We start from the raw sequence: 54514 nt of genomic DNA, 5'->3' as shown, positions 1-54514 counted from the left end.
CCGGTCGTCCTCGACGGCCGCCCACGGGTCGAAGTGGTCGCCCCAGCAGGCGATCTCCAGCCCGTCGTAGCCCCACTCACCCGCCAGCCGCGCCACCTCGACGAAGGGCAGGTCGGCCCACTGCCCGGTGAACAGCGTGACCGGTCTCATGACGCGTCCCCCTCGATCGTCTCCCAGCAGCTGCCCCCGGCCGCGGACCGTTCGACCGCGTCGAGCACCAGCTGCACCTGCAGCCCGTCGGCGAACGACGGCGTCGGGTCGGTCCCCGCCGCCAGGTCGCGCACCAGGTCCGCCACCTCGTGCACGAAGGTGTGCTCGTAGCCGAGCCCGTGCCCCGGCGGCCACCACGCCTCCATGTACGGGTGGGTCGGCTCGGTGACGTGGATGCGCCGGAAGCCGGCGGTGTCGGGCGCCTCGCTGCCGTCGTGGAACCAGAGCTCGTTCATCGCCTCGAAGTCGAACGCCAGCGAGCCCGACCCGCCGTTGATCTCCAGCCGCAGGCCGTTCTTGCGCCCGGTCGCGAAGCGCGTGGCCTCGAACGAGGCGACCGCGCCGCCGGCGAAGCGGCCGAGGAAGAGGGCCGCGTCGTCGACGGTCACCGGCCCACGCTCGGCACCGCCGGCCCCGGACAGGCCGCCGGACACGGTCGCCAGCGGCCGGTCCTTCACGAACGTCTCGGTGAGCGCGGAGACGCCGGTGAGCCGGTCGCCCACGACGTACTGCGCGAGGTCCACGATGTGCGCGCCGATGTCGCCGAGCGCCCCCGAGCCGGCCTTGTCCCGCTGCAGCCGCCAGACCAGCGGGAACTCCGGGTCGACGATCCAGTCCTGCAGGTACACCGCGCGCACGTGCCGCACCGGGCCGATCCGGCCCTGCTCCACCAGCCGCCGGGCCAGCGCGATCGCCGGCACCCGGCGGTAGTTGAACCCGACCATCGAGCGCACCCCTCGGGCCCGCGCCCGCTCCGCCGCCGCGACCATGGCGCGCGCCTCGTCGACGGTGTTGGCCAACGGCTTCTCACACAGCACGTGCTTGCCGGCGTCGAGTGCCGCGATCGCGATCTCCGCGTGCGTGTCGCCGGGCGTGCAGACGTCGACGAGCGCGACGTCGTCCCGGGTCAGCAGCTGCTTCCAGTCGGTCTCGACGGACCGCCAGCCGAGCTTCGCCGCGGCCGCCCGGGCCGCTGCGGGGTCGCGACCGCACAGGACCGCCATGTCGGGGGCGAGCGGCAGGTCGAACACGTGCGCCGCCGAGCGCCACGCCTGCGAGTGCGCCGCACCCATGAAGGCGTAGCCGATCATGCCGACGCCGAGCGGAGGGGTCACGACTCGAAGCCCAGCGGCAGGTAGTCGGCCACGTTCTCCTTGGTGATGGTCGCCGAAGCCAGTGTGATCGACGTCGGGACCTCCTTCTCCACCAGGTCGCTCATGCCGCGGTTCTGCGCGACGAGCCGGGCCAGCGCGATGGCCGACGACGCCATGGTCGGGCTGTAGGTCACCGTCGCCTTGAGCACGGTGTTGTCGGCCTGGATGTCCCGCATCGCGTTGGCCGAGCCGGCGCCGCCGACCATGAAGAACTCGTTGCGCCCCGCCTGGTTGATGGCGGCGAGCACGCCGATGCCCTGGTCGTCGTCGTGGTTCCAGAGGGCGTCGAGCGTCGGTGCGGCCTGCAGCAGGTTCGCCGTGACCCGCTGCCCGCCCTGCGCGGTGAAGTCCGCGGCCTGCCGCGGGCCGACCGCGTAGCCGTAGGAGGCCAGGGCGTCGGAGAAACCCTTGCTGCGTTCCTGGGTCAGCGGGAGGTTGTCGATGCCCGCGACCTCGCCGATGACCGGGTTCGCGACGTTCGCGGCGCGGAGCCGCTCGCCGATGTAGGTCCCGGCGCTGACGCCCATGCCGTAGTTGTCGCCGCCGATCCACGTCCGGTAGGCCAGCGGCGAGTCGAAGATGCGGTCGAGGTTGATGACCGGGATGTCGGCGTCCATCGCGCGGCGCCCGAGGCTGGTGAGCTGGCTGCCGTCGTTGGGCAGGATGACCAGCGCGTCGACCTTCTGGTTGATCAGCGTCTCCACGGCGGCGATCTGCTGGGCGACGTCGTTGGTCGGGTTGACGGGCGCGAAGGTCACGTCGGGGTACTGCTCGGCCTGCGCCTTCGCGTTGTTCGCGATGGCCGCGATCCAGCCGTGGTCGGCCGCGGGCGCGGAGAACCCGATGGTGACCGGGGCGCCCGGCGTGGCGTTGTCGCCGCCGGCCGCGGCGACGTTGGCACCGGACCCGCTCGACGGGGCCTCGTTGCTCGTGCACGCCGCCACCGTGGCGACCGTGCCGACGCCGAGCGCCGCGAGGAAGCCGCGGCGGCCGAGGCCCCCGGGCAGCAGGGAATCGGTCATGGCTCTCGCGCTCCTTTGCGGGACAGCGGGTCGGTCGGTCGGGCGGGTCGGGTGGGCGGTCAGGTGGTGGACGAGCGCCGGGCGCGGGCCTGGATGAGCACCGCGACGACGATGATCGCGCCCTTGGCGATGTTCTGGACCTCGATGGCCAGGTTGTTCAGCACGAACAGGTTGGTGATCACGGTGAACACGAGAACGCCGAGGATGGAGCCGATCAGCGTCCCTCGGCCGCCGGTGAGCAGCGTGCCGCCGATGATCACCGCGGCGATGGCGTCGAGCTCGTAGAGCGTGCCGTGGGTGCTCGAGCCGGTCGTGGTGAGCGAGGCGATCATGATGGCCGCGATGCCGCAGCACAGCCCCGACACGACGTAGAGCAGGACGGTGTGCCGCCGCACGTCCACGCCCGCCAGCCGCGCCGCCTCGGGGTTGCCGCCGATCGCGAAGGTCCGGCGGCCGAAGGTGGTGCGGTTCAGCACGACCCAGCCGACGACGATGACCACGGCGAAGATGTAGACGAGCAGCGGGATGCCGAGGATCCGGGTGCTCGCGATGGCCGCGATCACGGGGTCCGTGACGATCTGGCTGCGCCGCCCGGAGATCAGCTCCGCCAGGCCCTGCGCGGAGATCAGCATGGCCAGTGTGGCGATGAACGGGACGATCCGGCCGTACGCGATCAGCACGCCGTTGATCAGTCCCGCGCCGACCCCCACCGCCAGCGCGCAGAAGATCATCACGAGCGCGCCGAACGACTGCGTGGCCACCGTCGTGGCCCACACCGACGCCAGCGCCATCACCTTGCCGACGGACAGGTCGATGCCGCCGCCGATGATCACGAACGTGACCCCGACGGTCAGGACCCCGATGATCGACGCCGAGGTCAGCACGGTGAGCAGGTTCGACGCCGTCGGGAAGGTCCGAGGCGCCGTGACCACGCCGACCACCGCGAGCAGCACCAGCACGGCGACGAGACCCATGTTGCGCCCGACACCGCCCTCGAACAGCAGCCGCACCACGCGGGAGGGTTCCGGCCGTGCCGGCGGGTGGGCCTCCGGTGCCTCCGGCGCCCGCGCCTCGGAGGTCGCGTTCGGCTCGTTCACGATCCCGCCCCCGCGGTCGGCCGTCCGTCGACGGTCATGTCCGCTCCTTCCATCACCAGGTCGAGCACGCGGTGCTCGTCGAGCTCGGCGGCCGGGCCCGCGTGCACGATCCGGCCCTCCCGCACGACGAGCACCCGGTCGGCCAGCCCGAGCACCTCGGGCACCTCGCTGGAGACCAGCACCACCGCGACGCCCTCGCCCGCGAGCCGGCGGACCAGCGCGTAGATCTCGCTGCGGGCGCCGACGTCGACGCCGCGGGTGGGCTCGTCGAGCAGCAGGACGGTGCAGCCGTGCAGCAGCCAGCGGGCCAGGACGACCTTCTGCTGGTTGCCGCCCGAGAGCGTGCGGGCGGGCCGGCGCGGATCGGCGGGCCGGACGTCGAGCTGTGCGGTGACCACGCCGGCGTCGGCCAGCTCGGCCTCGCCGCCGAGGAACCCGCCGCGCGCGAAGCGCCGCAGCGCCGGGAGGGAGACGTTGCGCATCACCGGCTCGTCGAGCAGCAGCGCCTGGGTCTTGCGTTCCTCCGGGCAGAGTCCGAGCCCCGCCCGCACCGCGGCGGGCACGGACCCGCGGGGCAGCGCACGGCCGCGCACCCGGACCTCGCCGGTGTCCGGGCGGCGGGCACCGTAGATCGTCTCGAGGATCTCCGAGCGGCCGGAGCCGACCAGGCCGGCGAGGCCCACCACCTCGCCCGCCCGCACGGTGAACGAGACACCGGTGAACTCGGTCCCGCGCCCCAGGCCGTCGACCTCGAGGACGACCTCGCCGACCTCGCCCGTCGACGGGGGGAACACGTACTCGAGCGAGCGGCCGGTCATCAGCCGGATGACGTCCGCGGTCGGGGTGGTCCGGGCCGGCAGGTTGCGGGCGACCGTCCGGCCGTCCTTGAGCACGGTCACGCGGTCGCCGATCTCGCGGATCTCCTCGAGCCGGTGCGAGATGTAGACGACGGCGACGCCGTCCGCGGTGAGCTCGCGGATCACGCGGAAGAGGTTGCGCACCTCCTCCGGGTCGAGCACCGCCGAGGGCTCGTCCATGACGATCAGGCGGGCGTCGCGGGCCAGCGCGCGGGCCATGCTGACGATCTGCTGGCCGGCGGCGGACAGGTCGCCCAGCTCGCGGCCCGGCGGGATCTCGGGGTGGCCGAGCCTCGTCAGCAGCCGGCGGGCGATCTTCTCGGCGTCCTTCGGGCGGGTGAAGCCCAGCCGGGCGGGCTCGTGGCCGAGCACGACGTTCTCCGCGACCGACAGCCCGGGCACGAGGTCGAGCTCCTGGTGGATGGTGGCGATGCCCGCGGCGTCGGCGGCGTGCGGCGAGCCGAAGGTGACCGTGTCGCCGTCCCAGGTGATCGCGCCGGCGTCGGGGCGGTGGGCGCCCGCCAGCACCTTGATCAGCGTCGACTTGCCGGCCCCGTTCTGCCCGAGCAGGCAGTGGACCTCGCCGGCGGCGACGTCGAGGTCGACGCCGTCGAGCGCGCGCACGCCGGGGAAGGTCTTCACGATCCCGCGCATCGTCAGCAGTGACGCCACGAGGGGAAGGTAGAGACGTTGACCAGCGCCGTACAACGACCGAATAATGCCCTTTCGCGCTATTTATCGGACGATATCGGGGCGTGACGATGGCGTTGCCGCACTCGACCACGGCCCGGCCCCCGCTGCCGGGTCCCGCACTGCTGCCCCCGTTGCGGCTCAGCGCCCCGCCGCAGTCCGGGCGGATCGACCCGGCGCTGCTGCTCAGCACCGTCGCCCGGCTGGTCGCGTCGGACACGGCGGTGAGCAAGGCCGACCTGGTCGCCGCGACCGGCCTGGCCAGGACCACGGTGAGCACCGCGGTCGACGGGCTGCTCGCCGGCGGGCTCCTCCGGCTCGACGGGCTGCGGCCGACGGCCGGCCGGGGCCGCCCCGCCGAGCGGCTCGCGCTGGCCGCGGAGGGCGGCCAGGTGCTGCTCGCGGACGTCGGCGCGCGAGGTGCGCACCTTGCGGTGACCGACCTCGCCCAGCGGGTGCTCGCCCACACCCACGTCGACCTCGACGTCACGGACGGGCCGGACACCGTGCTCCGGACGGTGGAGACGGAGCTCACTCGGCTCCGTGCGGGATCGGCCATCCCGGCGCGGGCGGTCGTGATCGGCCTGCCCGGGCCGGTCGACAACCATCTCGGGATCCCGGTGCGGCCGCCGATCATGCCGGGCTGGCACGCCTACCCCGTGACGGCTCGGCTCCAGCAGACCTTCGGCTGCCCGGCCGTGCTGGAGAACGACGTCAACCTGCGCGCGCTCGGCGAGGCGCGCGCGCTGCCCGCCGACCAGGTCCCGCTGCTGTTCGTGAAGGTCGGGACCGGCATCGGCGGCGGGCTCGTGACCGGCGGCGGCTCGCTGCACCACGGTGCGGACGGCGCGGCCGGCGACATCGGGCACGTCCGGGTGCGCGGGGCGCCCGACGACGCGTGCGTGTGCGGCAACGTCGGCTGCATCGAGGCCGTCGCCTCGGCCGGCGCCATCGCCCGCCGGCTCGGCGGCCGCGACGACGTGCCCTCGATCGCCGACCTGCGGGCGATGCTCGGGCGCGGCGACGCCGGCGCGATCGGCGCGGTGCGGGAGGCGGCCGGGCTGATCGGCGAGCTCGTCGCGACCCTCGTGCACCTCTACAACCCGGCGCGGGTGACCCTCGGCGGTTCGCTCACCGCCGCCAGCGACGAGCTGCTCGCCGGGGTCCGCAGCGTGGTCTACCAGCGCGCGTTACCCCTCGCAACGCGCAACCTGGTGCTGACCAACAGCGTGCTCGGGGAGTACGCCGGCGTCGCCGGAGCCACCGTCCTCGGCATCGAGCGGGTGCTCTCCGCGGAGTCGATCGGCCTCCTCCTTCCCGCCCCCTGACCCGCTCTCGATCCCGCGAGTCGGCACCTTCACGGGTCCGAACTGCACATCCCGGGAGCTCCCGACATGTGTAGTTCGGTCGACCGGAAGCGCCGAGTCGCGGGACGGGTCAGACGGTGGCGGGGGCGGCCTCGCTCGCGGTCAGGTTCTTCCCGGTCTTCGGGTCGAACACCTGGAGCTTCGAGGTGTCCACCCACACGTCGACCGGCCGGCCCTCGGTGGCATGCGAGGCGGCGGAGAACCGGGTGACCAGTGAGCCCGCGTCGCCGCCCGGGACGTCGGTGGTTCCGGCGTCGGCGGCGAGCTCGGCGAGCTCGTCCGAGGTCGCCTGCTCGTCCACCGTGAAGTAGACGAACTTGTCCGAGCCCATGGACTCCAGCACGTCGACCTGGGCACTGAAGGTGGAACCCTGGTGGCGGATGCCCTCCTCGACCAGGGCGGCGTCCTCGAAGTGCTCCGGCCGGATGCCGACGATCACGTCCCGCTCCACCTGCGCCGCGGACAGCGTCTGGCGCAGCCGGTCGTTCACCGCCAGGTCGCCGAGGGCCGTGCGGAGCGTGTCGTTCTCCAGCCGCGCCGGCAGGAAGTTCATGGCCGGCGAGCCGATGAACCCGGCGACGAACAGGTTGGCCGGGTGGTCGTACAGGTGCTGCGGCGAGCCGATCTGCTGCACCACCCCGCTGCGCATGACGACGATGCGGTCGCCGAGCGTCATGGCCTCGGTCTGGTCGTGCGTGACGTAGACCGTGGTCGTCTCCAGCCGCTGCTGCAGCTTGGAGACCATCGTCCGCATCTGCACGCGCAGCTTGGCGTCGAGGTTCGACAGCGGCTCGTCCATGAGGAAGGCCTTGGGGCTGCGGACGATCGCCCGGCCCATCGCCACGCGCTGCCGCTGGCCGCCGGACATGTTGGCGGGCTTGCGGTCCAGGTGCTGGGTGAGGTCGAGGATCTTCGCGGCGTCGGTGACCTTCCGGTCGATCTCCGCCTTGTCGACCTTGGCCAGCTTGAGCGGGAAGGCCATGTTCTCCCGCACCGTCATGTGCGGGTAGAGCGCGTAGGACTGGAACACCATCGCGATGTCGCGGTCCTTGGGCGCGCGCTCGTTCATGCGCTGGCCGCCGATGCGCAGCTCGCCGTCCGAGATGTCCTCGAGCCCGGCGATCATGTTGAGCGTCGTGGACTTCCCGCAGCCGGAGGGGCCGACGAGGATGATGAACTCGCCGTCGGCGATCTCGATGTTGACGTCGTCGGCGCCGAGGGTGCCGTCGGGGTACCGCTTGTAGACGTGGTCCAGGACGATGTCGGCCATCGGGTTATCCCTTCACTGCGCCGGAGGTCAGCCCGGCGACGATCCGGCGCTGGAAGAACAGCACGAAGACGATGATCGGAATGGTGAGCAGCACGGCCGCGGCCGCGATCGACCCGGTCGGCTCGGCGAACTGCGAGGCGCCGGTGAAGTTCGCGATCGCCACCGTGGCCGTCTGGGAGCGGCTGGTCGAGGTCAGCGAGATCGCGAACAGGAAGTCGTTCCAGCAGAAGATGAACACGAGGATCGCCGTGGTGAACACGCCCGGCGCGGCCAGCGGGACGATGACCGAGCGGAAGGCCTGCAGCGGCGTGGCGCCGTCCATCTTCGCCGCCTTCTCCAGCTCCCACGGAATCTCCCGGAAGAAGGCGGAGAGCGTGTAGATCGCCAGCGGCAGCGCGAACGTGATGTACGGCAGGATCAGCCCGAGCCAGGTGTCGAAGATGCCGATCCCGCGGAAGATGTCGAACAGCGGGCTGACCAGCGAGATCTGCGGGAACATCGCGATCAGCAGCGAGACGCCGACCAGCACCTTCTTGCCCGGGAAGTCCAGCCGGGCGATGGCGTACGCCGCCATGGTCCCGATCACGACGGCGAGCACCGTGGAGATGAGCGCGATGCCGATGGAGTTCCGCAGCGCCGCCGTGAACAGGCCGATCTGGAAGATCTGCGCGTAGTTGTCGAGGGTCCAGGCACGCGGGAAGAAGTTCCCGTCCGTGATCGTGTCGGTGGTCTTGAAGCTCAGCGACAGGATCCACAGCACCGGCACCAGCGCGTACAGCAGCACGACCAGGTCGGCCACGGCCCACCACGTCTTCTTCTGCCCCTCGGACATGCCCGCGCCCTTGGACGACCCCTTCGCCGGGGCGGCCGGCCGGGACTCCACTGCGGTGGCCATCAGCGCTTCCCCTCGTCGGACCCGGGTGCCGCGGCCCCGAACAACTTGATGAACAGGAACGCGATCAGCGCGACGGCGATGAAGATGAGCACGCTGATCGCCGAGCCGATGCCCAGGTTGAAGGCCTTGAACAGGTTGTCGTAGCCCAGCATCGACACCGAGCCGGTGCCGTTGGAGCCCTGCGTGAGGATGTAGATGTTGTCGAAGACGCGGAAGGCGTCGAGCGTGCGGAACAGCAGCGCGACCAGGATGGCCGGCTTCATCATCGGCAGGATGATCCGGGTCAGCCGCTGCCACGGGCCGGCGCCGTCGACCTGGGCGGCCTTGAGCAGGTCGTCCGGCACGAGGGCGAGGCCGGCCATCAGCAGCAGCGCCATGAACGGCGTGGTCTTCCAGACCTCGGCCAGGATGATCAGCAGGATCGCCGACACCTGCCCGGTCAGCGGCGCGGCGCCCTCGGGCAGCATCGCCGCCAGGTAGCCCTTGTCCGGCGTCCAGGCGAACTGCCAGCTGAACGCCGCGACGACCGTGACGATGCCGTACGGGATGAGCACGACGGTCCTGGTCAGGCCGCGCCCGACGATCGTGCGGTGCATGACCAGCGCCAGTGCCAGCCCGAGCACGAACTCGATCGCGACCGAGACGATCGTGATGATCATCGTGACCAGGAAGGCGCGCCACCAGTACTCGCTGGAGAGCACGGCGGCGTAGTTGGACAGCCCGGCGAAGCTCCGCTCGGCCGGGAACCGCAGGTCGTAGCGTTGCAGCGACAGCCAGATCGCGTAGATGATCGGGTACGCCGTGACCGCGACCATGATGATCGCGGCGGGCGCGCAGAGCAGGAGCCCGAGCCGCCGCTCCGCCTTCTTGCCCTCGGACAGCGCGGGCTTGCCCTTGCGGTGCGCCCCGCCCTGTTGCTCGGTCTGCTGCTTCGTCGCGGCCGCGAGGGCCCCGCTGTCGATACTCACGGCACCAGCCCTTCCGAGTTCTGCGCGCGGACGATCTGGTCGGCGAGCTCGGCCGGGACCGCGGCGGGGTCGATGTCCGCAGGCGGGTTGAGCAGGTCCGAGATCACGATCGAGATGCTCTGGTAGGCCGGGGTCTTGGGCCGCACGCTCGCGTTGTCCAGCGACTCCTTGATCGCCTGCCAGGCCGGGTACTCCTGCTGGAAGGACGGGTCCGAGTACAGCGCCTCCAGCGTCGGCGGGACGCCGCCGTCGACGGCGTTGCGCAGCTGGTTCTCCCGATTGCGCAGGCACTGCACGGCCTCGAACGCCAGGTCCTTGTGCAGCGAAGTGCTGCTCACGCCGAGGTTCAGGCCGCCGATCGTGACCTTGGCGGGCTCGCCCGGGTTCACCGACGGGTACGGCGCCCACGCGAACTCGTCGACGACCTGGCGTCCGGTGTCCGTCGCGGCGGGCTTGCCCTGCTCGTCGATGAAGGTGCCGCCACCGCCGCCGTCCGGCGGCGGGGTGTTGATGGAGGCGTAGACGAACGGGTAGTTGATCTGGAACGCGGCGGTGCCGGCCTCCATGGCGAGCCGGCCGTCGTTCTCCTTGGCCACCGACAACGACGGGTCGGACGCCGGCGACGCCGCCACCCGCTTCATGATCGTCGCGGCCTGCTCGGCGTCGCCCGCGCCGGGCTGCTCGGCGATGAGGACCTTGCCGTCCTCGTCGACGATCTGGCTGCCGGCGCTGTTGACCAGCGTGTTGAACCAGACCGTGAGGCCCTCGTACTGGGCGCCCTGCACCTCGATGTAGGAGGGCAGGCCCCGCTGCTGCAGCGCCTCGGACATCTGGATCATCTCGTCCCACGTCGCCGGCGGCGTGGGGGCGAGGTCCTTGCGATACCAGAGGATCTGGGTGTTCGTGTTGAGCGGAGCCGCCCACAGGTCGCCCTGGTAGGTGCCGGTCTCGAGCGGCCCGGCGAGGGTGCCCTGCTCGATCTGGCTCCGAACGGCGGGCGGGAACTTCTCCAGCCAGCCGGCCTTGGCGAACTCGGCGGTCCAGGTGACGTCGATGCCGACGATGTCGACGGAGGTGTCGCCCGCGACGAGCCGGCGGGCCAGCTGGAGCCGCTGGTCGTCCGCGCCCTTCGGGAGGGTCTGCTGGGCGATCGTGTACCGGCCGTTCGCGGCCGTGGTGCAGTCCGCGGCGGCCTCGGCGTACTGCGTCGCGCCGTCCGCCGGGGTGTAGAAGTTCAACGTCGGCGGCCCGGCCGCCTCGGCCCCGCAGCCGGCCAGGACCGCCGCGGCGAGCACCACGCCGCCGGCGGCCGCCCAGCGGCCTCGCCCGCGACGCCGTCTGCGACGCCGCACCTCGGCTCCCCCGGCCCGCGTGCCCGGCGGCTGCCCCATTCCGGCCTCCCGTTCCGGCGACCCGGGCAGCCGGTACGGGAGCAGCGGCGCGGCATCGCACAGTCGTGTGACCCCGATCACGAGCGGCGATCGGTACGGGAAACCTATGTCGGCTCCGGGCACCCCGCAATCCGAGATCGCGGCAGTGACCAAGCCGAGACCTGATCAGACCGAAATGGACACCAACGGCGGAGTCCGGCTTGCGGTCAGGCGCCCGTGGCGGTACCCATCGCCAGCTTCGCCAGCAGCTCGCGGGCCTTCTCCGCGTTGCGCGGCTGGCACAGCACGTCGTACCGGCCGGCGACCATCTGGCTGGCCGAGGTGAAGTCGCGGCGGCCGCGGGTGCCCCAGTACTGGGCCGCCGCGAAGGCCAGGCCGAACACGATGCCGCCGAGCAGTGCGACCACGATCCGGACGACGCCACCGCCGCCCGTGCTGAACAGGCTGAGCAGCAGGCCCACGAACAGGCCGAACCAGGCGCCGGAGGCCGCCCCCGAGAGGAGCACGCGGCCCCAGGTCAGCCGCCCGACGATCCGCTCGACGAGCATCAGGTCGACGCCGACGATCGTCACGTCCCGCACGGGGAAGTCGCTGTCGGCGAGATGGTCGACCGCCCGCTGCGCCTCCTCGTAGGTGGCGTACGAGCCGACCGGCCATCCGGTGGGCGGGGTGGGCAGATTGGGCAGGCCCGGCGCGGGCTGTCCGCTTCCGCCGAACGGGGTGGTCACGGGCTCTCTCCTCGGTACGGCCGACTGGACACCTCGGACATCTCGGTGCCCATGATGTCAACGACCGGGACCGCGCCGAAGTGCCCTCCGCGCTGGTCACGATAGAGGCACGCCGCCGGGACCGCTGCCGGCGCACCCGCTCCCGGCCGGGGGAGATCCGAGAGAGAGTTCCACGACGGTCCGAGTGCGCCCGGAAAACCGGGCGCTCGCTCGTCGGGTCCGGGTACGCCGCTTCGGTGCCGGCGACGGGTGACCGCCTCGTGAGTGGCAACAGCCGCTGTCGCGACCATTGCCACTCACAGGGGGTCAGCGGCTCTTGTACTCCTTGAGCAGCCCGCGGGAGATGATCGTCTTCTGGATCTCGCTGGTGCCCTCGCCGATCAGCAGGAAGGGCGCCTCGCGCATCAGACGCTCGATCTCGTACTCCTTCGAGTACCCGTAGCCGCCGTGGATGCGGAAGGCCTCCTGGGTCACCTCGGCGCAGTACTCGCTCGCCAGGAGCTTGGCCATGCCGGCCTCGACGTCGTTGCGCTCGCCGCGGTCCTTGAGCCGGGCCGCGTTGACCATCATCAGGTGGGCGGCCTCGACCTTGGTGCCCATCTCGGCCAGCTTGAACGCGATGGCCTGGTGCTCGGCGATCGGCTTGCCGAAGGTGGCGCGCTGCTGCGCGTACTCCACGGCCAGCTCGAATGCGCGGATCGAGATGCCGCAGGCGCGGGCCGCGACGTTCACGCGGCCGACCTCGACGCCGTCCATCATGTGCGAGAAGCCCTTGCCGGCCTCACCGCCCAGGATCTGCGAACCGGGGATGCGGAAGCCGTCGAACACCGCCTCCGTGGTGTCGACGCCCTTGTACCCCATCTTGTCGATCTTGCCGGGGATGGTGAGCCCGGGGACGACCTCGCCGAAGCCGGACGGCTTCTCCACCAGGAACGTGGTGAGGTTCTGGTACGGCTTCGGCTGCCCCAGGTCCGTCTTCACCAGCAGCGCGATCAGGTTCGACGAGCCGCCGTTGGTCAGCCACATCTTGGCGCCGTCGATGACGTAGTCGTCGCCGTCCTGCTTCGCGCGGGTCTTGATCGCCGCGACGTCCGAGCCGAGGTCCGGCTCCGACATCGAGAAGGCGCCCCGGGTCTCCCCCAGCGCCATCTGCGGCAGGTACTTCTGCTTCTGCTCCTCGGTGCCGTGGTGCATCAGCATGTACGCCACGATGAAGTGGGTGTTGATCACGCCGGAGACGCTCATCCAGCCGCGCGCGATCTGCTCGACGACCAGGGCGTAGGTCAGCAGGGACTCGCCCAGGCCGCCGTACTCCTCGGGGATGGTGAGGCCGAAGAGCCCCATCTCCTTCATCCCGTCGACGATGTCCTGCGGGTAGGCGTCCTCGTGCTCGAGGGCGGTGGCGTGCGGGATGATCTCCTTGTCCACGAACGTGCGGACGGTGGAGATGATCTCCTCCTGCACGTCCGTGAGACCGGCGGTCTGGGCCAGGCGGGCCATGGTGCCTCTCCTCGTCGAGTCGGGTCAGGGGCCGCTCAGGCCTCCGGCGGGGTCCACTTGTCCGTGCGCTGCATACCCGCGGCGCGGCCCTTGCCCGAGATCACCAGGGCCATCTTGCGGGAGGCCTCGTCGATCATCTCGTCGCCGAGCATCGCGGCGCCGCGCTTGCCGCCGGCCTCGGAGGTGAACCACTCGTACGCCTCGAGGATGTTCTCGGCGTGGTCGTAGTCCTCCTGCGAGGGGCTGAAGACCTCGTTGGCCGCGTCGATCTGGCCGGGGTGCAGCACCCACTTGCCGTCGAAGCCCAGCGCGGCGGAGCGGCCCGCGACGCGCGTGAAGCCGTCGACGTCCTTGATCTGCAGGTACGGCCCGTCGATGGCCTGCTTGTCGTGCGCGCGGGCCGCCATGAGGATCGACATGAGGATGTGGTGGTAGGCGTCGCCGACGTCGTAGCCCGGCGGCTGCTCACCCACGACCAGGGACTTCATGTTGATCGACGCCATAAAGTCGGCTGGGCCGAAGATGATCGTCTCGACGCGCGGGCTCGCGGTGGCGATCTCGTTGACGTTGGTCAGGCCCAGCGCGTTCTCGATCTGCGCCTCGATGCCGATCCTGCCGACCTCGTAGCCCATGGTCTTCTCGATCTGGGTGAGCAGCAGGTCGAGCGCGACGACCTGCTGCGGCGTCTGCACCTTCGGCAGCATGATCGCGTCGAGGTTCGCGCCGGCGCCCTCGACGACCTCCGTAACGTCCCGGTAGGTCCACTCGGTGGTCCAGTCGTTGACCCGGACCACGCGGGCCTTCTCGCCCCAGCCGCCCTCGTTCAGCGCGGCGACGATCGTCTTGCGCGCGCCCGGCTTGGCCAGCGGCGCGCACGCGTCCTCGAGGTCGAGGAAGACCTGGTCCGAGTCCAGCGTCCGGGCCTTGTCGATGAACTTCTGGCTCGAACCGGGAACCGCCAGGCAGGACCGGCGGGGGCGGAGCGGGCGGGTGCTCTCGGACGTCACTGTCGTACTCCTCGTCGCTGATCGGGGCCGCTACGGATGCTGGCACGTCCCGGCGCCCAGCGCCCCGTCAGGTGATTGGTTTCTCACCCACGCAAGGTGGACGGGGGTTACCGGCCGGTACCGCCCCCTCCGACCGGACGGTCCGTGCGGGTGGGGTGTTGCGCTGCTGGTGCGGTCCCCCGGCCCGCACACCCGCGAGAACCGCTCTCACACCTGGAACGGTGCGGCACACCCCTCGCAGTCCCGTCCCACACCCGCGAGGTCGGTGGCACACGCCGTCGACCGGGTGTCCGACGCCGGATCGGGTGTGCGACCGCCCCGGTAGGGCTGCCCCTGCTTCGACCGCGGTTCACAGGGCCGCACCGAGCCGGCCCACCCAGCGAGAGCCCGGCCGCGCGGATCGCCGGCTCGCACACCCGCCGAGGCGTCGCACAGCCCGGTCGATCAGGTGTGTCGCGGGAGGCGCGGGTGTGGGAGCCGGCCCGGGCGGGTGTGCGACGCCCGGGTCGGTGCGGGAGGCGACCCGAGCGGGTGTGCGAGCTCGACGGACTTGCCGAGGCGGTCAGGGAAGGGCGGTGAGTTCGCCGCGCGAGACCGGGACCACCCCGCCCCGGACCGTGGTGGCGACCGCCCGTCCGTCCTCGGCACAGACCTCGACGTCGAGGCGGGAGGGGCGGCCGATCTCGGCGCCCTGCGCGATGGTGAAGCGCGACGCGCCGTCCGGGTCGAGGAGGCCGCGGTCGGTGAGGAACACCCCGAGTGCGACGGCGGCGGAGCCGGTCGCGGGGTCCTCGTCCACCCCGACCCCGGCGCCGAACATCCGCAGGTGCACCCGCCCGCCGTCGCCGGACACGCTCGCCACCACCAGCCCGGTCAGACCGGCCGTCTGCGTCCGCACCCCCTCCGCGTCGGGCACGGCGCGGGCCACGGCGTCGGGTCGCACCAGCAGGAACGCGAACGGCACACCCGCCGCGGCGACGCCCGGGGCGGCGGCGCCGTCGACGTCGTCGGGGGTCAGCCCGGCCGCGGCGGCGAGCAGGGCGGCGTCGAGGTCCTCCCCCACCTCGGGCCGGCCGCCCGCGACGCGTGCGCCGTCGGCGTCGACCGCGACGGGCAGCAGCCCCGCTCCGCACTCCTGGACGACGTCGCCGTGGCGGATCGCGCCGTCCCGCGCGAGCGCCCAGGCCGCGCCGACGCTCGGATGCCCGGCGAACGGCAGCTCGACGGCCGGGGTGAAGATCCGCACCCGGTAGTCCGCGTCGGGCGTGGTCGGCGGCAGCGTGAACACGGTCTCGGAGAGGTGGAACTCGGTGGCGATCGCCTGCATCGCCTCGCCGGAGGGCTCGTGCTGCTCGCAGCGGACCACGGCGAGCGGGTTTCCCGCGTACGGGCGGTCGGTGAACACGTCCACGACGTCGAAGCGGAGGCTCGGCACGGGACGGAGACTAGGGCCGACCGACGGAACCGGGCGGGCGCGCCGCTGCGCCGTCCGGCGTCCGTCGCCGAACGGCGGCCGTCCGGTCCGTCACGGCGTCCTACGCTGTGCGCCGGACCACACGAGGACGGATCCCATGGCGCGCACCGGGTACGTCGCGCACGCCGTGCTGGTGGCCTGGTGGCTGTGGATCGTGCTGTCGACGGCGCCGCAGCTGCGCCGGGGCATCCGGGACCGGCGGACCCGCACCCAGGTGACGTTGATCAAGACCGCCGCCCTCGTCACCGCGGCGCTCCTCGTCGGCGTCATCCACTTCTGGGCCACGGAGTGGTGGCAGGTGCTCGTCGCGCTGCCGGTGGCCGTCGTGATCGGGATCGCGCTGCACCGCGCCTACCGCAGACTGGTCGCCCCTGCCCGGCACCGGCTGACGATCGGCCGCCGGGTCCGGCGCATCCGGTCGGCCTGAGGATCGGTCCGACCCGGCCTCCACCTGGGGTGACGGCCTAGTCTGTGCCCCATGGGCGCGGCGCGGATCTTCGTGGCACGGATGGCGGGCCTCGCCGTGTTCGGGCCCGACGGGGAGCGGATCGGCAAGGTGCGCGACGTCGTCGCCACCCTGCGGCTCGACGCCACCCCGCCGCGGGTGCTGGGCCTCGTGGTCGAGCTGTCCAGCCGCCGGCGCATCTTCGTGCCCATGCTGCGCGTGGCCGACGTCGATCCCGCCGCCGTCACCCTGGCCAGCGGCTCGGTGAGCCTCTCCGGCTTCCACCAGCGCCCCAACGAGACACTCGTGCTCGGCCAGATGCTCGACGCACCGGTCACCGTGCGCGAGTCGGGCGAGCCCGCCGCCGTGGTCGACGCCGCGATCGAGCCCACCCGCAGCCGGGACTGGATGGTGAGCAGGCTGGCCCTCCGCACGGGCCCGCGGCGCCTGGGCCGCCGCAGCCCCGTGCAGGTCCTCCCGTGGAGTGCCGTCCAGGGGCTCACCCTGTCCGACCGGCAGGGCACCGAGGGTCTCCTCGCCGTGTTCGACTCGATGCGCCCGGCCGACGTCGCCGCGGCGCTGTCCGAGCTGCCCCGCAAGCGCCAGCGCGAGGTCGTCGACTCGCTCGACGACGAGCGGCTGGCCGACGTGTTCGAGGAGCTGTCGGAGAACGACCAGCGCGTGCTGTTCGCGCACCTGGACTCCGAGCGCGCCGCGGACGTCCTGGAGGCCATGGCGCCCGACGACGCCGCCGACCTCCTCGGCGAGCTCGACGACGAGGAGGCCGGCCGGCTGCTCGCGCTGATGGAGCCCGAGGAGTCCGAGCCCGTCCGGCGGCTGATGACCTACGAGACGCGCACGGCCGGCGGTCTGATGACCCCGGAGCCGATCGTGCTGCGGCCCGACGCGACGGTGGCCGAGGCGCTCGCGCACGTGCGGAACCCGGACGTCCCGCCGGCGCTGGCGAGCATGGTGTTCGTCTGCCGCCCGCCGAGCGCCACCCCGACCGGTCGCTACCTGGGCTGCGTGCACAGCCAGCGGCTGCTGCGCGAGGCGCCGTTCGAGCTGGTCGCGGGGCTGGTCGACAGCGAGCTCGCCCGGCTGGAGCCCGACGCCTCGATCGAGGAGATCACCCGCTACTTCGCCACGTACAACCTGGTGGCGGGCCCGGTCGTCGACGCCGAGGACCACCTGCTGGGCGCGGTCACCGTCGACGACCTGCTCGACCACCTGCTGCCGGAGGGCTGGCGGGACCAGCCGGCCCTCGGGCACGTCGAGCCCGGGGTCGGCGAGCTCGCACGGAACGGGACGGGGCCCGACGGGTCCGGACGGACGGGGGCCGCCGATGCCTGAGCTGCAGACCGGCCGCCGCCTCGACCAGCCGCTGCTCGGCCGGCGGCGGATCGAGTTCGACCCGGACGGCTTCGCCAGCGCCGCGGAGCGCATCGCGCGATACCTCGGCACCGGCCGCTACCTGGGCATCCAGACCGTGATCGTGCTCGTGTGGATCGGGCTGAACCTGGTCAGCTGGCGGCTGCAGTGGGACCCGTACCCGTTCATCCTGCTCAACCTGGCCTTCTCCACCCAGGCGGCCTACGCGGCGCCGCTGATCCTGCTCGCGCAGAACCGGCAGGACGACCGGGACCGGATCGCCCTCGAGGAGGACCGGCGGCGCGCCGAGCGCACCAAGGCCGACACGGAGTACCTCGCCCGCGAGCTCGCCGCGCTGCGCCTCGCGATCGGCGAGGTCGCCACGCGGGACTACCTGCGAGGCGAGCTCGAGCGGGTCACCCAGAGCCTCGAGGCCACCGTCGACGCCGCGGTGCGCGGCGAGGAGGCCGACCGGCGGCCGGAGAAGCGGGACGCGAAGCCACGCCGCCGCTGACCGCGGGCCGCGCCGTCATCCCCCGCGAGTCGCGCTCCGGCCCTCCGCGAGTCGCCGAGTCAGGTCACGACGAGCCGGGAGCAGATGCGCTCCAGCGCCGCCAGGTCGTCGGCGTCGAGCCGCGTCGCGAAGTGGCTGGTCACTCCCCGCAGGTGGGTGCGCGAGGCGGTCCGCAACCGGTCCAGGCCGGCCGGCGTGAGCCCCGCGGCGACGCCCCGGCCGTCGGACTCGACCCTCGTGCGGCGCACGAGCCCGGCGCGTTCCAGCCGGTCGACCAGCCGGGTCACCCCGGACCGCGAGAGCAGCACGGCGTCGGCCAGCTCGGTCATGCGCAGCCGTCTCCCGGGCGCCTCGGCGAGCTGGACCAGCACGTCGTAGGCCGCCAACGAGAGCTCCTGCTCCGCGACGAGTTCGGTCTCCAGCGCCCGGGTGATCGTGGCGTGCGCCCTCAGGAACGCCCGCCACGACGCCATCTCCTCCGGCCTCGGCACGACCTGCGCCGACCGGTCCTTCCCCCCGTGCGCGGACCCCGTGGTGCGCAGGCCGTCGGAACCGGCCCGCCCTTCGGCGATGTCCGTCACGTCCGTAGATGCTACGGACGCGAGAGCCGGCGCGGGACCGCACGTAGCATGGGAACCGACAGGCCGTGACCGTACTCGCGGCGCTCGTCGACGAGGAAGGTTCAGCGGAGACCCAGATGTCCCTCATGGGAAACACCAGCACCGAGACCGTCGAGCAGGCGATCCGCGCCGCGCTGAGCAAGGTCGAGGACCCCGAGATCCGCAGACCGATCACCGAGATCGGGATGGTCAAGGGCGTCACGGTGTCCCCGGACGGCGTCGCGCAGGTGGGCGTCTACCTGACGGTCGCCGGCTGCCCGATGCGCGAGACCATCACCCGCCGCGTGACCGACGCGGTGTCCGCGGTGCCCGGGGTGAGCGAGGTCCGCGTCGAGCTGGACGTGATGAGCGACGAGCAGCGGACCGCCCTGCGCCGGCAGCTGCGCGGCGACAGCGACGAGCCCGAGATCCCGTTCGCCCAGCCCGGTTCGCTGACCCGTGTGTACTGCGTGGCGTCGGGCAAGGGCGGCGTCGGCAAGTCCTCGGTCACGGTCAACCTGGCCGCGGCGATGGCCGCGAAGGGCCTGCACGTCGGCGTGGTCGACGCGGACATCTACGGGCACTCGGTCCCGCGGATGCTCGGCGCGGCGGACCGGCCGACCAAGGTCGAGAACATGATCATGCCGCCGCAGGCGCACGGCGTGAAGGTCATCTCGATCGGCATGTTCGTCGCCGACAACACGCCCGTCGTGTGGCGCGGACCGATGCTGCACCGCGCACTGCAGCAGTTCCTGGCGGACGTGTTCTGGGGCGACCTGGACGTCCTGCTGCTGGACCTGCCCCCGGGCACCGGCGACATCGCGATCTCGACCGCGCAGCTCATCCCGAACGCCGAGCTGCTGGTGGTCACCACCCCGCAGCAGGCCGCGGCCGAGGTGGCCGAGCGGGCGGGCTCGATCGCGCTGCAGACCCGGCAGCGGATCGCCGGCGTCGTCGAGAACATGTCGTGGCTGGAGATGCCCGACGGCTCCCGGATGGAGGTCTTCGGGTCGGGCGGCGGCCAGACCGTCGTCGACCGGCTGACCCAGGCCCTCGGCGCGCAGGTCCCGCTGCTCGGCCAGGTGCCGCTCGAGCCGGGCGTACGCGAGTGCGGCGACTCCGGCACCCCGATCGTGCTGCGCAGCCCCGAGACCGCGGCCGCCCAGGTGCTCAACGGCATCGCCGACAAGCTCACGGTCCGCTCCCGCGGCCTCGCCGGCATGTCCCTGGGCCTCTCCCCGGTCCGCCGCTGACATACGGCACCGACCCACGGCGAACGGCGCTCCCGCTCACCTACTGAGCGAGAGCGCCGTTCGCCGTGGTCAGACCGCGTTCGCCAGTGCCTTGGTCCAGAGTGCCAGGCCCTCGTCGACCTGCTCGGCGGTGGTGATGAGCGGCGGGATGAATCGCACGACGTTGCCGAACGGGCCGCAGGTCAGCAGCAGCAGGCCCTGCTCGGCGGCGGCCGCGTGCGCCTTGACGGCGGTGGCGGTGTCCGGCGAGCCGTCCGGCGCCGTGAACTCGACGGCGACCATCAGGCCGAGGCCGCGGACGTCGCCGACCTGCTTGACGTCCGCCGAGGCGTGGCGCAGGCCCTCGAGCAGGCGGCGGCCCTGGACGGCGGCGTTCTCGACCAGGCCCTCCTCCTGCACCACCTCGAGGGTGGCGAGCGCGGCGGCGCAGGCCACGGCGTTGCCGCCGTAGGTGCCGCCCTGCGAACCCGGGCGCGCCTTGCTCATCAGCTCGCGCGAGGCGGCGATGCCGGACAGCGGGAAGCCACTGGCCAGGCCCTTGGCGGTGATGAGGATGTCCGGGGTGACGCCCTCGGCGTGCTGGTGACCCCAGAACCTCCCGGTGCGGCCGAAGCCGGTCTGCACCTCGTCGGCGATCAGCAGGATGCCGTGCCGGTCGGCGCGCTCGCGCAGGCCGCGCAGGAAGGCCGGCGGGGTGGGCACGTAGCCGCCCTCGCCGAGCACCGGCTCGATGATGAACGCGGCGACGTCGGCCGCGGGGGCGGTGCTGACGAGCTGGCGGTCGAGCTCGGCCAGCGCGAACTCGACGGCCTGCTCCTCGCTCCAGCGGTAGCGGTAGGCGTAGGGGAAGGGCGCGAACACCGCGCCGCCCATCAACGGCCCGTTGCCGGCGCGGATCTTGGCGCCCGACGTGGTGAGCGCGGCGGCGCCCATCGTGCGGCCGTGGAAGCCGCCGTCGAAGGCCAGGATCAGCGGCCGGCCGGTGGCGTGCCGGGCCAGGCGCACCGAGGCCTCGACCGCCTCGGAGCCCGAGTTGAGGAAGAAGACGCTGTCGAGCGCCGGAGGCAGCACGTCGCCGAGGCGCTCCACGAGCTTGAGCAGCGGCTGGTGCATCACGGTGGTGTACTGGCCGTGGATCAGCGTGCCGACCTGCTCCTGCGCCGCCGCAACGACCTTCGGGTGGCAGTGCCCGGTCGAGGTGACGCCGATCCCGGCCGTGAAGTCCAGGTGCCGGCGCCCCTCGGTGTCGTAGAGGTAGACCCCCTCGCCGCGCGCAGCCTGGACGGGCGTGGCCTGGGTGAGGACCGGGGACAGCTGTGCCATGGAACTCCGCTCCACGAGTCGATGATTGTCGTGTTGTCGACAATCTCAGGGAACCATGCCGGACCGTACCCCTGCAAGGGGGACTAGGCCGACAGGAGCCCGACGACGGCGACCAGCACCGGGGCGCTGACGATCGTGGTGGTCAGCGCGGCATCCCGGCCCAGCCGGACGCCCTCGTCGAAGCGCACGGCGTAACCGAAGACGTTCTGCGCGGTGGGCAGCGCCGCACACACCACGACCGCGGTCAGCGCGGGTCCGGACAGCCCCAGCACGAGGCCGCCGAGCACGAGCGCGAGCAGCGGATGGACCAGGTTCTTCAGCACCACGACACACCACAGCGAGGCCCCGACGTCGCCCGTACCCGGGCGGGCGGCCCCGCGCAGCGAGATCCCGAACGCCAGGAGCATGCCGGGCACCGCGAGGTCGGCGATGAGCTGGAGGGGCGCCATGACCGGCTCGGGCGGCAGCCAGCCGGTCGCCGAGACGATCAGCCCGGCCGCCGTCGCCATCGCGATCGGGTTGCGCAGCGGCGCCGTCAGCGTGCGGACCCAGGAGGTGCGCTCGCCTGACACCACGTCGAGCACCGTCGTGTAGAGCGGGGTGAGCACAGCGAGCTGGAACAGCAGCACCGGCGCGACGGCGGCGGCGTCGCCCAGCGCGTAGGTGGCGATGGGCAGGCCGAGGTTACCGGCGTTCACGTACCCGCTCGCCATCGAACCGATCGCGGTCTCCCCCGCCGGGCGGCGCCGCGCCAGCCCGACCGGCAGGTACAGCGCGCAGGCGAGCGTGCTGGTCAGCGCGGTGACGACCAGCGACGACGAGAACACCGCGCCGACGTCCGCCCGCGCGAGCGTGACGAACAACAGCGCGGGCGACGCCACGAAGAACGCGGTGCGGGAGAGCACCTGGGTGGCGGACGGGCCGAGCACACCGGCCCGACCGATGCCGTAGCCGACGGCGATGACCACGCCGATGACGAGGAAGCCTTCGAGGATGCCCGTCACGAGCGCGCGAGGAAGCCGGTCACGTGTCCCGAGGCTACGGCCGGGGCGGGCTCGGCGGCAGGTCTTCCGCCGCAGGTCACAAGCGGTCGTGAGTGGCAACTGCCCCTCCAGGGGCAGTTGCCGCTCACGGGGTCAGGCGGGCAGCGCGGGAGGGGGCGCCACGTCGAGGATGCGGGAGACGGCGTCGGCCATGTGGGCCTCGAGGACCCGGGTCATGAGCTCGGCGTCGCCGGCGGCCAGGGCGTCGCGCAGCGTGCGGTGCTCGGCGAGCAGGTCCTCCGACGGCGGGGCGGTCTGCTGCAGCGCGGCCAGGCACATCCGCGTCTCCACCAGCAGTGTCCGCGACATCCGGTGCAGCCGTGGACTGCCCGACGCGGCCACGAGCTCGGCGTGGAAGTCGTGGTCCGCGTCGGCCAGCGCGACGGCGTCGCCGGCGGCCGCCGCGGCCTCCATCGCCGCGATCGCCGCGGTCAGCCGCGCGACGGCCGGCCCGCGGTCGGGCTCGGCGAGCAGGAGCAGCGCCGCGGCCCGCTCCACCGCCGTGCGGGCGGTGTAGACGTCCCGCACGTCGGCGGCGTCGAGGTCGCGGACGAAGAGCCCGCGGTGCCGCTCGCTGCGCAACAGCCCCTCGGCGACCAGGCGTTGCATGGCCTCGCGCAGCGGCCCGCGGCTCACCCCGAGCCGCGCCGCCAGGTCGACCTCGCCCAGCTGGGTGCCGGGCGGGAAGGTGCCTCGCATGATCGCCGCCCGGATGCGGTCGGCGACGATCGCGGCCGTCGACCGGCGGTCGATGGGCTCCAGGTCGCCCATCCGGATCCCGGAAGGTCCGCCCGCACCCGCCATGGCCTCAGCCCGCCTCCGGGCCGGCGGCGAAGAGCGCACCGAGTCCCGTCCGCGCCCGGTCCGCCCCGGCGAGCCGCAGCCCCTGCCACACGCTGACCTGGTTGGCGGTGAGCACCGGCTTGCCCACCCGCTCGTCGAGCCGGTCGAGGACGTCGATCGTGTGCAGCGCGGTGTCCGGCATGAGGATCGCCTGCGCCCCGGCGGCGGCCGGGTCGCCGGCGACGGCCGCGGCGAACTCCAGCACGACGTCGTCCTTCAGGGTCCCGACCTCGGCCGCGGTGATGATCCCGCGCGAGGTCAGGGTGAGGACGCGGATCCCGGCCTTGCCGAGGAACTCGACGAACCGCTCGGCCACGTCGTCCGGGTACGTGGCGCCGACGGCGACGGTGTCGATCCCGAGCCGGCGACAGGCGTCGACGAAGGCGAACGACGTGCTCGACGCCGGCACCCGGGCGACCTCCTGCAGGGCCTTGACCTGCGCCGTGGCGCCGTCCCAGCCGAACACGAAGGAGCCGGAGGTGCAGGCCCAGATGATCGAGTCCAGCGGCCCGTCCGAGGCGGCGACGGCCTTGGCGCCGTCGGCCAGGATGTCCTCGGAGCCGACGTCGAGCAGGGCGTCGACGCGGTGCGCGTCCTCCCGCATCAGGGTGTGCACGAGCGGGAGCCGGCTGCCGTCGGCGAGCCGCTGCTCGGCGCGCGGGTAGTCGTCCTCGGCCGAGTACCCCGGGTAGAGGATCCCGACGGTCGGGGTCACGGAGGCGGTCTGTGTCACGGGCGTTCCTCGCGGGTCGGGCCGGGCAGGTTGTCGACAATCGTACAAGCCCGCCCCGGCCGGGTCACGCCACCGAGCGCTGCAACGGGACCTCGAGCAGCCGCCCGCCGCCCACGGCCTGCCGGCCGATGGCGCGCAGCGAAGCCCACATCGTGACCTGGTTCGCCGTGATCACCGGCTTGCCCAGGGCCTGCTCGAGGGGCTCGATGATGTCGTAGGTGGGGAGGTTGGTGCAGCTGATGAACAGCGCGTCGGCCTCGGGCCGGTCGACCGCCTTGACGATCGACACCACCTGCTCGTAGCCGACCCGCCAGATGTTGCCGAGCAGCCCGAGACCCTCGCTCGCGACCGTGCTGATCCCGCTGTCGGCGAGATAGGCCACGAGCCGGTCGGTCACCGCGGCGATGTACGGCGTGGCGATGGCCAGGTTCTGCACGCCGAGCAGGTGCAGGGCGTCGACCAGGGCACCGCTGGTGGTCGTGGCCTCCGGGGCGCCCGCCTCGATCATCGTCCGGCGGAGCACGAACTCGCCCGCCACGCCGCTGACGAAACTGCCCGACGTGCACGCGAACGTCACCACGCCGGGCCGCGGCGTGAGCACGTCCCGGGTCGCCCGCCGCACCGCCCGCCGGTCGCCGACCGCGACGGCCATCTCGACCGTGACCGGCGTGGTGAAGAACGGCAGCCGGGTCAGGTACAGCGAGACGTCGTCGGGCGCCCAGCGCCAGAGCTCGCGGTCCAGCGCGAAGTCGAACGGCGCGACGACCCCGACGCCGGGGGTGTCGTCGCTCGCCTCGTCGACGCCCGACCCGGCGCCGTGACCGGCGTCCGGGTCGACCAGACCGACGGAGAGTTCAGCGGGCATCGTGCCACTCCACTCGAACGCTCCGAGCAGTGATGTCCTACTCGGAGGAACCCTCGGGCAGCCGCTCGTACACGAGCCGCTCCCCCACGCTGCCGGACCGCCACACGTCGTGGCACGCCTCCGCCATCGCCGGCAGATTCTCCACGATCGTGGCGTAGACGTTGCCGGGGACCCATCCCACGTCGCCGTTGAGCAGGAGGTTGTTCCGGCCGTAGAAGATCGCCAGGTCGATACCGCCGGCGGCCTGGTCGATGTCCTGGTCCTCCTTGAAGGAGGCGTCGAGCATGCCGCCGTGGAAGTCGAAGTAGCAGACGTCGCCCGGGATGGGGGTGACCGTCGGGTTCTCCTGGCCGATGGCCGGTCCGAACCGCGGGACGATCGAGTAGACCTCGTTGCGGGCGTACTTCGCGTGCTGCGCCGGACCGCCCAGCGGGCCGTCGGCCAGCGCCTCCCAGACCGCGGCGGTGGTCCGCGGGGCCTCCTTCTCGAGCAGCTCGGCCACGCAGGACACGCCGCGGCGCTCGAGGCTGATCCGGATGAACTTGGGCAACGCACACACCTCATACGGCGACAGGCAGCAGGACACCTCCGCACAGGACGCGGATTGTTGACAATCATACGAGCGCTTCCTAGCGTGTCAATCGCCTCCCCCGCTTCCGGAAGGATCTTCGGCGTGCCCGTTCCCGCAGGTCAGCCCATCATCGCCGTGCTGACCGGAGACGACCCACCGATCGGCCTCGACGAGCGCGCGGAGGGCGCCGAGATCCGTCTCGCCGGCCCGTCCGAGCTGGCCGGGGCGTTGTCGGGGGCGGACGTCCTGCTCGTCTGGGACTTCCTCTCCCCCGCCGTGCCCGACGCGTGGCGCGCCGCCGACACCGGCGCCGTCCGCTGGGTCCACACGGCCAGCGCCGGCGTGGACAAGGTCACGTTCCCGGAGATCCTCGAGCACCCCGCGCAGATCACGAACGCCCGCGGGGTCTTCGACCGGCCGATCGCGGAGTACGTCACCGGCGTGGTGCTGGCCTTCGCCAAGGACCTGCCGACCACGCTGCGGCTGCAGGGCCGCCGCGAGTGGCGGCACCGCGAGACGTCCACGGTGCACGGCCGCACGGCCGTCGTGGTCGGCAGCGGGCCGATCGGGCGGGCCATCGCGGACATGCTCGGCGCCGTCGGACTGCGCACCGAGCTCGTCGGCCGCCGGGCCGCCGAGGGCGTGCACGCCTTCGACGCGCTGCCCGGGCTCCTGCCCTCCGCCGACGTCCTCGTGCTGGCCGCCCCGCTCACCGACGCCACCCGCGGGATGCTCGACAAGGCCGCGCTGGACCTGCTGCCGGACACGGCCCGGGTGGTCAACGTCGGCCGCGGGGGCCTCGTCGTCGAGCAGGACCTCGTCGCCGCGCTGCAGGGCGGCCGGATCGCCGGCGCCGCGCTCGACGTGTTCGAGACCGAGCCGCTGCCCCCCGACTCGCCGCTGTGGGAGATGGAGAACGTGATCGTCTCCCCGCACATGTCCGGCGACGTCGTGGGGTGGCGGGGCATGCTGATGGACCAGTTCCTGGAGAACCTCGCGCGCTACCGGACGGGCGAGCCGCTGCACAACGTCGTCGACAAGAGCCTCGGATACGTGAAGGGCACCTCGTGAGTACTGCTGATCTCTCCGCCACCGAGCTGCTGGCCGGCTACGAGAAGGGCGAGATCTCCCCGGTCCAGGCCACGCAGGACGCGTTGGACCGCATCGAGGAGCACAACTCCAAGGTCAACGCGTTCACTCTGGTCGACGCGGACTCGGCGCTGGCCTCCGCCCGCGAGTCGGCGGAGCGGTGGAAGGCGGGCACGCCGGTCGGCCCGCTCGACGGCGTGCCGACCTCGATCAAGGACATCCTGCTCACCAAGGGCTGGCCGACCACCCGCGGCTCGTGGGTCGCCGAGCAGCCCGAGCCGTACGACGTCGACGGCCCGCCGGTCGCGCGAGTGCGCGAGGCCGGTGCCGTGCTGCTCGGCAAGGTGACCACGCCGGAGTACGCGTGGAAGGGCGTCACGGACTCGCCGCGCTGGGGCGTGACCACCAACCCCTGGGACGCCACGAAGACCGCGGGCGGCTCCTCCGGCGGCTCCTCCGCGGCAGTCGGGCTCGGGATGGGGGCGCTGTCGCTCGGGACGGACGCCGGCGGCTCGGTCCGGATCCCCGCCGCGTTCACCGGCACGGTCGCGCACAAGTCGACCTACGGCCGCGTCGCCCACCACCCGGGCAGCCCGTTCGGCACGCTGGCCCACGTCGGGCCGATGACCCGCACCGCGCTCGACGCCGCCCTGCTGCTCGACGTGATCGCCGGGTTCGACGCTCGCGACCCCTGGCTCCTCGACGCGCCGCCCCGCCCCTACGCCGAGCAGGCGACGGACGGCGTCGCGGGCCTGCGGATCGCGATCAGCCCCACCCTCGGGTACGTGGACGTTCACCCGGACGTGAAGTCCGCCTTCGAGGCCGCCACCGAGGTGTTCGCGCGGCTCGGGGCGACCGTCGAGCGCGCGGACCCCGGGTTCTCGGACTGCGTGGAGCCCTTCCACGTGCTCTGGTTCGCCGGCGCGGCCAAGTGCCTCGAGCCGTACTCCGCCGAGCAGCGGTCGCGGATGGACCCGGCACTGGTGGAGATCGCCGAGCAGGGGGCACGGTACTCCGCGACCGACTTCCTGGGCGCCATGGCGGTGCGCAACGACATGGGCTCGCTGATGGGCGGCTTCCACCAGGAGTACGACCTGCTGCTCACCCCGACGCTGCCGATCCCGGCGTTCGAGGGCGGGCGCGAGACGCCCTCCGGCCGGGGACGCTGGACGAGCTGGACCCCGTTCACCTACCCCTTCAACATGACCCAGCAGCCGGCCGCGAGCGTGCCGTGCGGGTTCACGGGCGAGGGGCTGCCGGTGGGCCTGCAGATCGTCGGTCCGCGGCACGCCGACGGCCGGGTCCTGGCCGCCGCCCACGCCTACGAGCAGGCCACCGACCACCACAAGCAGGTCCCGACCCTGCTCAGGTGACCCGCGGTCAGGTGGCGTCGGGGTCGATCGGGGGGCGCTCGTCGGGGGCGAGCCGTTCGACCGGTCTCGCCGCCGGCGGGGCCGCGGGGCCGCTGTCGCCCGTGCCGCCGTGGGATCCGTTGCTGCCGTTGGAGCGCAGGTTGTTCATGCCCAGCGGGTCCGGGTCGTCGTCGAAGAGGGTGCGGCGCACGGCGGTGCGGGGGTTGAAGTTGCGCAGGCCGCGCAGGTCCTCGAGCGGCTTGCGCAGCTCGTCGAACTCCGGGCCCAGCTCGTTGCGCAGCTTCGTCTGCGCGCCGGTGGCGTACTCGCGCACCTGACGGACCGTCTTGCCGAGCCACGCCGCGGCGGACGGCAGCCGCTCGGGGCCGAGGATGAACAGCCCGGCCACGACGAGGACGAGGATCTCTCCCCAGCCGACGCTGTCGAACACGGGGCCAGCCTACGCGGTGTCAGTCCGACGCCAGCGTGGCGTTGACCGTCAGCGGCCGCCCGTCCCGCACGAGCTGGACCGGGACGACGTCGCCGGGGTTCTTCTCGCGCACCGCCACGATCAGCTCGTCGGCCCCCGCGATGTCCCGGTCGCCGACCTTGACGATCACGTCGCCCTCGACGATCCCGGCGCCTGCGGCCGCCCCGCCCGCCACCACGTTCTGCACCTGTGCGCCGTCGGCCTGCCCGTCCGTCACCGAGCGGACGTTGACGCCGAGGTCGGCGTGCGTGACCCGGCCGGTCCGGATGAGCTCCTCGGCGATGGTGCGCGCGGTCTCGATCGGGATGGCGAAGCCGAGCCCGATCGAGCCGCCCTCGGACTGCCCCGAGCCGCCCAGGCTGCGGATCGCCGTGTTGATCCCGACGACGGCGCCGGTCGAGTCCACGAGCGCGCCGCCGGAGTTGCCGGGGTTGATCGCCGCGTCCGTCTGCACGGCGTCGATGACCGCGACGTCGTTGCCGTCGCCGTCGAGCCGGACCGGGCGGTCGAGTGCGCTGACGATGCCGGTGGTGACGGTCCCGGCCAGCCCCAGCGGCGAGCCGATCGCGATCACCGCGTCGCCGACCGCGAGCGACCCGGAGGACCCGAACTGGGCGACGGTCGGGTTCGTGACCTGCACCTTCACCACGGCGAGATCGGTCTTCGGGTCGCGGCCGACGATCGCGGCCGGCGCCCGGCTGCCGTCGCTGAACACGGCCTGGACGGTCGAGCCCTGCGCGTCGGCGGCGGGCGCGACGACGTGGTTGTTGGTGAGGATGTAGCCCGCCGGGTCGATCACCACCCCGGAGCCGGTCCCGCCCTGCTGGCCCACCTTGATGTCGAGCGAGACGACGGCGGGGAGCACCCGGGCGGCGATGTCCGAGACCGAGCCGGGCGGCCGTTCCTTGCCCTCGGTGGTCGTGGTGAGCGTGGCGCCGGGCTCGGTGAGCGAGTTCGCGCCCTCCGCGGTGTACCGGCCGACCAGACCGCCGAGCGCGCCGATCAGGAGCGCGAGCACGCCGAGGATCGCCAGCGCCTTGGGCTCGACGCGACGGCCGAACAGCACCTCCCGGACGCTGAGCCGGGCCCCTGGTCCGGGCTCGGCCGCCGGTGCCGCGTCACCCGCGGGCGGCGGGCCGAGCTCGACGGGGCTCTCCGGGCGCCGCCACGGGTCCTCCCGGCCGTCCGTGCCGGCGGCGTCGCCGGTGGGCCAGAACGCGTCGTCGTCCCCGGGGCGCTCGCCGGTGGGGCAGGGCGGGCGCTGCAGGGTGGGGGCGTCGGCGCCGGGGCGGCCGAACGCGCTGGCCAGCGCCGCGGTGGGCGCGGGGGCGAGGGTGGAGCGGGCGCGCCCGTTGGTGGCGCCGCGGTCGGCGAACGCACCCTCGACGCCGTTGGGGCGGCCGAAGACCTCCGCGGAGTCCGGGTCGACGGCGGGCCGGTCCAGGCCGCGGGACCCCAGCCGGGGCGGCTCCTCCCGGGGCGGCCCGGCGGGGTCCTCCCCGCTCGTCCCGCGCTCGTCGGCCGGGTCCTGCGCGTCGCTCATGGTGCGGACCAGCCTGCCCGACGGGCGGTGAAGTCCGCGTAGCCGGGCAGGATCACTCCGCGATCAGCGCTCGGTGCGTGGCTCGCTCGCCGGTGCGGGCGGGGTCGTCGGGGTCGGCGCCGCGGACGGCGCCGTGCTGTTCCGGATCGCCGCGGGCTGGAAGGTGGCGCCCGTGTCGAGCCGGGCCGCGCCCTCGGAACCGGCCGAGCCGCCCAGCACGCTGCCACCGAGCACGCCGCGCTCGGGCTGGGCCGGTGCGCCGGGGGCGACGGCGGACGAGGGCAGCACGCCGAAGGCGAGCGCGCCGAGCGCGAGGCCCGACGCCGCGGCCGCGCCCACGCGCAGCCGCCGCCCGCGCGAGGCGGGCAGGTGCCCGCCCGCCAGGCCGGCCGGCCCGGCGAGGCGGCCGGTCAGGTCGGGGGTGCGCCGCACCGAGGAGGCGGGCGGCGTGGTGGACGGGCGGGCCTGCGCGTCGGGCATCCGCTCGGGACGCAGCACCGACACCATCTGACCGTCCGCCGTCATGGCGAGACCGGGCGGCGGGGGCGGCAGCTCGGCCTCCTGCGGGATGTTCCGCAACATCGAGAGCAGGGAGGAGGGCATGTGCGGCTCGTCGGCCGTCCGCAGGGCCGAGCGCACCTGGCGCTGGGCGACCACCTCGGCGGCGCACTCCCCGCAGGAGGCGACGTGGGCGGCGGCCCGCTCGTGCGCGGCGAGGGAGAGCTCGTCGTCGACGAAGGCCACCACCGCATCCTGCGACAGGTGGTCGACACCCCAGTTCGGGGCGCTCCGTCCGAACCTCCGACGCGCGTCGGCCATGAACTCCTACCTCTCCCCGGCCGCCACCAGCTCGCGACCCTCCGTGCTCTCCGTGCCCTCCAGCGCGCGGCGACGCTCGATCGCCTGACGCAGCGCCGCCCGTCCGCGGTGGATCCTGCTTCTCACGGTACCCAGCTTCACCCCGAGGGTGGCGCCGATCTCCTCGTACGAGAGGCCCTCGACGTCGCAGAGCACGACCGCGGCGCGGAACTCCGGCGCCAGCTCGTCGAGCGCGGCCTGCAGCGTGGGGTCCAGGTGCGTGGCGGAGAACACGTCCTCGGGCTCGGGGCCGCCGCCGGGCAGGCGGTCGGTGTCCTCGGGCAGGCCCTCCATGCGCAGCCGGGCGCGGCGGCGGACCATGTCGAGGAACAGGTTCGTGGTGATGCGGTGCAGCCAGCCCTCGAACGTGCCGGGGCGGTAGTTGGCGAGTGAGCGGAACACCCGGATGAAGGTCTCCTGGGTGAGGTCCTCCGCGTCGTGGGGGTTGCCCGTGAGCCGGTAGGCGAGCCGGTAGACCCGGTCCGCGTGCTCCCGGACGACCTCGTCCCAGCTCGGCGGGGTCCAGTCGGACCCGTCGGCGGGACCCGACGCGTCGTCGAATCCCACGGTGGCCGGTCGGTCGGTCATGGCGGGGAGCGCACCTCCTGCGGCGGGTCGTGCCGTCCGGTCAACGTCGGGCCGGCGGGGATGGTTCCCGGCCCCGGCGCGGGACCGACGACCCCGGTCCCACGCCACCACCATGACGGACCCCGGTGACAGGAGCGTGATAGTCGTCTGAGAAGAACCTGTGAACCCGCGCGACCAGTATGTTCTTCGACCATGACCGCCGGTGAGAGCACTGCGGCCGACACAGGCACCCTCCTCGCCTTCCTGGCCGCGACGACGGAGGCCCGTGCCGTGGTGGAGATCGGCACCGGCTCGGGCGCGAGCGGGCTGCACCTGCTGCGCGGGATGGTGCCCGGCGGCACCCTCACCACGATCGACGTGGACCCCGAGCTGCAGCGCACGGCCCGCCGCTCCTTCCTCGACGCGGGGCACTCCCCCGGCCGGCTCCGGCTGATCAACGGGCTGGCGCTCGAGGTGCTCCCCCGGCTCACGGACGGCGGCTACGACCTCGTGGTGGTCCACGCCCACGACGGGGACGCGGGCGCCTACCTCGCCGAGGCCGTCCGGCTGCTGCGCCCGGGGGGCGTGGTCGTGCTGGCCGACGCCGAGGACCCGGACCTGCGCGAGACCGTCCGGGCCGCCGAGGAGGGCGAGCAGCTCGTGTCCGCGGTCCTCCCGCTGGCCGGGGGCCTGCTGGTGGCGACGCGCCGCTAGAGCGCGGTCACGCCCTTCCCCAGCACGACGACCCCGCCGGGGCTGACGGTGTAGCGCGCCCGGTCCAGGGCCAGGTCCACGCCGATCAACGCCCCGTCCGGCACCACGACGTTCTTGTCCAGGATCGCCCGGCGCACCACCGCGCCCCGCCCGATCCGCGCACCCGGCAGCACGACCGAGTCCGAGACCTCCGCGCCGTTCTGCACCGTGACGCCGGGGCTGACCGTGGACCGGCGCACGATGGCGCCGGAGATGATCGTGCCCGCGCCGACGATGGAGTCCTGCGCGATGCCGCCGTCGACGAACTTGGCCGGCGGCAGCGGCGGCGTGGCCGTGCGGATCGGCCAGCGCATGTTGTAGAGGTTGAAGACGGGGTGGATGCTCACCAGGTCGGTGTGCGAGTCGTAGTAGGCGTCGATCGTCCCGACGTCCCGCCAGTAGCCCGAGTCCCGGTCCGTCGCGCCCGGCACGACGTTGTCGGCGAAGTCGTAGACGTGCGCGTCCCCGTCCTTGACCATGCGCGGGATGATGTCGCCGCCCATGTCGTGGTCGGAGTCGCCGTCCTCGGCATCGGCGCGCAGGGCGTCGATCAGGGCGTCCGTGGTGAACACGTAGTTGCCCATCGAGGCGAACGTGACCTCGGGGTCGTCCGGCACGTGCGGCGGGTCCGACGGCTTCTCCAGGAAACCGACGATCTTGCCGCTCTCGTCCGAGTCGATGCAGCCGAAGGCCTTGGCCTCCACCCGCGGCACCCGGATCCCCGCGACCGTGACGCCCGTGCCGGTGGCGATGTGCTGGGCGATCATCTGGCTCGGGTCCATGCGGTACACGTGGTCGGCGCCGAAGACCGCGATGTAGTCCGGCCGCTCGTCGTAGACGAGGTTGAGGCTCTGGAAGATCGCGTCGGCGCTGCCGGTGTACCAGCGCCGGCCGAGCCGCTGCTGCGCCGGGACGGTGGTGATGTACTGCCCCAGCACGCTCGACAGCCGCCAGGTCGTGGAGATGTGCCGGTCGAGCGAGTGCGACTTGTACTGGGTGAGCACGCAGATCTGATGGATCCCGGCGTTGACCAGGTTCGACAGCACGAAGTCGATCAGTCGGTAGTTGCCGCCGAACGGCACCGCGGGCTTCGCCCGGTCCGCCGTCAGCGGCCAGAGCCGCTTGCCCTCACCCCCCGCCAGGACGATGCCCAGGACGTTGGCGGGCATCCCACCCGGAGCCAGCATCCGCGAGGAGGTCGTCACGCTGTCCCCCGTCCCTCGTCGCACCGCGGTCCCTCGGTCGGGACCACCGTCGACGGTCCTGCCGGCCGCCCTGTCGGCGCCGGGGCGTCTCGAGCCTGAACCCTAGTGCGCCAGGGGTGTACCCGGCCATACGGAGGCCTACGCGAGCGGGCTCTCCGGTCGGGAGGGAACGGACTCCTCCGTGCTGTGCCGGGGCCGATCTACCGATAGCGTGTGGCCGCGTGCGGATCGGTCTGCTCACCCGCGAGTACCCCCCGGACGTCTACGGCGGGGCCGGGGTGCACGTCGCCCATCTCGTGCCGGCGCTGCGCGCGCTGGTCGACGTCGACGTCCACTGCTTCGGCTCCCCCGACGGGCCGCCGCGCGACGGCGTCCGGGCCTATCCGACGCCCGGTGGGCTCGCCGGGGCGAACGCCGCGCTGCAGACGCTGGGCACCGACCTGACGATGGTCGCGGGCGTCGAGGGCGCGGACATCGCGCACTCGCACACCTGGTACGCCAACATGGCCGGTCACCTCTCCAAGACCCTCTACGGCATCCCGCACGTGGTCACCGCGCACTCGCTGGAGCCGCGGCGGCCGTGGAAGGCCGAGCAGCTCGGCGGCGGGTACGCGCTGTCGTCCTGGGTCGAGAAGACCGCCTACGAGGCCGCCGACGCCGTCATCGCGGTCAGCGAGGGCATGCGCCGGGACGTCCTGGAGTGCTACCCCGCGCTCGACCCCACGCGGGTCCACGTGGTGCACAACGGGATCGACACGGACTTCTACCGGCCCGACCCCGGCCGGGAGGCGCTCGCCTCGAACGGGGTGGACCCGGGCCGGCCGAGCGTGGTGTTCGTCGGCCGGATCACCCGGCAGAAGGGCCTGGCACACCTCATCGCCGCGGCGCACGAGGTCGCGGAGGAGGCGCAGATCGTGCTCTGCGCGGGCGCGCCGGACACCCCGGAGATCGCCGAGGAGACCGAGAAGGCGGTCGGCGAGCTGGCCGCCTCCCGGCCCGGCGTGATCTGGGTGCGGCGGATGCTGGGAACGGCCGAGGTCCGGCAGCTGCTGTCCGCTGCCACGGTGTTCGTGTGCCCCTCGGTGTACGAGCCGCTGGGGATCGTGAACCTCGAGGCGATGGCGTGCGGCACGGCGGTCGTGGCCTCGGACGTCGGCGGCATCCCCGAGGTCGTGGCCGGCGGCGAGACCGGGCTGCTCGTGCACTACGACGAGAACGGGGTCCCGGCCTTCCGCAGCGGCCTCGCCGCCGCGATCAACGAGCTGGTGCGCGACCCGGAGCGGGCCGCGGCGATGGGCCGGGCCGGGCGCGAGCGGGCGGTGCGGGAGTTCGCCTGGTCCACCGCCGCCGAGCGCACGGTCGCCATCTACCAGGCGCTGTAACCGCGCGAGTCGCGCTCCCGCCTCGCGCGAGTCGGTCCGGCGGGCGGCGCTCAGCGGGCGGAGCGCTGGCGCGCCCGGTGCGCGGCGACCGCGGACCGGTTGGCGCAGGACGGGGAGCAGTAGCGCCGGGCGGCGTTACGGGAGGTGTCCGCGAAGACCCGCTCGCACCCGTCGGCGGCGCACCGGCCGTGTCGGTCGAGGCCGTACTCCGAGAGCAGCATCGCGAGGGCGAAGGCCGTGGTGGAGCGGACGCGGTCGAGCACGGCCGCGTCGGGCGGCGAGTAGTGCAGGTGCCAGCCCTGCCCGTCGTGCTGGGTCAGGTGCGGCCCGATCCGCACGTCCGTGAGCAGCGCGTTCACCGCGGCCGCCGCGGTGTCGAGGTCCTCGGCGTCGAAGACGGAGCGCAGCCGCCCGGCCCACCCCCGCAGGTCGGGCTCGACGGACGCGGGCGCCCGGCCGGCGATGTACCCGTGCTCCACCAGGACGCGGCGCAGCTGGTCCGGCGGCGCGGCCTCCTCGACGGTGCCGCGCGGCGGCGCGGTCACGGTGTTGACGAGCGCGACGGCCGCGCCGAGTGCGTCACTTCGGTAACCGATGAAATCCACTGGCCTCTTACACCTGCTACCCTCGACGAGTAAGCCGTCAACGACGGATGCATATTACCGAATCGAGGGAACCCTCATGCGCTGTGCGCAGTGCGGACGGACCGCAGGCGCCACGACGTTGTCCACGCACCACACCTCGGAGGGCTGGGTGCGCTACGTGCGATGCGCCTGCGGGGCGGTGTCGATCGAGATGCTGACGATCCCGGCCGAGCCGGAGCCCGTCTTCCCGGGCGAGCCGGGCACGGTCGCGGGCGCGTCGGGGCTGCGGATCCGCGACCTGCACGCGGTCCGGGCCTGACGAGACCCGGACCGCCACGGTCGGCCCGTGCGGGCAGCGGGCCTCAGCCCGTCGCGCCGCGCAGGGCCTCGCCGAGGTTCTCGGCCTCCTCGGGTGTCATCTCGACGACGAGGCGGCCGCCGCCCTCGAGCGGCACCCTCATCACGATGCCCCGGCCCTCCTTGGTCACTTCCAGGGGTCCGTCGCCGGTCCGGGGCTTCATCGCCGCCATGTCCTGCTCCCTCCGTCTGTCGTCTCGTGCAGGGCGCCGATGCGCTGGGGAGCGCGCACAGGCGGGATGGTGGCCCTCATTCTTCCCCATCGCGGATCTCGACACGCAACCGAGGCGATCAATCGTGTGGCGTTCACCCAGCGCAACCGGCCTGTCGCTGATCGCGCAGGGCTAGTCCGGGGTGGACGCGGGGCTCTCCGGAGCGGCCGGTCCGGCGGCCCGGAAGCAGTCCGCGACGTGGTCGTCGACCAGCCCGGCCGCCTGCATCAGCGCGTAGCACGTGGTGGGTCCGACGAACCGGAACCCGCGGCGCTTGAGCTCCTTCGCCATGGCCTTCGACTCCGGCGTGACGGCCGGGACCTCGGCGAGCGTGGCCGGGCGGGCGTGCTCGGCGGGGGCGAAGGACCAGAGCAGCTCGTCGAGCGGGGTGTCCAGCGCGAGCACCGCGCGGGCGTTGGCCAGCGTGGCCTCGATCTTGGCGCGGTTGCGCACGATCCCCGCGTCGCCGAGCAGGCGCGCGACGTCGCTGTCCCCGAACGCGGCGACGGCGGCGGGGTCGAAGTCGGCGAACGCCTTCCGGAAGTGCGGCCGCTTGCGCAGGATGACCAGCCAGGACAGTCCGGACTGGAACGCCTCGAGGGTGAGCCGCTCGAACATCGCCCGCTCGCCGTGCAGCGGGAAGCCCCACTCCTCGTCGTGGTAGACGACGTAGTCGGGCGCGGAGGTCGCCCAGCCGCAGCGGCTCATCCCATCGGACGCGGTCACGGGCGGCACGCTACGCGGCGGGTCCGACGGTTTCGGCCAGCCGGGCCAGCCGGCGCAGCGACAGCCGGAACCCGGCGGCGGTCACCGGCCTGACGAGCGGCCAGCCGAGCGCCCCCAGCCGGCCGAACGGCAGCTCCAGGCCCTCGGTCCACGTGAAGCGGCAGCGGTCCGCGCCCTGCGCGGCCACGACGAACGAGCTGTCCCCGGTCACGACGAGCCCGGTGTGCCGGACGTCGACCCGTCCGCCGCCCTCCGGGGCGGGCTCGAACGCCGTGACGGTCATGGTGTCGACGACCCCGACGTCCCCCACCCCGGTCACGGCCAGGACGACGGATCCCGGGGTCCGGCCGTCGCCGGACACCACCCGCACCCGGGTGGCGAGGATCCACTCCCGCTGCCGCTCCCAGTCGGTGACGAGGTCCCAGACGGTGGCGGCCGGCGCGGCCACGTCGACGGCGACGACCAGGTCGCGACGGGTCCTCACCGGTCCCCCTCCGCACGCGGCCGGGCGGCCTCGAGCTCGTGCACCCGCAGGGCGAGGGCGTCGCGCTCGTCGGTCACCCGGTCCCGCTCGTCGGTGAGCCGGTCGAGCTCCTCGGCCAGCCGGTCGAGCACCCAGTCGACCTCGCCCATCCGGTAGCCGCGCAGCGCCTGCTGGAAGCGCAGGTCGCGGACGTCGTCCCCGCGGACGGCCTCGGCGGGCAGCCGCGTGGGCGTGGCGCCCGGGGCGAGCGGGGCCAGCTCCTCGCCGCGGCCGAACACCAGCCCGGCGAGCACGAACACCACCGCCGCCACCACCGCGACGACGAGCAGGTAGATGAGCGCGGTCCCCACCCGGGCATCACATCACGGGCGGGGACGGCGCGCGAGCAGACCCGCGGTGGGGCCGGTCGCGCTCAGGCGACCTGGTCCGGGGCCGCGACGAGCGTGCGCATCGGCGGCCGCTCGGTGGGGTCGAGCTCCCGGCTGTTGGGCACCCACTCCCCGCCGACCTGCACGAACTGGGTGAGCGCGGCGCCCGTGTCCGGCAGCCCGGAGCGCCGGAGGGCCGTGGCCGTGATCTGTCGCGACATCACCCCGAGGTCCATCAGGTTGCGGTTGCGGTGCTTGCGCACGCCCAGGTTGACCTGCGCGATCGCGTCGAGCCCGAGGGAGGAGACGGTGTCGAGCAGCAGCCCGATCTCCACCCCGTAGCTGGTGGCGAACGGGACCGACTCGAGCAGCTCGCGGGTGCCGGCGTACTCGCCGCCGAGCGGCTGCACGATGCCGGCGAGCTCGGGCCGCAGCGCGGAGAGCAGGGGGCGCGCGACGAGCTCGGTGACCCTGCCGCCGCCGTGCTCCAGGGACTCCGCGTCGCTCACCTCCAGCCGCAGCGGGCGCCGGTAGAAGCCCTTGACCAGGTGGACGCCGCCGGCCAGCAGCAGCGGGCCGAGCAGCGACGGCACGAACCCCGGGTCGAAGTCGACCAGGTCCGAGTCGATGAAGCAGATGACGTCGCCGTCCGTGGCGGCCAGCGAGCGCCAGAGCACCTCGCCCTTGCCCGGGACCGGCTCGAGATGGGGGACGACGTCCGTGCGCAGCGCGACGCGCGCGCCGTTCGCACGGGCGATCGCGATGGTGTCGTCGGTCGACCCGGAGTCCATGACCAGCAGGTCGTCGACCAGGGGCCGGTCGCCCTCGGTGAAGGGCCGGATGCCGGCGACGATCGCCCCGATCGTCGCCTCCTCGTTCAGCGCGGGGAGCACGACGGAGACCTTCCGGCCGCGCTTCGCGGCGATCAGGTCGTCGACGGTCCAGTCGGGCGTCTGCCAGGTGCGACGGGCGAACCAGTCCTCGGTGATGGGCATCATGGTTCTCCTCGGGTGCGTCTCGGGCGTGGTCTACGCGGGGGACGGACGGACAACTCGATGGAGCGGGCCGGGCACAGCGAAGGGGTGGGCTTCCGGCTGTTCCGATTAGTTCTGGTTCCGATTACTGCAGAGGTATCAGCAGGTTACGGGGCAGTTAAGAGCATCGATTCGGTTCCGGGAACGGCGTGGCGTGAAGCCTCAAACCATTCTTCCGGGTGATTCGGGTCCCTTTCCTCGCCCGTTCCTACGCCAGGGCCCGCACCGTGCGAGCAGGGGTCCGGGTACCCCGTATCGAGGCGACCATGTCGAGCACCCGCCGCGTCTCCGCGACCTCGTGCACCCGGAACACCCGCGCCCCCGCCGCCGCGGCCAGCGCCGTGGCCGCCAGCGTGCCCTCCAGCCGGCCGTCCACGTCCGCGCCGAGCGTCTCGCCCACGAAGTCCTTGTTCGACAGGGCCATCAGCACCGGCCAGCCGGTCGCGACCAGGGTGTCGCAGTGCCGCAGCAGGGCGAGGCCGTGCCAGGTGTTCTTGCCGAAGTCGTGCGTCGGGTCCACGAGGATCCCCTCACGGGGCACGCCGAGCGCGACCAGCCGCTCGGCCTGGCGGGTCACCTCCGCGACCACGTCGGCGACGACGTCGGCGTAGCGGACCCGGTGCGGCCGGCGGCGGGGCACGGCTCCGCCGGTGTGCGAGCAGACGATCCCGACGCCCGTCTCCGCGGCCACCTCGGCCAGCATGGGGTCGGCGCCCTGCCAGGTGTCGTTGAGCAGGTCGGCACCCTCCGCGACGGCCAGCCGCCCCACCTCACCGCGCCACGTGTCCACGCTGATCACGACGTCCGGGTGCCGTGCCCGCACCGCGGCCACGAACGGCACGACGCGCCGGACCTCCTCGTCGATGTCGACGACGGCGCCGGGGCCCGCCTTGACCCCGCCGATGTCGACGACGTCCGCGCCCTCGGCGACGGCGGCGTCGACCCGGGCCAGCGCGGCGTCGTCGGCGAAGGTGGCGCCGCGGTCGTAGAAGGAGTCCGGCGTGCGGTTGACGATCGCCATGACCAGCGCCCGGTCGCCGGCCGGGGTGCGGGTGCCGAAGCGCAGCGGCGGGAGGACGGGCGTGCTCACGCCTGCGATCGTGACACGGATGCGCGGCCGACGGCGGCGGCCGCGGGCCCGCAGGCCTCGAGCGCCTCGTCGACCGTGCGCGCCACGACGATCCGCTCCAGCGGCGCCCGGCTCGCGAACCCGCCCTCGACCAGCCCGGACACCCAGTCGAGCAGGCCGGTCCAGTGTCCGTCGGGGTCGAGCACGACGACCGGCTTGCCGTGCAGCTCGAGGGACCCGGCGGTCCACACCTCGAACAGCTCCTCGCAGGTCCCGATCCCGCCGGGGAGGGCGAGGAAGGCGTCGGCGTGCGCCTCCATCAGGGCCTTGCGCTCGCGCATGGTCTCGGTGACCAGCAGCTCGTCGGAGTCGTGGTCGGCCCACTCCCGCTCCACCATCGACCGCGGGATGACGCCGACGGTGCGCGCGCCGCCCGCCCGCGCGGCCAGCGCGACGGCGCCCATCATGGAGCGCCGGCCGCCGCCGGACACGAGCGTCCACCCGCGCGCGGCGATCGCGGTGCCGGTCTCGGCGGCGAGGTCCAGGTAGCGCTGCGGCACCCCGTCGGAGGATCCGCAGTAGACGCAGACCGAGTGCGGGTCGCGCCCGCCCCGCCGGATCGCCGTCCCGTCGACCGCCATCAGTGCGCCTCCTCCCAGGCCCGGTAGGCCTCGTGCACCACCTTCACGGCGTCGTCGACGTCGTCCGTGAGGTGCAGGAGGGCCAGGTCCTTCTCGCCGATCTTCCCCGACTCGAGCACGGGCCCGGAGATCCAGTCGTAGAGGCCCTGCCAGTAGTACCGGCCGAGCAGCACGACCGGGAACTTGGTGACCTTCTTCGTCTGCACGAGGGTGAGCGCCTCGAACAGCTCGTCGAGCGTGCCGAAACCGCCGGGGAGGCAGACGAACGCCTGGGAGTACTTGACGAACATCGTCTTGCGGACGAAGAAGTACCGGAAGTTGATGCCGAGGTCGACCCAGTCGTTGAGGCCCTGCTCGAACGGCAGCTCGATGCCGAGCCCGACCGACAGCCCGCCCGCCTCCTGGGCGCCCTTGTTGACCGCCTCCATCGCGCCCGGCCCGCCGCCGGTGATCACGGCGTAGCCGGCCTCGGCGAGCGCGGTGCCCAGCGCGCGCCCGGCGGCGTACTCGTGGTGGTCGCGCGGGGTGCGCGCCGAGCCGAAGACCGTGACGGCGCGGGGCAGCTCGGCGAGCATGCCGAAGCCCTCGACGAACTCCGCCTGGATCCGCATGACCCGCCACGGGTCGGTGTGCACCCAGTCGGTGGGGCCGCGCGAGTCGAGCAGGCGCTGGTCGGTCGTCGTGGGCTCGATCTTCTGCTCGCGGCGCAGCACGACCGGTCCGCGCAGCCTCTCGTCCGGGCGGGACCCGGACCCGTTGGCGCTCATGAACGCCAGCGTACGGAGCGGGTGTGAACGCCCGGGGTCAGGTCAGGAAGGTCCGCAGCACGTCCCTGCAGCGGGCGATGACCCTGACGTCGACGTGCTCGTCGCGGGTGTGGGCGAGGTTGGGGTCGCCGGGCCCGTAGTTGACGGCCGGGATCCCGAGGGCGGCGAAGCGGGCGACGTCCGTCCAACCGAACTTGGCACGCGCGGTCGCGCCCGTGGCGGCCAGGAACTCCTGGGCCGCCGGCTGCGCCAGGCCCGGCAACGCCCCCGGCGACGAGTCGGTGAGCGTGACGTCGAATCCGTCGAGGACCTCGCGCACGTGCTGCTCGGCCTGCTCGACGGACCGGTCCGGCGCGAACCGGAAGTTGACGGTGACCACGCACTCGTCCGGTACGACGTTGCCCGCGACCCCGCCCGCGATGCGCACGGCCTGCAGGCCCTCGCGGTACTCGCAGCCGTCGATGTCCACCCGCCGCGGGTCGTAGCCGCCGAGCCGCCGCAGGACCTCGCCGGCGTGGTGGATCGCGTTGTCCCCCAACCAGGACCGCGCGGAGTGGGCCCGACGGCCGCTCGTCCGGACCTCGACGCGCAGGGTGCCCTGGCAGCCGGCCTCGACCTCGCCGTCCGTGGGCTCGCCGAGGACGGCGAGGTCGGCCGCGAGCCAGTCCCGGTGGTCGCGCTCGAGGCGGCCGAGGCCGTTGCGGACCGCCTCCACCTCCTCGCAGTCGTAGAACACGAGGGTGAGGTCGTGCCGCGGCTCGGTGATCGTGGCGGCGAGGTGGGCGAACACCGCGTCGCCGGCCTTCATGTCGCTCGTCCCGCAGCCGTAGAGGAGGTCGCCCTCCCGGCGGCTCGGCACGTTGTCCGCGATCGGCACGGTGTCGAGGTGCCCCGCGAGCAGGACCCGCCGCTCGCGGCCGAGGTTCGTGCGGGCGAGCACCGCGTCGCCGTCGCGGAGGACCTCGAAATGCGGCGCCTGGGCGCGCAGGGCGGCCTCGACGGCGTCGGCCAGCGCCCGCTCCTCCCCGGACACGCTGGCCACGTCGACCAGCGCGGCGGTCAGCGCGGCGGGGTCCGCGGTCAGGTCCAGGGCGACGGTCGGAGCGCTCACGCGCCCTACTGTTCCACGGCGGTCAGGGTGTCCGCCGTCTCCCCACGGGCGTCACGGCGCGGTGTCCGCCGTCTCCTCCACGAGCGCGGCCAGCCGCGGCAGCACCTCGTCCCGCCAGCCCGGACCCATGCGGTCGAACGCGAAGCGGCCCTGCCGGTCGTCGAGGTCGAAGCCGGAGTGCTCCAGGATCAGCCGGGTCCCGCGCCCCTCCGGCACCAGCGTCCAGGTGAGCGTCCAGGTGCCGTTGAACGTGTAGACGAACCGCTCCGGCTCGCGGACCTCCAGGACCTCGCAGGCCACGTTGCCCCAGCCCGGCATCTGCAGGGTGAAGCGGTGCCCGACCTCGGCCGCGACGTCGCCCGGCGCCCACCACCGCGCCAGCAGCTCGGGCTGGGTCAGCGCCCGCCACACCTTCGCGGGCGGTCCGGCGACGAACTGGTCCACGGTCACGGCCGCGATCAGGCTGCCCTTCATCGGTCCTCACTCTCGTCCGGCATCTCGTTCTCCACGAACTCGGCGAGGTCCTTCAACCGACCGCGCCAGTAGTGCTCGAAGGGCGCGAGCCACTCGCCGATCCCGGCCAGCGGCCCGGGCTCCAGGTGGTAGTGCCGCTCCCGCCCCTTCGCCTCGTCCCGCACCAGCCCGGCGCGCCGCAGCACGCCCAGGTGCTCGGCGACCGCAGGCCGGCTCAACGCGAACTCCCCCGCGAGGGCCCCCGCCGTCCGCGGGCCCTCCTTCAGCAGCTCCAGCAGCCGCCGGCGCACGGGGTTCGCCAGCGCGAGGAAGACGTCGTCGGGCACGGGCGCCAGTATGCGTCGGGAGGTTCCGACATGTCAACTCGTTCCGACGCTTCGGAGCTCTCCGGCGAGCTCGTCGGTGGGCGACGGTGCGACCAGGGGTCGTCGGACGACATTTGCAGTGCACGCGCATCCGCGGGGGCGTGCGACTGCAGTGCTCGGGTATTCGCGAGTACGACTACCGTGCTCGCGAATTCGCGGTGCCTTGGGCCGCAATGCCCGCGTATCCGCGGGTGCGTGGTGCAGTGCTCGCTTATCCGCGGGTGCGTGGTGCAGTGCTCGCATATCCGCGTACGGTCGGCGAGGACGCCGTACGCCCGAGTCGGGCGCCGTGCCGCACACCAACGGCCGCCCGACGAGCGCAGCTCACCCAGGCGCAGGCCGGACCCTTTGAGAACGACATGTGCAATGCTCGCGCGTTCGCGTGCGGACTGAGCGAGGAAGTCGGCTGCGCGGACGAGAAGAATCACCGCGCCCACGGAAAGGCTGCACCTGAGGATCGACGCCCGAGGTGCGCAGGGAGATCGCACCGCGAGCCGGACGCACGGAAGGGAACTATCCCGAACCGTGACGCCCAGTGGGTCCGGAAGAGCCACCCCCTCCCGCACGCATATCCGCAAGCATTGCGAATGTTCCTGGCCGCACCCTTGACCGACCACTCGAGGACCACCCGGCCGTTACTGAAACGCGCACATCGACAAGGGTCGCAAAGATCTCCGGCCACACCCCTGATCGGCGAACTCAAGGAGCTGCCCGGCTGCCCCCGAGAACGCATATAGGCGAGCATTGCAAATATCTCTGCTGCACCTCTGACCTGCAGTTCAAGGAGCCATCCGCCGGCCAGCAGCACGCATATCGGCGAGCATTGCAAAGGTCTCCAGCCACACCCTTGACCTGCATATTCGAGGTGCCACGCGGCCACCGGCGACATACAGAAACCCGGATTGCACACCCAACGCGGATAACGCAAGCAGTGCAAAGGTCTCTCCCAGCGGATCCGACCCCACGGGGAGCACCACATTCGGCGATGTACACGACCCCGACAGAATCCGCGGCACCCCGCCGGCGGTCACCATGACGATCCACACCCCGCGGCACTCATCCACAGTGCACTCGTCACCCTGTCCGCGGCCTGCCACGACCAGCACAGTCGACCCATGAGCGACGCACCCGAGTCAGCGCCCGATCAGCCCGACCCCGGCACGGAAACCCCACGACGTCCACCGCCCGGCTCACTCGACGTGTCCGGGCTGGTCCGAGCCGTCCGCCGCCGGGCCGATCTGAGCCAGCGCGAACTCGCGCAGAAGGCCGGCGTCGCCGTCTCCACCGTCGGGCGGATCGAGGCGAGGCGGCTCGTCCCGACCGTCGCGGCGCTGGAGCGGCTGCTGGCGCTCGCGGGTCTCGCCCTGGTCGCCGTCGACGAGCGGTACGTGCTCGTGGAGCCGCAGCGTGACGTCCCGCGGGACGGGATGCGCGACGGCGCCGGCCGGCGCTACCCGGCGCACCTCGACGTGATCGTGCAGCCGGGCTCGGGCGAGTGGTGGGGCTACAAGTACGGGCTCGCGGGCCCTCCGGAGACCTACCACCGCAGCCGCGCGTACCGGGACAACCAGCGTCGGCGCTTGCAGTGGGAGACGCGGGTGAAGCAGTTCCGGACCGCGCGGCGGCCCCTGACCGCCGAGGAGTGGCTGCGGCGGCACCCGGAGGAGGGTTGACGGAGGCCGGACGGTTACATTCGACGCCCGTGAGCACCGAGTTCCGCACCGATCCCGCCTCCGGCACCGGCCTGGCCACCGTCACGGCCGACGGGACCGTCCTCGACGTCTGGTACCCGGCCCCCGCGCTGGGCACGGACGCCCCCGACACCTCGGCCGACCTGACGCCGCTCGCCGGCGAGGACGCGGACCGCGGGGTCACGCTGCAGGTGGTGCGCACCGAGATCGGCTCGCTCGCCGACAAGCCGGTCGACGCCGCGGACGTCTACCTGCGCCTGCACCTGCTGTCCGGGCGGCACGTCCGCCCGCACGAGGTCAGCCTCGAGGGCCAGTTCGGGCTGCTCGCGAACGTCGCGTGGACCAACTTCGGCGCCTGCGCCGTCCCCGGCTTCGAGCTCGTCCGGGCCAAGCTCCGCACGCGCGGCCCGGTCACCGTGTACGGCGTGGACAAGTTCCCGCGCATGGTCGACTACGTGCTCCCCTCGGGCGTCCGGATCGCCGACGCCGACCGCGTCCGGCTCGGCGCCCACCTCGCCGAGGGCACCACCGTGATGCACGAGGGCTTCGTCAACTTCAACGCCGGCACGCTGGGCTCGTCGATGATCGAGGGCCGGGTCTCGGCCGGGGTCGTCGTCGGCAACGGCTCGGACGTCGGCGGCGGCGCCTCGATCATGGGCACGCTCTCCGGCGGCGGCACCGCGATCATCTCCATCGGCGAGCGCTGCCTGCTCGGCGCCAACGCCGGCATCGGCATCTCCCTGGGCGACGACTGCGTGGTCGAGGCCGGGCTGTACGTCACCGCCGGCACGAAGGTCGCCCTGCCGGACGGCACGTCGGTCGCCGCGCGAGGCCTCTCCGGCCAGAACGGGCTGCTGCTGCGCCGCAACAGCGTCTCCGGCGCCGTGGAGGCCCTCCCCCGCACCGGCCAGGGCATCGCGCTCAACGAGGACCTGCACAAGAACTGACGGCCGACGGGCACCGGGGCCGGCGTGTTCATCTCCGTCGGCTACGGTGCCCGCTCGTGTCCGCTCCCAGCACGTCCCCGCTCGCCTTCACCGGCGCCGGCCTGCCGGCCCCGCTGACGGCCGCGCCGTCGGACTCGCCGGTGCACCACGTCCGCGCCGCCCTCGACCTGCGGCTGCGGGCCCTGCTCGCGCACGACCCGGGCACCCGGGACGGCGGCGACATCGAGGACCTGCACCAGATGCGGGTCGCGGTGCGGCGGATGCGCGCGGCGCTCAAGGCGGCCCGCCCGCTGCTCGACCGGGCCTGGGCGGACGGGCTGCGGGCCGAGCTGGGCTGGCTCGGCCGCGCCCTCGGGCCGGTCCGCGACCTGGACGTACTGCTGCTGCGCCTGCGCGGCGAGATCGCGACCCTGCCCGAGCGGGAGCGCGCGGCCGGCGCGCAGCTCGTCGCCTCGCTCGACGCGGAGCGCGAGACCGCCCGGGCGGCGATGCTGGCCGTGCTGGAGTCCGGGCGCTACCGGGCCCTGCTCGAGCGGCTGGCCGACGCGATCCGGCTGCCGCTGCCCACGCCGTCGGCCACCCAGGCGCAGCCCGAGCTGATCGATCTGGTGCGCGCGGAGGTGCGGCGGCTGCGCAAGGCGGTGCGCCGCGCCGGGGACGACCCGCCGGACCAGACGCTGCACGACCTGCGGATCCTCGGGAAGCGGGTGCGCTACACCGGCGAGCTGGTCGAGCCGATGCTCGGCGCGCGGGTGAAGCGGCTGCTCAAGGCCACCGCGGGGCTCCAGGAGGTGCTCGGCGACCACCAGGACGCCTGCGTGGCCGAGGAGCGGATCCGCGGCCTGCTCGACGGCCTCGGCGACTACCCCGACGCGCACGTCGTGTTCGTGGCGGGCCGGCTCGTGGAGCGTGAGCGGGCCCGGGCGACCGAGAAGCGCGGCGAGTGGTGGGCGGCGTGGGAGCACGTCGCCGCCCGCGCCGCCGAGATCTGAGACGCGGCACCGCCGAGAACGGAGACGAGCGGGAGGGGCTCAGCCCTCCAGCCGCCGCACCGCCTCGTCGATCCGCTCGTCCGTGGCCGTGAGGGCGATCCGGACGTGCCGCGCGCCGGCGGGCCCGTAGAACTCGCCGGGCGCGACGAGGATCCCCCGCTCGGCCAGCGAGCGGACGGTGTCCCGGCAGGGCCGGTCCTCGGTCGTCCACAGGTAGAGCCCGGCCTCGGAGTGGTCGATCCGGTAGCCGGCGCGCTCGAGGGCGCCCCGCAGCCGGCTCCGCCGCTTCTCGTAGACCTTGACCTGCTCGGCGACGTGCGCGTCGTCCGCCGCGGCCGCCGCGAGCGCGGCCTGCACCGGGAACGGGACGATCATGCCGGCGTGCTTGCGGATCTCCAGGAGCTCCTTCACCAGGGCCGCGTCGCCCGCGACGAACGCCGCGCGGTACCCCGCCAGGTTCGACGTCTTGGACATCGAGTGCACGGCCAGCAGGCCCTCGTGCCGGCCCTCGCTCACCTCCGGCGACAGCACCGAGGCGACCGGCGCGCCGAAGGACAGCCCGAGGTAGCACTCGTCCGACGCCACGACCGCGCCGACCGCCCGCGCGGCGTCGACGGCGGAGCGGAGGGCGGCCGCGTCGAGCACCCGGCCCGTGGGGTTCGACGGCGAGTTCAGCCAGACCAGCTTCGTGCCGGCGGGCGGGGCCTCGCCGTCGGCCAGCCGGACCACGGAGGCGCCGGCGAGCAGCGCGCCCACCTCGTAGGTCGGGTAGGCCAGCTCCGGCACCGCGACGACGTCGCCCGTGCCGAGGCCGAGCAGCGTCGGCAGCCAGGCGACCAGCTCCTTGGAGCCGATCGTGGGCAGCACCGCGGCCGGGTCGGCCCCCGCGACGCCGAAGCGGCGGGTCAGCGAGTCCGCGATCGCCTGGCGCAGCGAGTCGGGCCCGTACGTGGTCGGGTAGCCGGGCTCGTCCGCGGCCGGGCCGGTCAGCGCGGCACGGACGACGGCCGGGACCGGGTCGACCGGCGTGCCGACCGAGAGGTCGACGATGCCGCCGGGGTGGCCGGCGGCGAGCGCCTTGACCTCGGCGAGAGAGTCCCAGGGGAAGTCGGGGAGCGCGATGCCCCGCCGATGGTTCGCTCGCTGCCGCTCGCTCACTCGTCGTGCTCGACCGGCGCCATGCTCTTGATCGGCTCCGGGTCGGCCTCGGTCAGCCCGACCTTCGAGGCGCCGCCGGGCGAGCCCAGCTCCTCGAAGAAGTCCGCGTTGGCCTTGGTGTACGCGCCCCACTGGTCCGGGACGTCGTCCTCGTAGTAGATGGCCTCGACGGGGCAGACCGGCTCGCAGGCACCGCAGTCGACGCACTCGTCGGGGTGGATGTAGAGCATGCGGGCGCCCTCGTAGATGCAGTCCACGGGACATTCCTCGATGCACGCCTTGTCCTTGAGGTCCACACAGGGCTCGGCGATCACGTACGTCACGGAAGGTCCTCCACAAGCGGGGCGCTGTTCTGGCGCGGGCGTTCTCCGTGGCAGGTTAACCCGCGGGTACCCACTCTCACACGGGAAGGCAAGCCTCACTCGATGACTCCGGACGAGCACCCCGGGCGGCCGGGGGTCGCCGCACTGATCGACGCCGCCCTGGGCGAACGGGTCGCCCTCCGGCACCGGATCGGGGAGCGCGAGGGCCGCCCGCTCTACACCGACGCCGTCGGCCCGCTGTCCGACGGCGGCGCGGGCACGGTCGTGGTCGACACCCGGAAGGGGCCGGTGCGGGTGGACCGCGCGGCCGTCGTCGCGGTGCGGGTCGTCCCGCCGGCCCCACGTCGCCGGGCCTCGTGGAGCGCGGTGTCCCGCCTGGAGAACCTGTGTGCCGACGCCTGGCCGGCCGTGGTCGACGAGCCGCTCGGCGGCTGGCGGCTGCGCGCGGCGGGCGGGTTCACCGGCCGGGCGAACTCGGCGCTCGCCGTCGGGGACCCAGGGCTGCCGATCGACGCGGCGCTCGACCGCGTCCGGGCGTTCGCGGCGGAGCACGGCATCCCGACCCGGCTGCAGACGCCGATGGGCTCGCCCTGGTCCGAGGCCGCGGCGCGGGAGGGCTGGGTGCTCGACGGCGGGCACCGGGCCGGGCCCGAGGTCGCCGTCCTGGTGGCGGATCTCACGAACCTGGCGGCGCTGCCGTCGACCGCGGCGGTCGAGCTCACCCCGGACGCGACCGACGCCTGGTGGGCGATCACCGGGGCCCCGGAGAGCGAGGCGGAGCGGCACGTCCTCACCGCGGCGGCGCGGCCGGGCTTCGCCGTGGCCCGCGCAGCGGACGGGACGCCGACGGGCGCGCTGCGGGCCGCCGTCGTGGAGGACCACCTGCACCTGTCCCGCCTGGCCACCCGCTCGGCGGCGCGACGGCAGGGGGTCGGCACCGCGCTCACGGCGGCCGCGGCGGCGTGGGGCCTCGAGCAGGGCGCCCGCTGGGCGGTGCTGCAGGTCAACCTGCAGAACGAGGGCGCCCGCGCCCTCTACGCGCGGCTGGGCTGCACCGAGCACCACCGCTACCACTACCTGGCCCCGGCTAGACCCTCGCGAGCCCCCGGGCGGCGAGCCAGCGCTGGGCCTCGCGGGCCGCGCGCTTGAGCCCGGACCACTCGCCGAGGTACTTCCCCAGCACCCCGACGACCGGCAGCATGCCGAGCGCCTCGTGGTAGAAGCGGCCGTGCGGGCGCTTGTCCAGCTCGTCCTCGACCGCGTACAGCGCCCGGCCGAGCCGCCACACGGCGGACCCGATCCTCGCCGCGGTCGGCCTGCCGCCCGTGGCCAGGTCGCCCTCGATCTCGGCGGCACGGGCGTCGGCGGCGGCGTCCTCGGCGGCGGTCGGCCCGCTCCCCAGCTCGGGCCGGCGCCGGAACAGCACCCAGGCCAGCAGTGAGACCAGGTGGTCCTCGTCCGTGACGTCGTGCTCGCCGGCCACCGCGACCAGCAGCATGCCCTGCGCCGCGGCGCCGATGGCCGCGCCGACCGGCAGCGTGCGGGCGAGCGCGCCGCCCAGGCCGGGGATCGCCGCGACGCCGGTGGCGAAGCGGCCGACCCGGTAGATCCACCACCGCTGCCGCGCGGCCACGTCCATCCGCGCCCAGGCCGCGGTGCCGGGCACGGGGGCCGCGGCCAGCGCGTCGAGCAGCTTGTCGCGGGTGGAGCGCTCACCGTCCGTACCGCCGTCCCGGCCGCGCAGGCCGAAGGGATCGGAGTCGCGCAGCGCCGAGAGGATCGGCCGGGTGGCCCGCACGAAGGGCCGCAGGAGCCCGACGACCGCCGCGTCGGGAATGGGTCCGTCGCTCACGACCGGATCATCCCGCGCGGGTCGGCACCCCGCTCGGCGGAGCGGCGGGCGTCGGCGGACTCGACGACCCGGCGCAGCGGCAGCAACCCGGCGAGCAGGCCCGCGACCAGCAACAGGAAGGACTGCCAGGTCGCCGGCAGGACGACGTCCCCGCCCGGGCCTGCGAAGCCGAGCACCCCGATGACCACGACCCAGACCGCCAGCGGCGAGGCGGCCACGGCGGTGGTGGTCGAGACCTCCGCGGCGGCGTGGATCAGCCAGGGCATGGTGAGCAGCACCAGCACCGTGCCGACCGGGGCCGGCACGGGCCCGATGTACATCGGCTGGAGCAGCAGCTCGAGCGCCGTGAGCAGCACCGCGGCCAGCAGCACCGCCGCGAGCGTGAGCCAGCGCATCAGTCGAGCCCCGCGAACAGGTCGTCGGCGGGGGCCGGCCCCGCCCCCGAGGCCAGCACGTACTCCTCGACGTCGATCAGCGGCTGGGCGACGTCGTTGCTCATCGCGAACGCCACGGCGCCCTCGGGCCCGGCGCTCTCCCACACCGCGATCTGCGTGGCGTGCGCGCGCATCGCCGCGACGAGCGCGGCGCGGTGGCCGGACACGTCCAGCCGGGTCGTGACGACGGCGTCGGGCGCGCTGGGCAGCTCGTCGGGCTCGGGGAACCGGAACGGCATGCCGGGCAGGCCCTTGATCGACGCCAGCCCGGCCTCGAGCTCGGAGCGCGAGCGGACGGCGTGGAAGACGCGCGCGACGGTGTCCGGGCGGGCCTCCGCGACCGCGGTCGTGAGGGTGTGGGCGCGGACGTGGTCAGGGTGGCCGTAGCCGCCGTCGTCGGCGTAGGAGACGACGACCTGGGGCCGCAGCTCGTCGACGACGGCGAGCAGCTGCGCGAGCTGCTCCTCGAACGTCCCCGGTCCGGCGAGGGCCCGCGGGTGCAGCACGGCCGGGGTGAGCGCGCGGGTGCCCTCGCCGTGCTCCATGCCGCTGTCCCGCCAGCGCCCGAGCCCGCCCAGGAACCGGTGCTCCGGACCCCCGAGGGCGGCGAGCGCTCCGGCCAGCTCGTGCACCCGGTACCCGCCGAGCTGGTCGCCCCGGTCCGGCGCGAGCTCGCGCAGCTCCGGCGGGATGACCTCGCCGTCCTCGCCCAGCGAGCACGTCACGACCACGCAGGCCGTGTCGGGGTCGGCGGCGTACCGGGCGATGGCGCCGCCGGTGGTGAGGGTCTCGTCGTCGGGGTGCGCGTGGACGAACAGGACCCGACGGGCGGGGAGCGCGGGAAACGCGGCGAACACTGCGGGAGCCTACGTCCTCACAGCAGCGCCCTGCGCTCGGCGTAGTGGCAGGACACCGGGTGCCCCTGCCCCCGCTCGACCAGGGCCGGCGGCTCCTCCACGCAGCGCGTCCGCTCGGCGTCGGACAGCTCGTTCGCGAACTTCGGGCACCGGGTGCGGAACCGGCAGCCGGACGGCGGGTTGGCCGGGCTCGGCAGGTCCCCGACGACCGTGATCCGCTCCCGGGCCCGCTCCTTGCGGGGGTCGGGCAGCGGGATCGCCGAGATCAGCGCCTGCGTGTACGGGTGCGCCGGCCCCGCGAACAGCTCCTCGGCCGTCCCGGTCTCGACGATCGAGCCCAGGTACATGACCGCGATCCGGTCCGCGATGTGCCGCACCACGGACAGGTCGTGGCTCACGAACAGGTACGACAGGCCCAGCTCGGTCTGCAGCTCGTCGAGCAGGTTGAGCACGCCCGCCTGGATGGAGACGTCGAGGGCCGAGACCGGCTCGTCGAGCACCAGGAGCTTCGGGCGCAGGGCGAGCGCGCGGGCGATGCCGATGCGCTGCCGCTGCCCGCCGGAGAACTCGTGGGCGTACCGGTTGCCGTGCTCCGGCTTGAGCCCGACGGTCTGCATCAGCCGCCGGACCTGCTCGCGGCCGTCCTCCCGGTAGAGCCCGTGGATCCGCAGCGGCTCGGCGATGATCTCGTTCACCGGTAGCCGCGGGTCCAGCGAGGCGTACGGGTCCTGGAACACGATCTGCAGCTCGCGGCGCAGCGCGCGCATGTCCCCGCGGCCGATCTTCGTGAGGTCCCGGCCCTTGTAGAGCACCTCGCCCGAGGTCGCGGGCAGCAGGTTGAGCACCACCCGCGCGGTCGTGGACTTGCCGCAGCCGGACTCGCCGACCAGCCCGAGGGTCTCCCCCTCGGCCAGGTCGAACGAGACGTCCGAGACGGCCTGCACCGCGCCGATCTGCCGGCGGACGAGGCCCTTCGAGCGGATCGGGAAGTGCTTGACGACGTTGCGGACGCTGAGCAGCGTCCGCGTGCCCTGCTCGACCGTGGTCATGCCCGGGCCTCCCCGTCCGTCGCGCCCTCGGCCGCGGCAGCGAGCCCGGCCAGCGCCTCGTGGTCGGCGACCTCGCTGTCGAACACGTCGGCCGCCTCCTGGCCCTCGAGCGTCTCGGCGTAGTGGCAGGCGGCGAGGTGGCCGGCGCCGGTGGTCGCACGCAGCTCCGGCTCGCTCTCGTCGCACCGCTCGGTGTGCTTGGGGCAGCGCGGACCGAACGGGCAGCCGGGCGGCATGTTGACGACCGACGGCGGCGACCCCGGGATCGGGGTGAGCCGCTCGCTGGGCCGGTCGAGCCGGGGCAGGCTGCCGAGCAGGCCGAGCGTGTAGGGCATGCGCGGGGTGTAGAAGACCTCCTCCGCGGTGCCCACCTCGACCGGCTTGCCGGCGTACATGACCATCACCCGGTCCGCCTGGCCGGCGATCACGCCCAGGTCGTGGGTGATGAGCACCATCGCCGCGCCGGTCACGTCCTGCGCCGCGGCCAGGGCCTCGAGGATCTGGGCCTGCACGGTGACGTCGAGCGCGGTCGTCGGCTCGTCGGCGATGATCACGTCCGGGTCGTTGGCCATGGCGATCGCGATGACCACACGCTGGCGCATGCCGCCGGAGAGCTCGTGCGGGTACGAGTTCGCGCGGTCCTTCGCGTTGGGGATCCGGACCCGGTCGAGGAGCTCGACGGCGCGGTCCATGGCCGCCTGCTTCGAGACGTCGTGGTGCGCCCGGACGGCCTCGGCGATCTGCGCCCCGACCGTGTAGACGGGGTTCAGCGAGGTCATCGGGTCCTGGAAGATCATCGCGATGCGGGAGCCCCGGATCCGGGTCATCTCCGCCTCGGACAGCGTGAGCAGGTCCTTGCCGTCGAACCGGACCGAGCCCTTGACCTGGGCGGTGTTCGGCAGCAGCCGCATGACCGCCATCGAGGTCACGGACTTGCCGGAGCCGGACTCGCCGACGATCCCGAGCACCTCGCCGCGGTGCAGCCGGTAGTCCACGCCGCGGACCGCGCGGACGGGCCCGTCCCCGCTCGGGAAGGTCACGTCGAGGCCGGAGACCTCGAGCACGACGTCCCCCTTGACACCCCGCGCACCCGGCGCGGGCGACAGGTCGATCTCCTCACTCACCGTGAACTTCTCGCTCGCACGCTCGATCACTGGCGCACCTTCGTCTGCTGCGGGTCGAACGCGTCACGCAGGCCGTCGCCGATGAAGTTGATCGTGAGCGCGATGATGATGATGAACAGGCCCGGGAAGTAGAACAGCCACGGGCGGGTGGTGAGCGCGGTCTGCGCCTCGCTGACGAGCAGGCCGAGCGAGGTGTCCGGCGGCGTGACGCCGAAGCCCAGGTAGGACAGCGAGGTCTCGAGCAGGATCGCCAGCGCGACCAGGATCGTCAGGTTGACGAGGATCGAGCCCAGGGCGTTGGGCACGAGGTGGCGCAGGATGATCCGCGTGTCGCTCGCGCCGAGTGCCTTGGCGGCCTCGACGAACTCCTTCTCCCGCAGGGACAGCACCACACCGCGCGACACCCGGGACACGTACGCCCAGTACAGCCCGGCGATGACCAGCGCGATCAGGTACCAGGAGCCGCCGAAGTTGTGCGAGAGCATCGCGGCCACGGCGATCAGCGGCAGCGTGAGCACCAGGTCGGAGATGCGCATCATGACCGTGTCGATCTTGCCGCCGAAGTACCCGGCGACCGAGCCCCACAGCGTGCCGACCAGCGTGGCCAGGATGGCGACGCTGACCGAGACCTGCAGCGAGATGCGGGTGCCACGCAGCACCTGGGCGAACTGGTCCCGGCCCGCGGAGTCGGTGCCGAACGGGTGGTCCCACGAGGGCGGGACGGAGTTGTCCGGGGTGTACTGGCCGGCGTCGTACTTCCAGAGCCAGCCGCCGACGTAGGCCAGCAGCACCAGCGCGACCAGCACGCAGAGGCTGACGACGGCCGCGCGGTGCTGCAGGAAGCGCCGAAGGACCAGCTGCCCCTGGCTGCGCTCGGTGACCGTGAACTCGCGGTCGGGCGCCGCGGGCGCCGACCGGGTCTCCGGGGTCTGGGTCCGGGTGTCAGGCATAGCGGATCCTCGGGTCGAGGACTCCGTAGAGGAGGTCGGCGATCAGGTTGAAGGCGATCACCACGGTCGCCGCGACCAGCAGCCAGGAGGCCGTCGCGTAGACGTCGTTGGTCCGGATCGAGGTGAGCAGGTAGTCGCCCATGCCCTTCCACTGGAAGACGGTCTCGGTGACGACGGCGCCGCCGATGATCGACGCGATGTCCAGCGCGGTCACGGTGGTCAGCGGGATGAGGGCGGTGCGCAGCCCGTGCTTGACCATCACGGTGCGCCGGGGCAGGCCCTTGGCCCGGGCCAGCCGGACGTAGTCCGAGTTCATCACCTCGAGCATCGAGGCCCGGGTGAACCTGCTCCAGGCGGCGTAGGAGATCAGCGCCAACGAGATCGTCGGCAGGATCATGTGCCCGATGATGTCCACGACGTAGGGCCCGGCGCCCCGCGGTGGAGGCACGGACGACTGGCCGATCGTGTAGATCGCCTGCGTGCCCAGGGCGCTGTTGAACGAGATGCCCGCCTGCT

At 73.3% G+C, this 54514-nt stretch carries 60 protein-coding genes (2 of these 60 only partly in view); 14 read left to right on the top strand and 46 right to left on the bottom strand.

Annotation, left to right across the window (positions count from 1 at the left end; translation table 11 throughout):
- The 5 genes in view from ACQP04_RS06395 to ACQP04_RS06375 are tightly spaced (at most 59 nt apart) and all read right to left on the bottom strand, a layout consistent with a single transcriptional unit that may run on beyond the window.
- On the bottom strand, window positions 1-150 hold the 5' end (the start) of the coding sequence (locus ACQP04_RS06395) for a sugar phosphate isomerase/epimerase family protein (protein ID WP_433506127.1). It extends 852 nt beyond the left edge of the window; only the first 150 of its 1002 coding nucleotides appear in the window; its start codon is at window positions 148-150; its stop codon lies off the left edge, out of view.
- Window positions 147-1301: a Gfo/Idh/MocA family protein gene (locus ACQP04_RS06390; RefSeq protein ID WP_433508319.1), complete on the bottom strand. Its 1155-nt coding sequence runs from the start codon at window positions 1299-1301 to the stop codon at window positions 147-149. The genes ACQP04_RS06395 and ACQP04_RS06390 overlap by 4 nt, the downstream gene beginning before the upstream one ends.
- Window positions 1302-1321: 20 nt before the next feature.
- Window positions 1322-2386, bottom strand: coding sequence for a substrate-binding domain-containing protein (locus tag ACQP04_RS06385; protein WP_433506126.1), 1065 nt, complete (start codon window positions 2384-2386; stop codon window positions 1322-1324).
- A gap of 59 nt (window positions 2387-2445) precedes the next feature.
- Window positions 2446-3483 carry an ABC transporter permease gene (locus ACQP04_RS06380; protein WP_433506125.1) on the bottom strand — a complete coding sequence of 346 codons (1038 nt, stop codon included), beginning with the start codon at window positions 3481-3483 and terminating at the stop codon, window positions 2446-2448.
- The gene (locus tag ACQP04_RS06375; RefSeq protein WP_433508318.1) at window positions 3480-4994 is read right to left on the bottom strand and encodes a sugar ABC transporter ATP-binding protein; all 1515 of its coding nucleotides are present in this window, start codon (window positions 4992-4994) and stop codon (window positions 3480-3482) included. The genes ACQP04_RS06380 and ACQP04_RS06375 overlap by 4 nt, the downstream gene beginning before the upstream one ends.
- A gap of 107 nt (window positions 4995-5101) precedes the next feature.
- Between ACQP04_RS06375 and ACQP04_RS06370 the strand changes: the two genes are divergently transcribed.
- Entirely contained in the window at window positions 5102-6358 is a 1257-nt protein-coding gene (locus ACQP04_RS06370; protein ID WP_433508317.1) for an ROK family protein, read from the top strand.
- A 109-nt stretch (window positions 6359-6467) separates the two neighbouring features.
- Here ACQP04_RS06370 and ACQP04_RS06365 read toward each other — a convergent pair whose 3' ends face one another.
- The 8 genes from ACQP04_RS06365 to ACQP04_RS06330 form a co-directional block, all read right to left on the bottom strand.
- Window positions 6468-7667 carry an ABC transporter ATP-binding protein gene (locus ACQP04_RS06365; RefSeq protein ID WP_433506124.1) on the bottom strand — a complete coding sequence of 400 codons (1200 nt, stop codon included), beginning with the start codon at window positions 7665-7667 and terminating at the stop codon, window positions 6468-6470.
- A 4-nt stretch (window positions 7668-7671) separates the two neighbouring features.
- Window positions 7672-8499: a carbohydrate ABC transporter permease gene (locus ACQP04_RS06360; protein ID WP_433508316.1), complete on the bottom strand. Its 828-nt coding sequence runs from the start codon at window positions 8497-8499 to the stop codon at window positions 7672-7674.
- A 62-nt stretch (window positions 8500-8561) separates the two neighbouring features.
- Window positions 8562-9524 (bottom strand): carbohydrate ABC transporter permease, encoded by a 963-nt coding sequence (locus ACQP04_RS06355; protein WP_433508315.1) that lies wholly within the window; start codon window positions 9522-9524, stop codon window positions 8562-8564.
- Window positions 9525-9526: 2 nt separating this feature from the next.
- Window positions 9527-10882, bottom strand: coding sequence for an ABC transporter substrate-binding protein (locus ACQP04_RS06350; RefSeq protein ID WP_433506123.1), 1356 nt, complete (start codon window positions 10880-10882; stop codon window positions 9527-9529).
- Window positions 10883-11127: 245 nt separating this feature from the next.
- Complete coding sequence (locus ACQP04_RS06345; protein WP_345380926.1) at window positions 11128-11649, bottom strand: general stress protein; 522 nt, start codon at window positions 11647-11649, stop codon at window positions 11128-11130.
- 306 nt (window positions 11650-11955) lie between these two features.
- Window positions 11956-13149, bottom strand: a complete 1194-nt coding sequence (locus ACQP04_RS06340) for an acyl-CoA dehydrogenase family protein (protein ID WP_433506122.1) — start codon at window positions 13147-13149, stop codon at window positions 11956-11958.
- A gap of 35 nt (window positions 13150-13184) precedes the next feature.
- The gene (locus ACQP04_RS06335) at window positions 13185-14156 is read right to left on the bottom strand and encodes an HpcH/HpaI aldolase/citrate lyase family protein (RefSeq protein WP_433506121.1); all 972 of its coding nucleotides are present in this window, start codon (window positions 14154-14156) and stop codon (window positions 13185-13187) included.
- A gap of 562 nt (window positions 14157-14718) precedes the next feature.
- Window positions 14719-15591, bottom strand: a complete 873-nt coding sequence (locus ACQP04_RS06330) for a PhzF family phenazine biosynthesis protein (RefSeq protein ID WP_433506120.1) — start codon at window positions 15589-15591, stop codon at window positions 14719-14721.
- Window positions 15592-15727: 136 nt separating this feature from the next.
- Here ACQP04_RS06330 and ACQP04_RS06325 point away from each other — a divergent pair, with 136 nt between their 5' ends.
- Genes ACQP04_RS06325 through ACQP04_RS06315 form a run of 3 tightly spaced genes read left to right on the top strand, consistent with a single transcriptional unit; the run spans window position 15728 to window position 17960 of the window.
- Complete coding sequence (locus tag ACQP04_RS06325) at window positions 15728-16057, top strand: hypothetical protein (RefSeq protein WP_433506119.1); 330 nt, start codon at window positions 15728-15730, stop codon at window positions 16055-16057.
- A gap of 51 nt (window positions 16058-16108) precedes the next feature.
- Window positions 16109-17428, top strand: a complete 1320-nt coding sequence (locus ACQP04_RS06320; protein ID WP_433506118.1) for a magnesium transporter MgtE N-terminal domain-containing protein — start codon at window positions 16109-16111, stop codon at window positions 17426-17428.
- Window positions 17421-17960, top strand: coding sequence for a DUF1003 domain-containing protein (locus ACQP04_RS06315; protein WP_433506117.1), 540 nt, complete (start codon window positions 17421-17423; stop codon window positions 17958-17960). Before ACQP04_RS06320 ends, ACQP04_RS06315 begins: the two co-directional genes overlap by 8 nt.
- 59 nt (window positions 17961-18019) lie before the next feature.
- Here ACQP04_RS06315 and ACQP04_RS06310 read toward each other — a convergent pair whose 3' ends face one another.
- Window positions 18020-18433, bottom strand: coding sequence for a MarR family winged helix-turn-helix transcriptional regulator (locus ACQP04_RS06310; RefSeq protein ID WP_051737110.1), 414 nt, complete (start codon window positions 18431-18433; stop codon window positions 18020-18022).
- A 233-nt stretch (window positions 18434-18666) separates the two neighbouring features.
- Here ACQP04_RS06310 and ACQP04_RS06305 point away from each other — a divergent pair, with 233 nt between their 5' ends.
- Window positions 18667-19812, top strand: coding sequence for an Mrp/NBP35 family ATP-binding protein (locus ACQP04_RS06305; protein ID WP_433508314.1), 1146 nt, complete (start codon window positions 18667-18669; stop codon window positions 19810-19812).
- A 69-nt stretch (window positions 19813-19881) separates the two neighbouring features.
- Here the strand turns inward: ACQP04_RS06305 and ACQP04_RS06300 are convergent, their stop codons facing one another.
- The 6 genes from ACQP04_RS06300 to ACQP04_RS06275 all read right to left on the bottom strand — a co-directional run bounded on the left by ACQP04_RS06300 (window position 19882) and on the right by ACQP04_RS06275 (window position 25169).
- On the bottom strand, window positions 19882-21135 hold the full coding sequence (locus tag ACQP04_RS06300; RefSeq protein ID WP_433506116.1) for an aspartate aminotransferase family protein: 1254 nt from the start codon (window positions 21133-21135) through the stop codon (window positions 19882-19884).
- A gap of 83 nt (window positions 21136-21218) precedes the next feature.
- The gene (locus ACQP04_RS06295) at window positions 21219-22139 is read right to left on the bottom strand and encodes an AEC family transporter (RefSeq protein WP_433506115.1); all 921 of its coding nucleotides are present in this window, start codon (window positions 22137-22139) and stop codon (window positions 21219-21221) included.
- A gap of 132 nt (window positions 22140-22271) precedes the next feature.
- Window positions 22272-22949 carry a GntR family transcriptional regulator gene (locus tag ACQP04_RS06290; protein ID WP_037043160.1) on the bottom strand — a complete coding sequence of 226 codons (678 nt, stop codon included), beginning with the start codon at window positions 22947-22949 and terminating at the stop codon, window positions 22272-22274.
- A gap of 37 nt (window positions 22950-22986) precedes the next feature.
- Window positions 22987-23754: a maleate cis-trans isomerase family protein gene (locus ACQP04_RS06285; protein ID WP_433506114.1), complete on the bottom strand. Its 768-nt coding sequence runs from the start codon at window positions 23752-23754 to the stop codon at window positions 22987-22989.
- Window positions 23755-23818: 64 nt separating this feature from the next.
- A complete protein-coding gene (locus ACQP04_RS06280) occupies window positions 23819-24619 on the bottom strand; it encodes a maleate cis-trans isomerase family protein (protein ID WP_433506113.1) in 801 nt (266 codons plus the stop codon).
- 37 nt (window positions 24620-24656) lie between these two features.
- Window positions 24657-25169 carry a DUF3830 family protein gene (locus ACQP04_RS06275; RefSeq protein ID WP_433506112.1) on the bottom strand — a complete coding sequence of 171 codons (513 nt, stop codon included), beginning with the start codon at window positions 25167-25169 and terminating at the stop codon, window positions 24657-24659.
- 123 nt (window positions 25170-25292) lie between these two features.
- On the opposite strand from ACQP04_RS06275, the gene ACQP04_RS06270 reads away from it, so the two are divergent.
- Together ACQP04_RS06270 and ACQP04_RS06265 are read left to right on the top strand one after the other, a co-directional pair.
- A complete protein-coding gene (locus tag ACQP04_RS06270; protein WP_433506111.1) occupies window positions 25293-26261 on the top strand; it encodes a D-2-hydroxyacid dehydrogenase in 969 nt (322 codons plus the stop codon).
- Entirely contained in the window at window positions 26258-27652 is a 1395-nt protein-coding gene (locus ACQP04_RS06265; RefSeq protein ID WP_433506110.1) for an amidase, read from the top strand. The genes ACQP04_RS06270 and ACQP04_RS06265 overlap by 4 nt, the downstream gene beginning before the upstream one ends.
- 7 nt (window positions 27653-27659) lie before the next feature.
- Here ACQP04_RS06265 and tatB read toward each other — a convergent pair whose 3' ends face one another.
- The 4 genes from tatB to sigE all read right to left on the bottom strand — a co-directional run bounded on the left by tatB (window position 27660) and on the right by sigE (window position 31110).
- Complete coding sequence (gene tatB / locus ACQP04_RS06260; RefSeq protein WP_433506109.1) at window positions 27660-28082, bottom strand: Sec-independent protein translocase protein TatB; 423 nt, start codon at window positions 28080-28082, stop codon at window positions 27660-27662.
- Window positions 28083-28101: 19 nt separating this feature from the next.
- On the bottom strand, window positions 28102-29664 hold the full coding sequence (locus tag ACQP04_RS06255) for a S1C family serine protease (RefSeq protein ID WP_433506108.1): 1563 nt from the start codon (window positions 29662-29664) through the stop codon (window positions 28102-28104).
- Window positions 29665-29727: 63 nt separating this feature from the next.
- Window positions 29728-30483 carry an anti-sigma factor family protein gene (locus tag ACQP04_RS06250; protein ID WP_433506107.1) on the bottom strand — a complete coding sequence of 252 codons (756 nt, stop codon included), beginning with the start codon at window positions 30481-30483 and terminating at the stop codon, window positions 29728-29730.
- 6 nt (window positions 30484-30489) lie between these two features.
- Window positions 30490-31110, bottom strand: coding sequence for an RNA polymerase sigma factor SigE (sigE, locus tag ACQP04_RS06245; protein WP_433506106.1), 621 nt, complete (start codon window positions 31108-31110; stop codon window positions 30490-30492).
- 192 nt (window positions 31111-31302) lie between these two features.
- On the opposite strand from sigE, the gene ACQP04_RS06240 reads away from it, so the two are divergent.
- Window positions 31303-31803 carry an O-methyltransferase gene (locus ACQP04_RS06240; protein WP_433506105.1) on the top strand — a complete coding sequence of 167 codons (501 nt, stop codon included), beginning with the start codon at window positions 31303-31305 and terminating at the stop codon, window positions 31801-31803.
- Here ACQP04_RS06240 and glgC read toward each other — a convergent pair.
- A complete protein-coding gene (glgC, locus tag ACQP04_RS06235) occupies window positions 31800-33029 on the bottom strand; it encodes a glucose-1-phosphate adenylyltransferase (protein ID WP_433508313.1) in 1230 nt (409 codons plus the stop codon). The two genes, ACQP04_RS06240 and glgC, sit on opposite strands and share 4 nt — an antisense overlap.
- A 239-nt stretch (window positions 33030-33268) precedes the next feature.
- Between glgC and glgA the strand changes: the two genes are divergently transcribed.
- Window positions 33269-34429, top strand: coding sequence for a glycogen synthase (gene glgA, locus ACQP04_RS06230; RefSeq protein ID WP_433506104.1), 1161 nt, complete (start codon window positions 33269-33271; stop codon window positions 34427-34429).
- A gap of 50 nt (window positions 34430-34479) precedes the next feature.
- On the opposite strand, the gene ACQP04_RS06225 is transcribed toward glgA, so the two are convergent.
- Window positions 34480-35034, bottom strand: a complete 555-nt coding sequence (locus tag ACQP04_RS06225) for a CGNR zinc finger domain-containing protein (RefSeq protein ID WP_433506103.1) — start codon at window positions 35032-35034, stop codon at window positions 34480-34482.
- 76 nt (window positions 35035-35110) lie between these two features.
- Between ACQP04_RS06225 and ACQP04_RS06220 the strand changes: the two genes are divergently transcribed.
- The gene (locus ACQP04_RS06220; RefSeq protein ID WP_433506102.1) at window positions 35111-35332 is read left to right on the top strand and encodes a hypothetical protein; all 222 of its coding nucleotides are present in this window, start codon (window positions 35111-35113) and stop codon (window positions 35330-35332) included.
- A gap of 43 nt (window positions 35333-35375) precedes the next feature.
- Here the strand turns inward: ACQP04_RS06220 and ACQP04_RS06215 are convergent, their stop codons facing one another.
- The 11 genes from ACQP04_RS06215 to ACQP04_RS06165 all read right to left on the bottom strand — a co-directional run bounded on the left by ACQP04_RS06215 (window position 35376) and on the right by ACQP04_RS06165 (window position 42582).
- Window positions 35376-35543: a DUF3117 domain-containing protein gene (locus tag ACQP04_RS06215; RefSeq protein ID WP_081923922.1), complete on the bottom strand. Its 168-nt coding sequence runs from the start codon at window positions 35541-35543 to the stop codon at window positions 35376-35378.
- Between the two features lie 171 nt (window positions 35544-35714).
- Window positions 35715-36290: a DNA-3-methyladenine glycosylase I gene (locus ACQP04_RS06210; protein ID WP_433508312.1), complete on the bottom strand. Its 576-nt coding sequence runs from the start codon at window positions 36288-36290 to the stop codon at window positions 35715-35717.
- 28 nt (window positions 36291-36318) lie between these two features.
- Entirely contained in the window at window positions 36319-36792 is a 474-nt protein-coding gene (locus ACQP04_RS06205) for an SRPBCC family protein (protein ID WP_433506101.1), read from the bottom strand.
- Window positions 36789-37142, bottom strand: a complete 354-nt coding sequence (locus tag ACQP04_RS06200) for a DivIVA domain-containing protein (protein WP_433506100.1) — start codon at window positions 37140-37142, stop codon at window positions 36789-36791. The genes ACQP04_RS06205 and ACQP04_RS06200 overlap by 4 nt, the downstream gene beginning before the upstream one ends.
- A 62-nt stretch (window positions 37143-37204) precedes the next feature.
- Window positions 37205-38155 (bottom strand): glucosyl-3-phosphoglycerate synthase, encoded by a 951-nt coding sequence (locus ACQP04_RS06195; protein ID WP_433506099.1) that lies wholly within the window; start codon window positions 38153-38155, stop codon window positions 37205-37207.
- A 247-nt stretch (window positions 38156-38402) separates the two neighbouring features.
- Entirely contained in the window at window positions 38403-39215 is an 813-nt protein-coding gene (gene folP / locus ACQP04_RS06190) for a dihydropteroate synthase (protein WP_433508311.1), read from the bottom strand.
- A gap of 65 nt (window positions 39216-39280) precedes the next feature.
- A complete protein-coding gene (locus ACQP04_RS06185) occupies window positions 39281-39904 on the bottom strand; it encodes a TIGR00730 family Rossman fold protein (protein ID WP_433506098.1) in 624 nt (207 codons plus the stop codon).
- Window positions 39904-40671: a TIGR00730 family Rossman fold protein gene (locus ACQP04_RS06180; protein ID WP_433506097.1), complete on the bottom strand. Its 768-nt coding sequence runs from the start codon at window positions 40669-40671 to the stop codon at window positions 39904-39906. The genes ACQP04_RS06185 and ACQP04_RS06180 overlap by 1 nt, the downstream gene beginning before the upstream one ends.
- 37 nt (window positions 40672-40708) lie before the next feature.
- On the bottom strand, window positions 40709-41782 hold the full coding sequence (gene dapE / locus ACQP04_RS06175) for a succinyl-diaminopimelate desuccinylase (RefSeq protein ID WP_433506096.1): 1074 nt from the start codon (window positions 41780-41782) through the stop codon (window positions 40709-40711).
- A gap of 51 nt (window positions 41783-41833) precedes the next feature.
- A complete protein-coding gene (locus ACQP04_RS06170; RefSeq protein WP_433506095.1) occupies window positions 41834-42256 on the bottom strand; it encodes an SRPBCC family protein in 423 nt (140 codons plus the stop codon).
- The gene (locus ACQP04_RS06165; RefSeq protein ID WP_433506094.1) at window positions 42253-42582 is read right to left on the bottom strand and encodes an ArsR/SmtB family transcription factor; all 330 of its coding nucleotides are present in this window, start codon (window positions 42580-42582) and stop codon (window positions 42253-42255) included. The genes ACQP04_RS06170 and ACQP04_RS06165 overlap by 4 nt, the downstream gene beginning before the upstream one ends.
- Window positions 42583-43736: 1154 nt before the next feature.
- On the opposite strand from ACQP04_RS06165, the gene ACQP04_RS06160 reads away from it, so the two are divergent.
- Genes ACQP04_RS06160 through ACQP04_RS06150 form a run of 3 tightly spaced genes read left to right on the top strand, consistent with a single transcriptional unit; the run spans window position 43737 to window position 46251 of the window.
- Window positions 43737-44294: a helix-turn-helix domain-containing protein gene (locus ACQP04_RS06160; protein WP_433506093.1), complete on the top strand. Its 558-nt coding sequence runs from the start codon at window positions 43737-43739 to the stop codon at window positions 44292-44294.
- Between the two features lie 29 nt (window positions 44295-44323).
- Complete coding sequence (gene dapD / locus ACQP04_RS06155) at window positions 44324-45259, top strand: 2,3,4,5-tetrahydropyridine-2,6-dicarboxylate N-succinyltransferase (RefSeq protein WP_433506092.1); 936 nt, start codon at window positions 44324-44326, stop codon at window positions 45257-45259.
- A 56-nt stretch (window positions 45260-45315) separates the two neighbouring features.
- Complete coding sequence (locus ACQP04_RS06150; protein WP_433506091.1) at window positions 45316-46251, top strand: CHAD domain-containing protein; 936 nt, start codon at window positions 45316-45318, stop codon at window positions 46249-46251.
- Between the two features lie 39 nt (window positions 46252-46290).
- On the opposite strand, the gene dapC is transcribed toward ACQP04_RS06150, so the two are convergent.
- Entirely contained in the window at window positions 46291-47409 is a 1119-nt protein-coding gene (gene dapC / locus ACQP04_RS06145; protein ID WP_433506090.1) for a succinyldiaminopimelate transaminase, read from the bottom strand.
- Window positions 47406-47732 carry a ferredoxin gene (fdxA, locus tag ACQP04_RS06140; protein ID WP_037042923.1) on the bottom strand — a complete coding sequence of 109 codons (327 nt, stop codon included), beginning with the start codon at window positions 47730-47732 and terminating at the stop codon, window positions 47406-47408. Before fdxA ends, dapC begins: the two co-directional genes overlap by 4 nt.
- Window positions 47733-47834: 102 nt before the next feature.
- Between fdxA and ACQP04_RS06135 the strand changes: the two genes are divergently transcribed.
- The gene (locus ACQP04_RS06135; RefSeq protein WP_433506089.1) at window positions 47835-48881 is read left to right on the top strand and encodes a GNAT family N-acetyltransferase; all 1047 of its coding nucleotides are present in this window, start codon (window positions 47835-47837) and stop codon (window positions 48879-48881) included.
- On the opposite strand, the gene ACQP04_RS06130 is transcribed toward ACQP04_RS06135, so the two are convergent.
- The 7 genes in view from ACQP04_RS06130 to ACQP04_RS06100 are tightly spaced (at most 44 nt apart) and all read right to left on the bottom strand, a layout consistent with a single transcriptional unit that may run on beyond the window.
- Window positions 48820-49584 (bottom strand): hypothetical protein, encoded by a 765-nt coding sequence (locus ACQP04_RS06130; RefSeq protein WP_433506088.1) that lies wholly within the window; start codon window positions 49582-49584, stop codon window positions 48820-48822. The genes ACQP04_RS06135 and ACQP04_RS06130 overlap by 62 nt on opposite strands.
- Window positions 49581-49979: a hypothetical protein gene (locus ACQP04_RS06125; RefSeq protein WP_433506087.1), complete on the bottom strand. Its 399-nt coding sequence runs from the start codon at window positions 49977-49979 to the stop codon at window positions 49581-49583. The genes ACQP04_RS06130 and ACQP04_RS06125 overlap by 4 nt, the downstream gene beginning before the upstream one ends.
- Window positions 49979-50875, bottom strand: coding sequence for an N-acetyl-1-D-myo-inositol-2-amino-2-deoxy-alpha-D-glucopyranoside deacetylase (mshB, locus tag ACQP04_RS06120; protein WP_433506086.1), 897 nt, complete (start codon window positions 50873-50875; stop codon window positions 49979-49981). Before mshB ends, ACQP04_RS06125 begins: the two co-directional genes overlap by 1 nt.
- 17 nt (window positions 50876-50892) lie before the next feature.
- Complete coding sequence (locus ACQP04_RS06115) at window positions 50893-51924, bottom strand: ABC transporter ATP-binding protein (RefSeq protein ID WP_433506085.1); 1032 nt, start codon at window positions 51922-51924, stop codon at window positions 50893-50895.
- Window positions 51921-53030 (bottom strand): ABC transporter ATP-binding protein, encoded by a 1110-nt coding sequence (locus ACQP04_RS06110; protein WP_433508310.1) that lies wholly within the window; start codon window positions 53028-53030, stop codon window positions 51921-51923. Before ACQP04_RS06110 ends, ACQP04_RS06115 begins: the two co-directional genes overlap by 4 nt.
- A gap of 44 nt (window positions 53031-53074) precedes the next feature.
- A complete protein-coding gene (locus ACQP04_RS06105) occupies window positions 53075-53998 on the bottom strand; it encodes an ABC transporter permease (protein ID WP_433506084.1) in 924 nt (307 codons plus the stop codon).
- On the bottom strand, window positions 53991-54514 hold the 3' portion of the coding sequence (locus ACQP04_RS06100) for an ABC transporter permease (RefSeq protein ID WP_433506083.1). It continues 457 nt past the right edge of the window; only the last 524 of its 981 coding nucleotides appear in the window; the start codon falls outside the window, past its right edge; the stop codon is at window positions 53991-53993. Before ACQP04_RS06100 ends, ACQP04_RS06105 begins: the two co-directional genes overlap by 8 nt.

Source organism: Pseudonocardia halophobica (assembly GCF_050948485.1).
GTDB classification, from domain to species: Bacteria; Actinomycetota; Actinomycetes; order Mycobacteriales; family Pseudonocardiaceae; genus Pseudonocardia; species Pseudonocardia halophobica.
Note: the sequence above shows the minus strand (reverse complement) of the source record. Positions and strands in the feature narration are given on the sequence as shown.

What these genes read in the sequence shown, in the direction of transcription:
- ACQP04_RS06390 (WP_433508319.1), bottom strand. Translation starts at nt 1,301, where the DNA reads ATGATCGGCTACGCCTTCATGGGTGCGGCGCACTCGCAGGCGTGGCGC.
- ACQP04_RS06385 (WP_433506126.1), bottom strand. Translation starts at nt 2,386, where the DNA reads ATGACCGATTCCCTGCTGCCCGGGGGCCTCGGCCGCCGCGGCTTCCTC.
- ACQP04_RS06375 (WP_433508318.1), bottom strand. Translation starts at nt 4,994, where the DNA reads ATGCGCGGGATCGTGAAGACCTTCCCCGGCGTGCGCGCGCTCGACGGC.
- ACQP04_RS06370 (WP_433508317.1), top strand. Translation starts at nt 5,102, where the DNA reads ATGGCGTTGCCGCACTCGACCACGGCCCGGCCCCCGCTGCCGGGTCCC.
- ACQP04_RS06365 (WP_433506124.1), bottom strand. Translation starts at nt 7,667, where the DNA reads ATGGCCGACATCGTCCTGGACCACGTCTACAAGCGGTACCCCGACGGC.
- ACQP04_RS06360 (WP_433508316.1), bottom strand. Translation starts at nt 8,499, where the DNA reads ATGTCCGAGGGGCAGAAGAAGACGTGGTGGGCCGTGGCCGACCTGGTC.
- ACQP04_RS06340 (WP_433506122.1), bottom strand. Translation starts at nt 13,149, where the DNA reads ATGGCCCGCCTGGCCCAGACCGCCGGTCTCACGGACGTGCAGGAGGAG.
- ACQP04_RS06325 (WP_433506119.1), top strand. Translation starts at nt 15,728, where the DNA reads ATGGCGCGCACCGGGTACGTCGCGCACGCCGTGCTGGTGGCCTGGTGG.
- ACQP04_RS06320 (WP_433506118.1), top strand. Translation starts at nt 16,109, where the DNA reads ATGGGCGCGGCGCGGATCTTCGTGGCACGGATGGCGGGCCTCGCCGTG.
- ACQP04_RS06315 (WP_433506117.1), top strand. Translation starts at nt 17,421, where the DNA reads ATGCCTGAGCTGCAGACCGGCCGCCGCCTCGACCAGCCGCTGCTCGGC.
- ACQP04_RS06310 (WP_051737110.1), bottom strand. Translation starts at nt 18,433, where the DNA reads ATGGCGTCGTGGCGGGCGTTCCTGAGGGCGCACGCCACGATCACCCGG.
- ACQP04_RS06305 (WP_433508314.1), top strand. Translation starts at nt 18,667, where the DNA reads ATGGGAAACACCAGCACCGAGACCGTCGAGCAGGCGATCCGCGCCGCG.
- ACQP04_RS06300 (WP_433506116.1), bottom strand. Translation starts at nt 21,135, where the DNA reads ATGGCACAGCTGTCCCCGGTCCTCACCCAGGCCACGCCCGTCCAGGCT.
- ACQP04_RS06290 (WP_037043160.1), bottom strand. Translation starts at nt 22,949, where the DNA reads ATGGGCGACCTGGAGCCCATCGACCGCCGGTCGACGGCCGCGATCGTC.
- ACQP04_RS06280 (WP_433506113.1), bottom strand. Translation starts at nt 24,619, where the DNA reads ATGCCCGCTGAACTCTCCGTCGGTCTGGTCGACCCGGACGCCGGTCAC.
- ACQP04_RS06255 (WP_433506108.1), bottom strand. Translation starts at nt 29,664, where the DNA reads ATGAGCGACGCGCAGGACCCGGCCGACGAGCGCGGGACGAGCGGGGAG.
- ACQP04_RS06250 (WP_433506107.1), bottom strand. Translation starts at nt 30,483, where the DNA reads ATGGCCGACGCGCGTCGGAGGTTCGGACGGAGCGCCCCGAACTGGGGT.
- sigE (WP_433506106.1), bottom strand. Translation starts at nt 31,110, where the DNA reads ATGACCGACCGACCGGCCACCGTGGGATTCGACGACGCGTCGGGTCCC.
- ACQP04_RS06240 (WP_433506105.1), top strand. Translation starts at nt 31,303, where the DNA reads ATGACCGCCGGTGAGAGCACTGCGGCCGACACAGGCACCCTCCTCGCC.
- glgC (WP_433508313.1), bottom strand. Translation starts at nt 33,029, where the DNA reads ATGCTGGCTCCGGGTGGGATGCCCGCCAACGTCCTGGGCATCGTCCTG.
- ACQP04_RS06220 (WP_433506102.1), top strand. Translation starts at nt 35,111, where the DNA reads ATGCGCTGTGCGCAGTGCGGACGGACCGCAGGCGCCACGACGTTGTCC.
- ACQP04_RS06215 (WP_081923922.1), bottom strand. Translation starts at nt 35,543, where the DNA reads ATGGCGGCGATGAAGCCCCGGACCGGCGACGGACCCCTGGAAGTGACC.
- ACQP04_RS06210 (WP_433508312.1), bottom strand. Translation starts at nt 36,290, where the DNA reads ATGAGCCGCTGCGGCTGGGCGACCTCCGCGCCCGACTACGTCGTCTAC.
- ACQP04_RS06195 (WP_433506099.1), bottom strand. Translation starts at nt 38,155, where the DNA reads ATGCCCATCACCGAGGACTGGTTCGCCCGTCGCACCTGGCAGACGCCC.
- folP (WP_433508311.1), bottom strand. Translation starts at nt 39,215, where the DNA reads ATGGCGATCGTCAACCGCACGCCGGACTCCTTCTACGACCGCGGCGCC.
- ACQP04_RS06185 (WP_433506098.1), bottom strand. Translation starts at nt 39,904, where the DNA reads ATGGCGGTCGACGGGACGGCGATCCGGCGGGGCGGGCGCGACCCGCAC.
- ACQP04_RS06180 (WP_433506097.1), bottom strand. Translation starts at nt 40,671, where the DNA reads ATGAGCGCCAACGGGTCCGGGTCCCGCCCGGACGAGAGGCTGCGCGGA.
- ACQP04_RS06170 (WP_433506095.1), bottom strand. Translation starts at nt 42,256, where the DNA reads ATGAAGGGCAGCCTGATCGCGGCCGTGACCGTGGACCAGTTCGTCGCC.
- ACQP04_RS06160 (WP_433506093.1), top strand. Translation starts at nt 43,737, where the DNA reads ATGAGCGACGCACCCGAGTCAGCGCCCGATCAGCCCGACCCCGGCACG.
- ACQP04_RS06135 (WP_433506089.1), top strand. Translation starts at nt 47,835, where the DNA reads ATGACTCCGGACGAGCACCCCGGGCGGCCGGGGGTCGCCGCACTGATC.
- ACQP04_RS06125 (WP_433506087.1), bottom strand. Translation starts at nt 49,979, where the DNA reads ATGCGCTGGCTCACGCTCGCGGCGGTGCTGCTGGCCGCGGTGCTGCTC.
- ACQP04_RS06115 (WP_433506085.1), bottom strand. Translation starts at nt 51,924, where the DNA reads ATGACCACGGTCGAGCAGGGCACGCGGACGCTGCTCAGCGTCCGCAAC.
- ACQP04_RS06105 (WP_433506084.1), bottom strand. Translation starts at nt 53,998, where the DNA reads ATGCCTGACACCCGGACCCAGACCCCGGAGACCCGGTCGGCGCCCGCG.